This window comes from Pseudovibrio sp. Alg231-02, assembly GCF_900143565.1.
In the GTDB taxonomy this organism is placed as follows: domain Bacteria; phylum Pseudomonadota; class Alphaproteobacteria; order Rhizobiales; family Stappiaceae; genus Pseudovibrio.
Map to the genome: position 1 here is coordinate 1 of NZ_FREX01000009.1, position 57,300 is coordinate 57,300.

At 51.3% G+C, this 57,300-nt stretch carries 55 protein-coding genes and 3 tRNA genes; 28 read left to right on the plus strand and 30 right to left on the minus strand.

The annotated features are described in order from the left end of the window. Window positions 1–356 precede the first annotated feature (356 nt). The 4 genes from DHN43_RS20525 to DHN43_RS20540 form a co-directional block, all read right to left on the minus strand. The gene (locus DHN43_RS20525) at window positions 357–683 is read right to left on the minus strand and encodes a hypothetical protein (protein WP_108819871.1); all 327 of its coding nucleotides are present in this window, start codon (window positions 681–683) and stop codon (window positions 357–359) included. Window positions 684–1,146: 463 nt separating this feature from the next. Next, window positions 1,147–2,319 (minus strand): calcium-binding protein, encoded by a 1,173-nt coding sequence (locus DHN43_RS20530; protein ID WP_108819872.1) that lies wholly within the window; start codon window positions 2,317–2,319, stop codon window positions 1,147–1,149. Window positions 2,320–2,801: 482 nt separating this feature from the next. Beyond that, window positions 2,802–4,088, minus strand: a complete 1,287-nt coding sequence (locus DHN43_RS20535) for a glycosyltransferase (RefSeq protein ID WP_199914846.1) — start codon at window positions 4,086–4,088, stop codon at window positions 2,802–2,804. Window positions 4,089–4,241: 153 nt separating this feature from the next. Then, the gene (locus tag DHN43_RS20540; RefSeq protein ID WP_063294230.1) at window positions 4,242–4,619 is read right to left on the minus strand and encodes a VOC family protein; all 378 of its coding nucleotides are present in this window, start codon (window positions 4,617–4,619) and stop codon (window positions 4,242–4,244) included. A 136-nt stretch (window positions 4,620–4,755) separates the two neighbouring features. Between DHN43_RS20540 and DHN43_RS20545 the strand changes: the two genes are divergently transcribed. From DHN43_RS20545 to grpE, 6 genes are all read left to right on the plus strand, one after another. After that, window positions 4,756–5,196, plus strand: coding sequence for a winged helix-turn-helix transcriptional regulator (locus DHN43_RS20545; RefSeq protein WP_208995533.1), 441 nt, complete (start codon window positions 4,756–4,758; stop codon window positions 5,194–5,196). A 156-nt stretch (window positions 5,197–5,352) separates the two neighbouring features. Next, a complete protein-coding gene (locus DHN43_RS20550; RefSeq protein ID WP_108819875.1) occupies window positions 5,353–6,042 on the plus strand; it encodes a hypothetical protein in 690 nt (229 codons plus the stop codon). Window positions 6,043–6,139: 97 nt separating this feature from the next. After that, window positions 6,140–9,262, plus strand: a complete 3,123-nt coding sequence (addB, locus tag DHN43_RS20555; protein ID WP_108819876.1) for a double-strand break repair protein AddB — start codon at window positions 6,140–6,142, stop codon at window positions 9,260–9,262. Next, window positions 9,262–12,732, plus strand: coding sequence for a double-strand break repair helicase AddA (addA, locus tag DHN43_RS20560; RefSeq protein ID WP_108819877.1), 3,471 nt, complete (start codon window positions 9,262–9,264; stop codon window positions 12,730–12,732). Before addB ends, addA begins: the two co-directional genes overlap by 1 nt. A gap of 112 nt (window positions 12,733–12,844) precedes the next feature. Then, window positions 12,845–13,165, plus strand: coding sequence for a thioredoxin (gene trxA / locus DHN43_RS20565; RefSeq protein ID WP_063286502.1), 321 nt, complete (start codon window positions 12,845–12,847; stop codon window positions 13,163–13,165). A 203-nt stretch (window positions 13,166–13,368) separates the two neighbouring features. Beyond that, on the plus strand, window positions 13,369–14,007 hold the full coding sequence (gene grpE / locus DHN43_RS20570; protein ID WP_057462754.1) for a nucleotide exchange factor GrpE: 639 nt from the start codon (window positions 13,369–13,371) through the stop codon (window positions 14,005–14,007). A gap of 90 nt (window positions 14,008–14,097) precedes the next feature. Here grpE and DHN43_RS20575 read toward each other — a convergent pair whose 3' ends face one another. Next, entirely contained in the window at window positions 14,098–14,490 is a 393-nt protein-coding gene (locus DHN43_RS20575; RefSeq protein ID WP_057462710.1) for a hypothetical protein, read from the minus strand. A gap of 308 nt (window positions 14,491–14,798) precedes the next feature. Between DHN43_RS20575 and DHN43_RS20580 the strand changes: the two genes are divergently transcribed. Together DHN43_RS20580 and DHN43_RS20585 are read left to right on the plus strand one after the other, a co-directional pair. Further along, the gene (locus DHN43_RS20580) at window positions 14,799–15,467 is read left to right on the plus strand and encodes a hypothetical protein (protein ID WP_108819878.1); all 669 of its coding nucleotides are present in this window, start codon (window positions 14,799–14,801) and stop codon (window positions 15,465–15,467) included. A 315-nt stretch (window positions 15,468–15,782) separates the two neighbouring features. Next, the gene (locus DHN43_RS20585; protein WP_108819879.1) at window positions 15,783–16,421 is read left to right on the plus strand and encodes a trimeric intracellular cation channel family protein; all 639 of its coding nucleotides are present in this window, start codon (window positions 15,783–15,785) and stop codon (window positions 16,419–16,421) included. Between the two features lie 110 nt (window positions 16,422–16,531). On the opposite strand, the gene DHN43_RS20590 is transcribed toward DHN43_RS20585, so the two are convergent. From DHN43_RS20590 to DHN43_RS20615, 6 genes are all read right to left on the minus strand, one after another. Then, a complete protein-coding gene (locus DHN43_RS20590; RefSeq protein WP_108819880.1) occupies window positions 16,532–17,494 on the minus strand; it encodes an ornithine cyclodeaminase family protein in 963 nt (320 codons plus the stop codon). A 43-nt stretch (window positions 17,495–17,537) separates the two neighbouring features. Continuing rightward, complete coding sequence (locus tag DHN43_RS20595) at window positions 17,538–17,888, minus strand: LapA family protein (RefSeq protein WP_208860017.1); 351 nt, start codon at window positions 17,886–17,888, stop codon at window positions 17,538–17,540. 15 nt (window positions 17,889–17,903) lie between these two features. Then, window positions 17,904–18,206, minus strand: coding sequence for an integration host factor subunit beta (locus DHN43_RS20600; RefSeq protein ID WP_057462715.1), 303 nt, complete (start codon window positions 18,204–18,206; stop codon window positions 17,904–17,906). Continuing rightward, a complete protein-coding gene (gene sppA, locus DHN43_RS20605; protein ID WP_057462716.1) occupies window positions 18,199–19,206 on the minus strand; it encodes a signal peptide peptidase SppA in 1,008 nt (335 codons plus the stop codon). Before sppA ends, DHN43_RS20600 begins: the two co-directional genes overlap by 8 nt. Window positions 19,207–19,428: 222 nt before the next feature. Continuing rightward, entirely contained in the window at window positions 19,429–19,740 is a 312-nt protein-coding gene (locus tag DHN43_RS20610; protein WP_063286507.1) for a chorismate mutase, read from the minus strand. A gap of 868 nt (window positions 19,741–20,608) precedes the next feature. Then, complete coding sequence (locus DHN43_RS20615) at window positions 20,609–21,313, minus strand: SDR family oxidoreductase (RefSeq protein ID WP_108819881.1); 705 nt, start codon at window positions 21,311–21,313, stop codon at window positions 20,609–20,611. 445 nt (window positions 21,314–21,758) lie between these two features. Between DHN43_RS20615 and DHN43_RS20620 the strand changes: the two genes are divergently transcribed. After that, entirely contained in the window at window positions 21,759–22,961 is a 1,203-nt protein-coding gene (locus DHN43_RS20620) for a GNAT family N-acetyltransferase (protein ID WP_208995534.1), read from the plus strand. A 162-nt stretch (window positions 22,962–23,123) separates the two neighbouring features. Here the strand turns inward: DHN43_RS20620 and rpsA are convergent, their stop codons facing one another. From rpsA to aroA, 3 genes are all read right to left on the minus strand, one after another. After that, window positions 23,124–24,821 carry a 30S ribosomal protein S1 gene (gene rpsA / locus DHN43_RS20625; protein WP_063286510.1) on the minus strand — a complete coding sequence of 566 codons (1,698 nt, stop codon included), beginning with the start codon at window positions 24,819–24,821 and terminating at the stop codon, window positions 23,124–23,126. Between the two features lie 195 nt (window positions 24,822–25,016). Next, window positions 25,017–25,652, minus strand: coding sequence for a (d)CMP kinase (cmk, locus tag DHN43_RS20630; RefSeq protein ID WP_063317254.1), 636 nt, complete (start codon window positions 25,650–25,652; stop codon window positions 25,017–25,019). Next, window positions 25,649–27,004, minus strand: coding sequence for a 3-phosphoshikimate 1-carboxyvinyltransferase (gene aroA / locus DHN43_RS20635; RefSeq protein WP_199914847.1), 1,356 nt, complete (start codon window positions 27,002–27,004; stop codon window positions 25,649–25,651). Before aroA ends, cmk begins: the two co-directional genes overlap by 4 nt. A gap of 205 nt (window positions 27,005–27,209) precedes the next feature. Between aroA and DHN43_RS20640 the strand changes: the two genes are divergently transcribed. From DHN43_RS20640 to hutX, 11 genes are all read left to right on the plus strand, one after another. Next, window positions 27,210–27,587 carry a TIGR02300 family protein gene (locus DHN43_RS20640; protein WP_063286512.1) on the plus strand — a complete coding sequence of 126 codons (378 nt, stop codon included), beginning with the start codon at window positions 27,210–27,212 and terminating at the stop codon, window positions 27,585–27,587. A 132-nt stretch (window positions 27,588–27,719) separates the two neighbouring features. Further along, window positions 27,720–27,795 (plus strand) — tRNA-Ala (locus DHN43_RS20645). 124 nt (window positions 27,796–27,919) lie between these two features. Next, window positions 27,920–27,995, plus strand: a tRNA-Ala gene (locus DHN43_RS20650). A 259-nt stretch (window positions 27,996–28,254) separates the two neighbouring features. Further along, window positions 28,255–29,670, plus strand: a complete 1,416-nt coding sequence (locus DHN43_RS20655; RefSeq protein WP_108819883.1) for a cryptochrome/photolyase family protein — start codon at window positions 28,255–28,257, stop codon at window positions 29,668–29,670. 121 nt (window positions 29,671–29,791) lie between these two features. After that, window positions 29,792–30,280 carry a fasciclin domain-containing protein gene (locus DHN43_RS20660; RefSeq protein ID WP_063299468.1) on the plus strand — a complete coding sequence of 163 codons (489 nt, stop codon included), beginning with the start codon at window positions 29,792–29,794 and terminating at the stop codon, window positions 30,278–30,280. Between the two features lie 685 nt (window positions 30,281–30,965). Further along, window positions 30,966–32,273 carry an extracellular solute-binding protein gene (locus DHN43_RS20670; RefSeq protein ID WP_063294895.1) on the plus strand — a complete coding sequence of 436 codons (1,308 nt, stop codon included), beginning with the start codon at window positions 30,966–30,968 and terminating at the stop codon, window positions 32,271–32,273. Window positions 32,274–32,450: 177 nt separating this feature from the next. Then, window positions 32,451–33,332 (plus strand): ABC transporter permease subunit, encoded by an 882-nt coding sequence (locus DHN43_RS20675; RefSeq protein ID WP_057462725.1) that lies wholly within the window; start codon window positions 32,451–32,453, stop codon window positions 33,330–33,332. Window positions 33,333–33,342: 10 nt separating this feature from the next. Continuing rightward, on the plus strand, window positions 33,343–34,185 hold the full coding sequence (ugpE, locus tag DHN43_RS20680; protein ID WP_108819884.1) for a sn-glycerol-3-phosphate ABC transporter permease UgpE: 843 nt from the start codon (window positions 33,343–33,345) through the stop codon (window positions 34,183–34,185). A 2-nt stretch (window positions 34,186–34,187) separates the two neighbouring features. Continuing rightward, window positions 34,188–35,291, plus strand: a complete 1,104-nt coding sequence (locus tag DHN43_RS20685) for a sn-glycerol-3-phosphate import ATP-binding protein UgpC (RefSeq protein ID WP_057462727.1) — start codon at window positions 34,188–34,190, stop codon at window positions 35,289–35,291. A 199-nt stretch (window positions 35,292–35,490) separates the two neighbouring features. Further along, a complete protein-coding gene (gene hutW, locus DHN43_RS20690; RefSeq protein ID WP_108819885.1) occupies window positions 35,491–36,861 on the plus strand; it encodes a heme anaerobic degradation radical SAM methyltransferase ChuW/HutW in 1,371 nt (456 codons plus the stop codon). Then, the gene (gene hutX / locus DHN43_RS20695; protein WP_108819886.1) at window positions 36,858–37,352 is read left to right on the plus strand and encodes a heme utilization cystosolic carrier protein HutX; all 495 of its coding nucleotides are present in this window, start codon (window positions 36,858–36,860) and stop codon (window positions 37,350–37,352) included. Before hutW ends, hutX begins: the two co-directional genes overlap by 4 nt. A 105-nt stretch (window positions 37,353–37,457) precedes the next feature. Here hutX and DHN43_RS20700 read toward each other — a convergent pair whose 3' ends face one another. Continuing rightward, window positions 37,458–38,024, minus strand: a complete 567-nt coding sequence (locus DHN43_RS20700; protein WP_108819887.1) for an MAPEG family protein — start codon at window positions 38,022–38,024, stop codon at window positions 37,458–37,460. 351 nt (window positions 38,025–38,375) lie between these two features. On the opposite strand from DHN43_RS20700, the gene DHN43_RS20705 reads away from it, so the two are divergent. Both DHN43_RS20705 and DHN43_RS20710 read left to right on the plus strand, forming a co-directional pair. Next, entirely contained in the window at window positions 38,376–38,804 is a 429-nt protein-coding gene (locus tag DHN43_RS20705; RefSeq protein ID WP_057462731.1) for an Hsp20 family protein, read from the plus strand. 161 nt (window positions 38,805–38,965) lie between these two features. After that, window positions 38,966–39,226 carry a DUF1150 family protein gene (locus DHN43_RS20710; protein ID WP_008548441.1) on the plus strand — a complete coding sequence of 87 codons (261 nt, stop codon included), beginning with the start codon at window positions 38,966–38,968 and terminating at the stop codon, window positions 39,224–39,226. Between the two features lie 151 nt (window positions 39,227–39,377). On the opposite strand, the gene ptsN is transcribed toward DHN43_RS20710, so the two are convergent. The 8 genes from ptsN to DHN43_RS20750 all read right to left on the minus strand — a co-directional run bounded on the left by ptsN (window position 39,378) and on the right by DHN43_RS20750 (window position 45,456). Then, window positions 39,378–39,845 (minus strand): PTS IIA-like nitrogen regulatory protein PtsN, encoded by a 468-nt coding sequence (gene ptsN / locus DHN43_RS20715; protein WP_057462732.1) that lies wholly within the window; start codon window positions 39,843–39,845, stop codon window positions 39,378–39,380. 75 nt (window positions 39,846–39,920) lie between these two features. Further along, the gene (gene hpf, locus DHN43_RS20720) at window positions 39,921–40,511 is read right to left on the minus strand and encodes a ribosome hibernation-promoting factor, HPF/YfiA family (RefSeq protein ID WP_082596743.1); all 591 of its coding nucleotides are present in this window, start codon (window positions 40,509–40,511) and stop codon (window positions 39,921–39,923) included. A 218-nt stretch (window positions 40,512–40,729) separates the two neighbouring features. Beyond that, complete coding sequence (gene rpoN / locus DHN43_RS20725) at window positions 40,730–42,268, minus strand: RNA polymerase factor sigma-54 (RefSeq protein ID WP_108819888.1); 1,539 nt, start codon at window positions 42,266–42,268, stop codon at window positions 40,730–40,732. A gap of 74 nt (window positions 42,269–42,342) precedes the next feature. After that, the gene (gene lptB, locus DHN43_RS20730; protein WP_057462735.1) at window positions 42,343–43,137 is read right to left on the minus strand and encodes an LPS export ABC transporter ATP-binding protein; all 795 of its coding nucleotides are present in this window, start codon (window positions 43,135–43,137) and stop codon (window positions 42,343–42,345) included. Between the two features lie 19 nt (window positions 43,138–43,156). Continuing rightward, on the minus strand, window positions 43,157–43,666 hold the full coding sequence (gene lptA / locus DHN43_RS20735; protein ID WP_208860021.1) for a lipopolysaccharide transport periplasmic protein LptA: 510 nt from the start codon (window positions 43,664–43,666) through the stop codon (window positions 43,157–43,159). 56 nt (window positions 43,667–43,722) lie between these two features. Beyond that, window positions 43,723–44,385 (minus strand): LPS export ABC transporter periplasmic protein LptC, encoded by a 663-nt coding sequence (gene lptC / locus DHN43_RS20740; RefSeq protein ID WP_208995535.1) that lies wholly within the window; start codon window positions 44,383–44,385, stop codon window positions 43,723–43,725. 251 nt (window positions 44,386–44,636) lie between these two features. Continuing rightward, entirely contained in the window at window positions 44,637–45,257 is a 621-nt protein-coding gene (locus tag DHN43_RS20745) for a ribonuclease D (protein ID WP_108819889.1), read from the minus strand. Window positions 45,258–45,369: 112 nt separating this feature from the next. Next, a tRNA-Leu gene (locus DHN43_RS20750) sits at window positions 45,370–45,456 on the minus strand. Between the two features lie 230 nt (window positions 45,457–45,686). Here DHN43_RS20750 and DHN43_RS20755 point away from each other — a divergent pair. Together DHN43_RS20755 and DHN43_RS20760 are read left to right on the plus strand one after the other, a co-directional pair. Next, window positions 45,687–46,673, plus strand: a complete 987-nt coding sequence (locus DHN43_RS20755; RefSeq protein WP_108819890.1) for a complex I NDUFA9 subunit family protein — start codon at window positions 45,687–45,689, stop codon at window positions 46,671–46,673. Window positions 46,674–46,924: 251 nt separating this feature from the next. Next, a complete protein-coding gene (locus DHN43_RS20760; RefSeq protein ID WP_108819891.1) occupies window positions 46,925–48,112 on the plus strand; it encodes a hypothetical protein in 1,188 nt (395 codons plus the stop codon). Window positions 48,113–48,160: 48 nt separating this feature from the next. Here DHN43_RS20760 and DHN43_RS20765 read toward each other — a convergent pair whose 3' ends face one another. Then, entirely contained in the window at window positions 48,161–48,970 is an 810-nt protein-coding gene (locus DHN43_RS20765; RefSeq protein WP_093516678.1) for an undecaprenyl-diphosphate phosphatase, read from the minus strand. 149 nt (window positions 48,971–49,119) lie between these two features. Between DHN43_RS20765 and DHN43_RS20770 the strand changes: the two genes are divergently transcribed. Together DHN43_RS20770 and queG are read left to right on the plus strand one after the other, a co-directional pair. Further along, window positions 49,120–49,812, plus strand: coding sequence for a glutathione S-transferase family protein (locus DHN43_RS20770; RefSeq protein WP_057462740.1), 693 nt, complete (start codon window positions 49,120–49,122; stop codon window positions 49,810–49,812). Between the two features lie 59 nt (window positions 49,813–49,871). Then, window positions 49,872–50,969 (plus strand): tRNA epoxyqueuosine(34) reductase QueG, encoded by a 1,098-nt coding sequence (gene queG, locus DHN43_RS20775; protein WP_244306884.1) that lies wholly within the window; start codon window positions 49,872–49,874, stop codon window positions 50,967–50,969. Window positions 50,970–50,982: 13 nt separating this feature from the next. On the opposite strand, the gene DHN43_RS20780 is transcribed toward queG, so the two are convergent. Beyond that, complete coding sequence (locus DHN43_RS20780) at window positions 50,983–51,897, minus strand: oxidoreductase (RefSeq protein ID WP_108819892.1); 915 nt, start codon at window positions 51,895–51,897, stop codon at window positions 50,983–50,985. Window positions 51,898–52,015: 118 nt separating this feature from the next. Here DHN43_RS20780 and DHN43_RS20785 point away from each other — a divergent pair, with 118 nt between their 5' ends. Continuing rightward, entirely contained in the window at window positions 52,016–52,705 is a 690-nt protein-coding gene (locus DHN43_RS20785; RefSeq protein ID WP_108819893.1) for a TetR/AcrR family transcriptional regulator, read from the plus strand. Window positions 52,706–52,711: 6 nt separating this feature from the next. On the opposite strand, the gene DHN43_RS20790 is transcribed toward DHN43_RS20785, so the two are convergent. From DHN43_RS20790 to DHN43_RS20800, 3 genes are all read right to left on the minus strand, one after another. Further along, the gene (locus DHN43_RS20790) at window positions 52,712–53,194 is read right to left on the minus strand and encodes a helix-turn-helix domain-containing protein (protein ID WP_108819894.1); all 483 of its coding nucleotides are present in this window, start codon (window positions 53,192–53,194) and stop codon (window positions 52,712–52,714) included. Window positions 53,195–53,326: 132 nt separating this feature from the next. Further along, window positions 53,327–54,382: a histidinol-phosphate transaminase gene (gene hisC, locus DHN43_RS20795; RefSeq protein ID WP_108819895.1), complete on the minus strand. Its 1,056-nt coding sequence runs from the start codon at window positions 54,380–54,382 to the stop codon at window positions 53,327–53,329. Window positions 54,383–54,439: 57 nt separating this feature from the next. Then, on the minus strand, window positions 54,440–54,892 hold the full coding sequence (locus DHN43_RS20800) for a MarR family winged helix-turn-helix transcriptional regulator (RefSeq protein WP_063294912.1): 453 nt from the start codon (window positions 54,890–54,892) through the stop codon (window positions 54,440–54,442). 115 nt (window positions 54,893–55,007) lie between these two features. On the opposite strand from DHN43_RS20800, the gene DHN43_RS20805 reads away from it, so the two are divergent. Then, window positions 55,008–55,325 (plus strand): J-domain-containing protein, encoded by a 318-nt coding sequence (locus DHN43_RS20805; RefSeq protein ID WP_063286529.1) that lies wholly within the window; start codon window positions 55,008–55,010, stop codon window positions 55,323–55,325. A 111-nt stretch (window positions 55,326–55,436) separates the two neighbouring features. On the opposite strand, the gene DHN43_RS20810 is transcribed toward DHN43_RS20805, so the two are convergent. Both DHN43_RS20810 and DHN43_RS20815 read right to left on the minus strand, forming a co-directional pair. Next, a complete protein-coding gene (locus tag DHN43_RS20810) occupies window positions 55,437–55,937 on the minus strand; it encodes an RNA pyrophosphohydrolase (protein ID WP_108820005.1) in 501 nt (166 codons plus the stop codon). Between the two features lie 118 nt (window positions 55,938–56,055). Further along, window positions 56,056–57,279, minus strand: a complete 1,224-nt coding sequence (locus DHN43_RS20815) for a divergent polysaccharide deacetylase family protein (RefSeq protein WP_208995538.1) — start codon at window positions 57,277–57,279, stop codon at window positions 56,056–56,058. Window positions 57,280–57,300: the final 21 nt, after the last annotated feature.

Below are 57,300 nucleotides of genomic sequence, written 5' to 3' on the forward strand. Positions count from 1 at the left end.
AGCCTAGCGTTTGCCGTCAGGCACTCATGGGTCCCGGGTCTCCGCTACGCTCCGCCCGGGATGACAGTGGGGGAAGCAAATTGGTTAAAGAGTAAGCCCACTTATCTGCGGGCACATGAAAATCAGCCGAAAACTACGCCCACCGCCTTCTCTTCACGCAATCACCCTCCCTCGTCATCCCGGACAAGCAACGCGCAGATCAGGGATCCAGAGCCACACCCATCAACGCATCTAAAAACACACACGAAGATGCTGGCCTGCGGGCACACTTCGCCCGGCCGCAGACCAGCAGGACACCCATGAAGGGCTGTGCAAGGGTGGTCGAGGCCAGCCCTTGGAGTGCCGTTCACAGTGATCTAATCAAGAGACACAGTTTTAGAATTGACCAATGTTGGAGAGGCGACGCTGCGTGTCGCGTGACCGGAAAATCCTTTAGGGAAGAACGTGCCGGATAACGCATCAGTTAAAGTTCCGCAGGTCTTATCAAGTGCCTCTAGGCGGTCAGATAATGCATGGTGCAAAGTGAAGAGAACGTCACGCTCACTGCTGTTCTTCATTCGCTCGCTCAGCACCAGATGCTGCATATAAGCAAGGTTCTGAAGATCAGAAACAGCAAAGTTCACGTCGTCAATTTCATTTTGAAGAGTATTTGTGGCGCCACAGGCGCATGCAGTGTCGTCCATAATCAAAGCCCTCACGTGGTTGGCTGTTGAATGAACCGCACGACATTGGGCTTTCGAAGGCCCGCTGGCGAGCGGGAGGTTCGAAACCTGACCACGGCAGGCGAGTTTATTCCCTCCCGAAGGAAGTATTGTATTCACCGCCCTCCCGCTCATATCAAAGGGTTTGCGCCTTTGGAAAAAGGCACAAAAAATCCGCTAGTTACGGGAGCGGGTACCGCGTGGAAAGAGGTTTCGAAGCCTCACATATGAATGTGGAATGGAACCGCCCACCTGTCAACGAAAAGTTGCAGAAGGGAAAAAGGTGTTGCTGCGGGGATACGCCGGGTGAATGGACAAAAGGGCAATTATTGCCAATAGCCACTTGTCGTGGCTTATGTTGGTTACTGGGAACTCTTTTAAAAATGAGGCTGGAAAATGAGAAGTGAGCTGCCAACACAAGGTTGGCAGCAAAAATTTTGGTTTACTACGCTAGTAGGTCCATAGCTTCAGTTGTTGCTGTAGCTGCGGCTGACAAGTTGTACAGATCTGCACCAGAGAACTGATCTGTAGAAAATCCATCCAACACAGCAAAAGAGTCATCAATTTTTACGAGTGTTGACCCAATGTATTTGCCTTCAAGTGAAGCGATGCCAGCAAAGGTTTCAGCAGTGACTTCTGCAGTCTGAATAACCTGAGCCACCTCTCCATAGTAGCCGATGAGATCGACACCATCTGTAAAATCAGTGACAACGCTGAGGCCATCACCTGGGCCAAACATGAATACGTCGGTGTCCGCACCGCCGGTCACGATATTGTTGATCCCACTACCACCGCGAATAAAGTCAACACCAGCACCACCATCAAGTGTATCGTCTCCATCGCCACCTTGGAGAACGTCACTTCCTTCACCACCCAGGAGGGTGTCATTACCAGAACCGCCCCTAATAACGTCATTTCCTTCACCGCCTAGCATGGTATCATTCACAATGCTACCATTTAGCTCGTCATTTCCAGCAGAGCCATTGATTGTGAATGTCCCATCAGTCTGGAACTCAAGTTTTGTTAGTGTCGTACCATCAGCAAATTCGAATTTCTCGATTGGGGAAGATGCACTTGCTCCGTCTTGAAGGGTGATCACATCGGTGATCTGATTTGGATTTGACGGATCAATGATGTAGATTTTTAGATCATTGGGGTTTACTGGGTCTACAGCAACCATGACATGATCTAATTCGATCCCGCTACCGAAACGAATAGTGTCATTGCTACCAGACGTATCGATGATTTTATCTTGGCCGTTGCCTCTATTAAACTTGAAAGTATCATTACCGGACCCGCCATATAAAATGTCATTGCCAGTCTCTCCGTCTAGGTAATCGTCGCCACTACCACCACTTACTTCATCATCACCTGTGCCACCAAAAAGCGTATCATTACCACCATCACCACTAAGGTAGTCGTCGTCTGCCTCGCCCCAAATAGTGTCATCACCATTGCCGCCAGTTAGGAAATCATCACCACCTTCACCATGGATGAAATCATTACCTTCATTAGTGTGGATCCTGTCATTACCACCGCCTGCATAAACAAGGTCTGCTACTAAGTCATAGTTGCTGTAATAGTCATTTCCATCGCCGAGTCGTACAGTCTTTAACATTTTACTCTTCCTTGAGGTCTATAGATTTATATACAATAGGTTGCATAAATAATCTGTACTCTGCATGCTTGTGTCTGACTGACTACCCGTGTCTTGAAATATTAAGTTAGATTCTACTCTTTCAACGAGATGCAATGAAAGCGGTAGATGCGGTGTCGCTAAACACGCGGTACACATCATGATGCTCATTTGCTCTATCTTCGTTGAGCAAAAGTACGCCATGTCTGCATGTGGGAAATATGCTCAGCAAAAAGCTCGTTATGCATGGTCAGACCGCCCGCTTTACTTTTCAATCGACTGATTTCAGTGTCCCGACTATCTCGGAGCGGCGGTCTTCAATCCAACCTCGCCAACTGTAAGGAATTTATCCCGCTAGTCCTTCAAATCTGCTGCCCTCCGCCTCTGGAATTACCTAGAGGCGCACATGGAAGCTTGAGTTGATTGAAGCACTTAACCCGTCATGGTGCGATCTGTATTCGGATTTAAACTGAGGTCTTCATGAAGGTTTCTGCCACCTTGGCAAGACAAGCTTCAATCTCTGCGATCGCAGTACCCACGCCGTCTTCGCTTTGCAGGTGCAAGGCTAGGTCACCCGCGTTTTTCTTCAGTGAAGCGTCATTGAGTGCAAGGTGAATGGAGTGTGCCAACTTATCAGCGGTTAGGACTTTGCGAGGCACAGGCGGAGCGCCAACGCCCAGAGCAACACTCTTTTGTGCCCAGTAAGGCTGATCGCCGAAGAAGGGGCACAGAACGCAAGGCACGCCTGCGCGGAAACCTTGAGCAGTGGTTCCCATGCCACCATGATGCACAACAGCTGCCATCTTCGGAAACAGCCACTCATGCGGAACATCAGCAACACTCAGGATATCGTCGCTCTCAATGGCATCAAACCCAGCCCAGCCAGTTGAGAGGACACCGCGAACATTTGCCTTTCGCAGGGCCTCAACAAGAACCTCTTGCAACGCTTTCGGGTCCTCAACTGTCATACTGCCAAACCCAATGTAAACGGGTGGAGGTCCACGCTCGAGGAAACTGCTTAGATTTGCTGGTGGTTCATAGTCCCCGTCAGACTTCAAACTCCAGTAACCGCTCATAACCGCTTCATCCGGCCAATCTTTTGGTCGGGGAATAACCCACGAGCTGATCGCATGAAGCGTCTTGATTGGTAGAGCCCCACGGGGAAACAGAACCTCATTGCGATGCCGGATTGCTGGCAGTTTCAGAGCCTTGGTGCGCAACTGATTGACCGATTTGCGAAAAGCCGAATAAGAGAGTTTGACGAGTGCGTACCCCAGCTTGTTGTAGCCCGGTATCGGCAAGCGGGGCATCCCCGCCACAGGGAACTCGTTTGTTGGGACGATCATTGGCTGCAACAACCCCATCACAGCCGGAATGTTCAATGCTTCTGCAATATGAGGCGCAGCCATCACTTTGGGGTGGAAGACAATGAGATCAGGTTGAACGGCCTGTGCGGCCCGCCACGCATCACGGTTGAGTCCATCGTTCAGCCGCCCGGATTTCTTCGCGAGCCGTGCACCTGCTGCAACTCTCTTTAAGAGCCCGGATGATCCCTCCAGCGCTGCAATCCCGTCAGGAGTGGTCATCAGATCAATCGTGTCGTTCGAAAGTGGCTCAAACGCCAGACCGAAACTCTTGACCCAGTCACCATACTTTTCAGCACTGCTGAGCGTAACCGTGTGGCCACGAGCTGTAAGCCCGCAGGCCAAAGCGATAAAGGGCTCCACATCTCCGCGAGAGCCATAGGTCAAAATGAGAATCTTAGCAGGCTGCAACATCCGGCAGAGTATAGACCGCTTTCAGTGCAATGCCATCAGGTTAAGCCCCGCCTTGCAAAGCTCACCTCAATGAGGCACTGGTTTCTTCAGCTTCTCATTGAGGTGAGTGTGTAACGGACGCTGATATCACGCAGGCACAGTCAGGTCCTGTGCCAACATCATCGCGTTGCCGTCTGGGTCGTAAAACGTGGCCGTGCTCACCATGCCCTCGATGGTTTCAGTCGCACCGTCAAACTTCACACCCGCAGCTTCCAAAGCGCCGCGCGCGCTCTCGATATCGCCAATGCCAAAAACAGGAACGGTATTGCCGGGGGTAGGCTTTGTCTGTTCACCCAGCCCAAGTGTGACGCCAGCCGTTTTTGTCTTCATTTCACTCCAGCCAGCCTCATCAATGTGATGGATCAGCTCAAAGCCGAGCATGGAGCTGTACCATTCAGCGCTCACATGACGGTCACGAACAGAAATGGCGAGGGTAATCGTATTTTCCAAAGAAACTAAGGACATCAAACTTTCCTTTTGTGAAAAAATAAAGTAACTATACTTTATGGACATTGCGACACTTGTCAAGCTCACTTCTCGGGCTTGGTCTCTAAACATTCTGGCCCTGTTACATTCAGGGGTTCCCGGCAGGCAGGCTCCGTTGCTGACCGCATCTGGTGCTGGCCGCACGTCATTCGCGGCCAGTCTTGAACATCTCACCCAGCTCAAACTCTTGGAGAGGAACCCGGGCCACGGTCACCCACTCCGTCCGGAGTTTCGACTGACCCCAAAAGGTGTCAAAGCCGCCGAAATCGCCAGCAGGATCGTAGCCGCAGTTCCCGATGAAAAGGAATTTGCCTTGCTGCGCAAAAGCTGGACGGTTCCCATTCTGGCACTCACTGCTACCCCTCAGCGTTTCTCGGGAATAAGATCAGACCTGACGACAATCACCGACCGCGCATTGTCAGCCTCGCTGGTTCGGCTGGAAGAGCGGGAATGGATCAAACGCGACATCAACACTGCCGCCCGCGTCCCATTCCCCACCTACTGCGCCGCAAACACCGGCATCCAAATCAACCACGCAATTGACCTGCGGGCGTGAGTGAGGCGAGCGATTGGCCCCTGAAAATACAGGGACACAAAACGCATTCCTGCAGTTGCGTACTGGCGATGTCTCATTGCAACATGAATAAATTACAAGCCCTCATACGAGGGTAACTAAGTGATTTAGTTGAATGGATTTCTCGTAGAGACGCGTATGCAACCAATTTTCAGCGAAATATTAAAGGATCAGATTAATTTTCTTCTGTTCCGCCCAATCAAGCCGCCACTGGGCAGGTCTTATTCAGCCTACTTGGCTTGGGGCTTGCTCGTAACCTGGTTGGTGGGCATCGGTCGTTATTGGGATCATCCCTCCGCGGGGCCGTGGCAATATGCAGGCTTAGGCTCGGTTTTGTATATCTATGTCTTGGCTGGTCTGGTTTGGGCTATAGCGCAGCCTTTGAAACCTAAGAACTTCAGCTACAAAAATATCCTTCTATTCATCAGCCTTACCTCACTCCCTGCCGCGCTTTACTCCATTCCTGTTGAGCGCTTTATGTCACTAGGAAATGCGAAAGTTGCGAACATGCTATTTCTCGCTGTTGTCGCAAGCTGGCGAGTCGCATTACTGGCAGTCTTTTTGCAAAGAGTTGCCAAACTTAGTGGCAGAGCTGTTTTCGTGGCAACCGTTCTGCCTTTAACATTGATTGTGACAGCGCTTGTCGCCCTCAATCTGGAGCACGCTGTATTCGAGGTCATGGGTGGGTTACGTGATGAGACATCGAACGATGCCGCCTATTTCATTATGATTGCAATTAGCACTCTGTCCATAATAGCAACACCTATTTTCGTGATTTGGTACGGCTTCTTGGTTTACTTTGCGCATAAGAAACCAGCTTCACCATGAAACTCGCGGGGATATAAAACCGCGCCGTGCTTTTTGCTGTGTGATCCGCTGAAAACTGAACTAAAAAGGAGCATTCGGTTCTGTTCAGGAGGCTCCGGTGGCGGCCACCCCAAATATTTTCAGTGTTTCCCCATCCACGCCATTTCTGCAGGCAACTGTAGAAGCGTTGCTCTCTGGGCAATTGATCCCGGGTTTTCAGGCGGATGATAACCCGCTGGCGCTGGCTGACGTCACCATCTACGTGCCAACCCGCCGTGCTGCCAGAACCCTGCCGGATGTCCTGCGCAGAGCTTTAGGCTCCAAAGCCGCTCTGCTGCCCAAAATCCTGCCACTCGGTGATGTGGACGAAGAAGAGCATATCCTGAAAGGTCATGGAGACGGCGAGGCGCTGCCACCTGCAATGTCCACTATGGAACGAAAACTGGCCATGACCCGCCTTGTCTGGGCGTGGAAAGGCCAGCTCCGCCGCCAGATCCTTCAGCTCAAAGAAGATGACCCCGCCCGCGTTCCAGCGTCCTCCGCTGATGCTGCATGGCTCGCGGGCAACCTGCTCACGCTCATGGATGAAGTGCAGACAGAGGAAGCCAGCTGGGCAGAACTGGGCAGTCTTGTCCCCGATGACCACGCCGAATACTGGAAGATCACGCTCGAGTTCCTGAAGATCGTCACTGATCTGTGGCCCGAGCACCTCAAAGCCATCGGCATGATGGACCCGAAGGAGCGCCGCTCAGCCCTCATCCGCGCAGAAGCCGCCCGCCTGCGCACAACATCGCCACGCGGTCCGGTGATTGTGGCGGGCGCGACCGGTTCCTTCCCAGCAACCGCCGAGCTGATGAAAGCCGTGCTGAGCTTGGAAAACGGAGCCCTTGTGCTTCCGGCGCTCGATATGGGCATGGATGCTGAAAGCTGGCAGGCACTCGGCAGCCCGACAGAACCACAACGCGTTCCCGGCCACCCGCAATACAGCCTCCGCCAACTGCTCTTGGCGCTGGGCATAAAGCGAGAAGACGTCACGCAACTGGGCGCACCGCAAAGCGAAGCCCTGCGTTTGCGCTGCGAGATTGTCAACGAAGCACTCCGTCCGGCAGAGACTACGGAAGAGTGGCAGAACTTCTTCACCTCCCAGCTGGCAGAGCACAGAGAGACCGCCTTCGCAGGCACGCAGCTGATCACAGCGCGAAACGAATCCGAAGAAGCGCTCTCCATCGCCCTGCTGCTGCGTGAAGCGGTGGAAGCAGGCAAAACAACCGCGCTGATCTCACCCGACAGAACACTGGCCCGCCGTGTGGCTTCAGAGCTGACCCGCTGGGGCATCATCGTGGATGACACCGCTGGCCGTCCGCTGGAGCAAACACCGCCCATGGTGCTTGCTATCCTCACCGCAAAGCTCGCTCTGCAAGGCCTCGATCCCGTCAACCTACTGGCACTCCTCAAACACCCGCTCGCCTTCCTCGGTATGAAGGCCAAGGAAGTCCGTTCCGCCGCCCGCGCTCTGGAACGCGGCGTGCTGCGCGGCCCGCATCCAAGACCGGGCCTCAGTGGCCTGCGCGAAGCGGTGGCCGCAGCCCATGATCTGGCCATGGAGAAGGCCGACAGACCAGTTTCCCGCTGGCGCAAGCTGGTGGAAGAAGACTGGAACGCCATCAACACCCTGCTGGACCGTCTGGAACAAGCGCTCGGCCCACTGGAAGCCCTGCTGCAAAACCCAAATGAGATCCCGGTCGAAGACATCATCAAAACCCACGTGGATGCAGTCCTGCTGCTTGGGGCTGATGAAAACGGCTCGACGGAAGAGCTGTTCAGCGGCGAAAACGGTAAGGCGCTCGCCGAAACTCTGACGTCCTTGCTGGAAGCTGATGCAGCTGGCCTCTGCGTGCCTGCCAATGAATGGCCCGGCGTGTTCGGTGCCCTCATCACCGGCGGCGCCGTCCGCTCTCGCACACCAGCTGATCCACGCATCCACCTGCTCGGCCCCATGGAAGCCCGTTTGCAGCGCTATGACCTCGTCGTCCTCGGCGGACTGAACGAAGGCACATGGCCGCGGCGAACCCGCAACGACCCATGGCTCAACCGCCCCATGAAAGGCCAGATCGGCCTCGATCCGCCTGAGCGTAAAATCGGCACCTCCGCCCACGATTTCCTCTGGAACCTTGGCGCGCCGGAAGTGGTGCTTTCTCGCTCAGAGCGCGTGGATGGCTCCCCAACCGTGGCCTCCCGCTGGCTCCAGCGCATCGTCACGCTGGCAGGCCAAGGCGTAGAGCAGCAGATGCGTGCCAAAGGCAAACGCTATACTGAACTCGCCCTTGTGCTCGACCGCTCAGAAACACCAGTCCGCCCAGCCAAGCGCCCTGAGCCAAAGCCACCAGTCGAAGCGCGTCCGGTTCAGCTCTCCGTAACCGCCATCGAAAATCTGATCCGCGATCCGTACCTCATCTACGCCAAAAACGTCCTGAAGCTGGATGAAGTTGACCCAATCGGCGGCGAACCCGGCGCCGCTGACAAAGGCAACATCATCCACGATGCCCTCGCAAACTTCCTTGAGGATTGGGATGGCCCATTCGACGACAAGGCAGTTCGAGCACTAAAAACCGAAGGTGGCCGACTGTTCCGCCCACTGGATGCCTTCCCAGCTATCCGCGCCCTGTGGTGGCCGCGCTTTGAGCGCATCGCGGGAGAGTTTGTCGCGTATGAAGGTGAAGTCGCGCCTAAAATCTATGATCGTTTCCTTGAGGAATACGGCAAAGTGGAAATGCAGCGCCCGGAGCGCAACTTTACGCTCACAGGCCGTGCAGATCGCATCGATCAGATGAAAGACAACAGCTTGCGCGTGGTGGACTACAAAACCGGCCAGCCACCCTCTGCCAAACAGGTTGAAGCGCTGCTCTCACCACAGCTGCCACTGGAAGTCGCCATGATCCGCCGTAAGGGCTTTGAGGATTTGCCACATGACATGCCCATCTCCGACATGCTTTACATCCAGCTTAAAGGTGGCAGCGATGCCGTGAAACTGGAAAGTCGTGTACCAAAGGAAAGCACTGCCGAAGAGCTGGCGGAAGAAGCATGGAAACGCTTGGAACAGCTCGTCGCCGCCTATGAAAACCCACGCAAAGGCTATCTCTCCAGAGCACGTGTGCTGAAGGAGAGGGAATGGGCTGCCTCCTATGATCATCTCGCCCGTGTGCAGGAATGGTCCCTTGGAGAAGACGGGGAGGATGCATAATGGATATTCCGGCAAAAACCCTCGACAGCCAGCAACGCGCAGCGCACCCTGAAAATTCCGCATGGGTGAGTGCAAACGCAGGCTCCGGCAAAACCTTCGTGCTCGCCCGCCGCGTCGTCCGCTTGCTGCTATCCGGCACCGACCCATCCCGCATCCTCTGCCTCACCTTCACCAAGGCAGCCGCGGCGGAGATGGCAACCCGTGTATTCGATTCCCTTGCCAAGTGGACACAGCTGAGCGATGCTGAGCTTGCCGCCGAGATCGAGGATATCGAAGGCCGACCGACTTCAACAAAGCAGCTGGCAAACGCCCGTCGCCTCTTCGCCAAAGCACTGGAAACACCGGGCGGTCTGAAAATCCAGACCATCCACGCGTTCTGTGAAGCGCTGCTGCACCAGTTCCCGCTGGAGGCCAATGTTGCAGGCCACTTCTCCGTACTGGATGATCGCCTTGCCGAAGAGCTGCTCAATGAGGCCCGCGCCAGCGTTCTGCACAGCGCAGAGATTGAGCCGGACTCCGATATCGGGTCAGCTCTGTCCCAGCTCATTGAGCTATTACCGGATTCAGGCGTTGAGAAAGCCCTCTCAGAGCTGATCAGCCGCCGCGATGCATTCTATCGCTGGGTTGCTCCTTATGGTGACCTGGAAAGCGCTGTTTCCGCGCTATACGCTGATTTCTCCGTCATGCCGGATGATGATATATCTGGCTTTGCATCTGCGTTGCGACGGAATGTTTCTCTCTCTGACGACGAAGTAAAAGCGTTTGCGGAAGCCTTACGCGTCGGCTCCAAGACAGACCAGGACCGCGCGGCTGCTCTGGATCAGGCCATCACGCACAAAAACGATGAAGCCTGGCGCATCGCATGGTTGAAGATCTTCCTCACTGGAACCCTCAGCCCACGCAAGTCTCTCGCCACCAAGAAGGTCCAAGCAGCCTTCCCGGAAGTGATCGAACGCTTGCTCGCCGAGCAAATGCGCGTATTGGAGGCTCTGCAGCACCTGAATGCCGTCATAACGGTTTCTGGAACCAAAGCGATCCTCACCCTATCAGATGCGGTTCTACGCTATTACGAGACGGAAAAACTCCGTCGCGGCTACCTCGACTTTGAAGATCTGGTGGTCAAATCTGCGCAGCTCCTGTCCCGTGCCGAGGCAGCGCAATGGGTGCAGTACAAGCTAGATCAGGGCCTCGACCATATCCTCGTTGATGAAGCACAGGACACCAGCCCACGCCAATGGGAGGTAATCCGCGCGCTGGCAGAAGAATTCTTCGCTGGTGACAGTGCGCGAGAGAAAGTCCGTACCATCTTCGCGGTGGGGGACGAAAAACAGTCCATCTACTCCTTCCAGGGCGCTGTTCCGGCTTACTTTGCTGAGATGCGCAAGTTCTTCGCCCGTCGGGCTGAGGAAGCGCAGAAGAATTTCGAGGGCATCGAACTCAACCTCTCCTTCCGCTCCACGCCGGATGTGTTGGGTGCGGTCGATAAGGTGTTCGACACACCGGAAACTTACAAAGGTCTGTCACAGGACAACGTTGCACCCGTGCACGAAGCCATCCGCCACAACGATCCGGGCCGTGTCGAAATCTGGCCTCTGGAAGAAGCCGTAGAAACGCTGGAACCAGACGACTGGACCCAGCCAATTGATGCCATCGGCACCGGCAACCCCATGCTGCGCCTTGCCACCCGCATAGCAGAGCAGATCAAGGACTGGGACCAACGCAAAATCGCAGGCCCGGGGGATGTTTTGGTACTGGTCCGCAAGCGCGGCCAGTTTGTGGAAGCGCTCAACCGCGAACTCAAACGTTTGGATGTTCCCGCAGCCGGTTCTGACCGCTTGGTCCTCACAGACCACATCGCCGTCAAAGACCTCGTCGCGCTGGGCCGCTTTATTCTGCTGCCGGAGGATGACCTCTCTCTCGCCTGCGTCCTCAAAAGCCCACTCTTTGGCCTGGTTGATGATGATCTCTTCGAGATCGCTCACGAAACACCAGGTGTCCCAAGACCGGGCACTCTCTGGCATGAGCTGCTGAGAAAGTCAGAAAACAGCGAGAAGTGGCAGGAAATTCGCAAGCAGCTGGTTGTCTGGCGTGATCGCGCAGACTTCGTTCCACCCTTCGAGTTTTTCGCCAAGATCATGGGAACCGACGGCTATCGCCAGAAGTTCCGTGAGCGTCTTGGCACGGAAGTCGATGACGTGCTTGATGAGTTCCTTTCATTGACGCTCACCTATGAAAAGAGCGGCACCCCCGGCATGGAAGGCTTCCTTGCGTGGCTGGCCGAAGCGCCAACTGAGATCAAACGCGAGCTCAACGCCGCTAAAGGCATGGTCCGCATCATGACGGTCCACGGCTCCAAGGGATTGGAAGCGCCCTACGTTATTCTCGCTGATGGCTGCAATGCGCCCGTCTCCAGCCTGCATGCGCCGGTAATGGTTGAAAAACAGCGGGCAGGGGATACGCAGGCTGCGCCAGCTCTTGTCTGGCTGCCCAACAAAGCACAGCGCACCGAATGGCATGAAGAAGCGCTGGAACTGCTGGCAGAAGAGCAGAAAGAAGAATATCGCCGTCTGCTTTATGTAGCGCTCACCCGTGCCAAGGATCGTCTCGTCGTGTGTGGCTGGTCACCCAAGCGTGGTCCGCATGATGAATGCTGGTACACACTCACCCGCAACGGTTTGATTGAGGAAGCACGCGAGCAAACAGACGCCAACGGCGAAGTATCAGCGTGGATCTGGACCAAGAATGGCATAGAAAAGCCAGAGCCGATCCTGCCGCAATCTGAGAAGATTGAGAGCCGGAAACAGGCTGTTATGCCGGACTGGGTCTCAACAAACGTCAGCACGCCTGAGCGTATCCGCCGCGTAAAACCATCTGCCGCCTTTGAGGAGATGGAAGCAAAAGAGAACATCGAGCAGCAAGACCCGAAAGATGCTCTGGAAGCAGCTCGCCAGCCAGAAGACTGGCCGCTGGTCCGTGGCCGCATCGTTCACAGACTGCTGGAGTTCCTGCCCGATCTGCCAGAAGAAGAACGCACGGTATCAGCTGAAAGGTTCCTTGCCAGTTCCCTTCCAGAACGGTTTGAGGACAAAAAAGAACGTCTGCTGGATGATGTGTTGGGTACGCTGGGCAACCCAGAGTTTGCAGAGTTGTTCAGCGCCAATGGCAGAGCCGAGGTTCCAATACAGGGTATGCTCACGGGAGAGGATGGCAAGCCGGTTGAAATCTTCGGTCTGATTGACCGTTTGCTGGTCAATGACGAAGAAGTGATTATTCTCGACTTCAAGACAAATGCCTACGTCCCAAGGAGCGTGCACGAAGTCTCCGAAACGTATGTTGCGCAGCTGGCTGTTTATAGAAAATTGCTTTCTGAGCTTTATCCTGATCGGAGAATAAGAGCGCTGCTCCTCTATACGTCAGGTCCCCATTTGGTAGAAATACCAGTGGAACTGATGAAATCTTTTAAATTCTAGTCGAATGTTGAGAATTCGTTCGCTTGACGCTCGGCACTTGCGTTCTTACTTTCAGGGCAACAGAGTTTGCTCAGTTGGGGCGACTCAACCTGCACTATGAAAAGAGGCAAAAATGGCCACTGTGAATGTTGAAGACGGTAACTTCGAAGCTGAAGTACTCCAGAGCTCGACCCCTGTTCTCGTAGATTTCTGGGCGACCTGGTGTGGTCCTTGTAAAATGATTGCGCCGTCCCTGGAAGAAATCTCTGAGGAAATGGCTGGTCAGGTCAAAGTTGCTAAGTTGGATATCGACAGCAACCAGCAGAGCGCAATGAATTACGGCGTTCGCTCTATCCCAACCATGATCCTGTTCAAGGATGGTCAGCCAGCTGCAACCCTCGTAGGCGCACAGCCTAAGGGCAAAATTGCTGATTGGATCAAGCAGTACTCTTAATTTTGAGGGTATCTGCAACGAAATGCTGAGTAAAATCGGGCATTCTGAGGATCTCCGGTCATGGAAGTGGCCGGAGGTCTTTTGTTTTTGTCAAACAGCGACTAAATAAAGACCGGATAGATTTTTGCGCGGGCGCCTTAGGGCAGCCCTTGCAGTGCTTTGCTCCATGGTAAAAAGAGCAAGTTTTAAGAGACGGGATGACGATGAGCGATCAAAATAAAACTCCGCAGGCAGAAGAGCAGGTAAATCCGGAAGCTGTGGTTGACGAAACTGCGAATGGAGCCGAGCAGGCAGAAGTTGCTGCGGAAGTAGATCCAATCGAGGCGCTGAGAGAAGAAAATGCTGCCCTGAAAGACCGCGCTTTGCGCACCATGGCAGAAATGGAAAACCTGCGCCGTCGGACTGAAAAAGAAGTTAAAGACGCCAAAGCCTACGCAGTCGCAGGCTTCGCGCGTGACATGCTGGTGGTCAATGACAACCTTGGCCGTGCAATCGATGCATTGCCAGATGACGCACGTGAAAACGACGAAAACCTGAAGGCGCTGGTTGAAGGCGTTGAAATGGTAGAGCGCGAAATGCTCAACCACCTGGAAAAACACGGTGTGAAGCGTCTTTCACCTGAAGGCGATAAGTTCAACCCGCACTTCCATCAGGCGATGTTTGAAGTGCCGAACACAGAAGTTCCAAACAACACTGTTGTTCAGGTTGTTCAGGCTGGCTACGTCATCGGCGAGCGCGTCCTGCGCCCTGCAATGGTCGGCGTCTCCAAAGGCGGCCCAAAAATCGCTCCAGTTGCCGACAAAGCAGCAGAGCCAGGCTCCACAGTAGACAAAGAAGCCTAAACACCAAAGCCCTCAAAACACTGAGGGCTTCTCAAAGAATTTCAAAACGGAGGTCGCTATTCGGCCTCCGTTTTTATGTCAGAATCCGCTTTATAGCTTTACTTTTTGGCGGGTATACACAAGATTACCGCTACCGTTGGAGCCAGTTGTCTCCACCATAATTTCGCTGCTGCCATCTATGCGCTGAAACTCCACAAAGCCAACTCCGCTACGAATGCCGTTCGCGCAGTTTGTCTTCCATGAGACCAGACCGTCACTACGCGCTTCCGAAAAACCTTCAAGCTGTCCACCCTGACATAAAGTACCGAGTAGCCTCCGAACTTGTGCAGAGCTAAAACCTGCAGGGTTATATACGCCGCTAAGCGATCCTTCGCGTTCTTTTGCACCAAAGTAATCAGGATTCTTTTTGGAAATACCAGCACTGCTTGAACAGGCGGTTAATGCGAAAGCAATCGCAATTGGAACAATAACTCGAGCAACCATAATACAACTCGCTATTCTCATAACTATATTATTTCTAGGCACAACTGTTGGCTTTTGGAGATTTCGACACCTGCCTTGTGCTGCGCTTTGTCTTATGCATTCAGAGGAGGTGAAGCAATCTAAAGTTGAAAAAAGGTTCAAGTATACGCTATTGCTTGGCCTTACTGACAGACCACTTTACTCTAGGGCTCCGATCAATTGGAAATCTCTTAGCTCTCAAAGGAAGCAAGGCTTGCTTGCAATCTGATCGGGCTTCGAAGATGCATGTAAATAGTTGTAGTTGAATGTATATTTATCTTTGGTGATCTATGTGGAAATGGCCTGTCTTTTTCTGGTTAGCAGTTATCTCTGCTGTGTTCTGGCTAGCTCCGGTATTTGTAGATCACGTTGTTATAGAAGCCTATTTTCCGATGCAGGCTCGCGGCGATAAACTGTTCTATCCGCGCCAAAATGCAGTGTTTATCCCAATTCTTGCTGCAGTTTTATTGTTCGCCATCTGGTTATGGCGGCGGCCATTTGCACCTTTCATCTATAAGTGCGGGCTTTTGATACTTGCCTTAGCAGCTCTTTCTCCATTTCTGCCTCGAGTTGAAACAGATTTTCAGCAGGTTTATTGGATAGGTAAAGCCAGATATGAAATCCCATGGCAATACGCGCCATCCCGAGGAAGTATCCGTCCGGGAGGTGATCTCTTTCAGGTGCGTGTCTCTTTCCCTGATATGACACCTCTATATGAGAGCCGGCAAAAAACAATCACTATCGGAAGAGCTCTGTATTTTCAATTTAGTATAAATGCCCTTGGGCCCGCCAAACTGTGTAAACCTCTTTTTGGAAAGCTACAGTGCCAGTGGTTGCGTGGAGAGGTCGTGTACAGTGCTACTGGTGATAAAGATCTGTTTCCAGATGATCCTTCAAGCTTGATGACTCCCGTTGAAAATTTGCTTGATAGCTTTCAAGTTTCAGCATCACCGAGGTAACCGCTTTTGTGCTGTGCCAGTCTAGATTGGCTTAACTGGAGGGCCTGGCCCGGATCATCCTTGAATGAGGGTTTCTCAAATAAATTCAAAACGGAGGTCACTATTCGGCCTCCGTTTTTTGTTGCGGGGATGCCAGAAGCTCTGCAAGAAACGCAGGGCTGATTTGAAGTTCTTGGCGCTGTCCCCAAACCCTTCACAGGATCTAAGGCTATTTAAATCTCACAAATGAAGTAGTGTAGTTCTTCGGTTGCTTTTTTAAGATGGCTGGCTAAAACCACCAGACTTGAAACCAACGAATTTGCGGGCATGACGTAGATGCAATCTGAGATCTGGCAGTATCTGGACTTTTTGGGAGTGGCCGTTTTCGCCGTGACTGGCGGTTTGGTGGCTGCACGTCTGCGTCAGGATTTTATCGCTTTTTTGTTCTTTTGCTCGCTGACCGGAATTGGCGGCGGAACTCTGCGCGATACTCTTCTTGATGTGCCTGTGTTCTGGGTTGAGAACGAGAGCTACCTCTATGTCTGCCTCATCGTCTCTGTCATCATGTGGTTTTACGCCCATAAGGTTGAAGCATGGGGCCGCCCGCTACGCTGGCTGGATGCTGTTGGGGTCGCGTCTTACTCAGTCATGGGCGCTGCGAAAGCGATCTCGCTTGGCGACAATGCTGCGGTGGCCGTGCTGATGGGAGTCGCATCGGCAACATTTGGCGGAATCCTGCGCGATATCATTGCTGGCCAGCCCTCCGCCTTGCTGCAAAGAGAGATCTATCTGGCCGCTGCGTTTGCTGGGGCGATCACTTACTCCGTCACGCTTATGGCAAGCGGACAAAGCAACCTTGCAGCAGCCCTTGGCTTTGCTATGGCCATGGTACTGCGCGGTGGTGCAATCACAAAAGACTGGCACCTGCCCAGCTACACACCCCCGAAGAAGAAAGACATGGACGAGCTGGAGTAAGGTCCTCAGCTACAGCATAACCTGAAAAGTGGCGCCGATTTGCGGACAAGACTACGCACGCAATAAAGAACTAGGGCTTCATGTGCGAACGCACCTGCACGCCACACGCTCTAAACGCGCAGATAAACGTGTCCGGCAACGGCAAGATCAGCCAGAGCAGTGCCCGTTGACTTAAACAGCGTGATTTGTTCGTAAAAGCGCCGGCCTGCCCGGTCGCCCTGACACAACTCCGCCAGATCAGACGCAATGTCCTGCAAGTTCAGAACGCCATCAGCGAGCGGCTCTTTGAGATCACCAGCGGTTGTTGGTGTGTTGTCATAGCTGTCCAGAAACAACCGCGCCTGCGAGATAGCCGTATCATCGCATTCTCGCTGATCAGCATGCATGGAGCCAACCAGATCCAGATGGGTTCCCTCTTGTAGCCATTCCCCTTGAATGATCGGCGTGTTCGCACTCGTCGCACAGCACACAATATCTGCGCCTCTGACAGCACCGCCCAGATCCGTTGTCGCTGAAACATTAAAAGGTTGCCCCTGCATATGCTCCACCAACTGTTGAGCAGCAGCAGGGCTTCGGTTCCAGACCAGAACCTCCTTGATGGGGCGGACAGAAGCATGCGCATCGATCAGATAAGGTGCAAGGTTTCCAGCACCCACCATCAGCAAACGGGAAGTGTCTTCGCGCGAAAGATAAGAGGAGGCCAGCGCCGATGTTGCAGCTGTGCGCCAGTTGACGAGCGCTTTGCCATCCAGAAGCGCAAGCGGCGTCCCCGTTTTGCCAGACTGCAAAAGATACACACCAGCAACAGCAGGTGCGTCATGCTCCAGTGATGTGGGAAGACAACTCTCCAGACGCGTGCCAATAAACCCGCGCTCAACAGTGTCTTGAGCGGCGAAGTCATGCCAAGCAGAGGAGATGGTGAGAGAGCCGTCATCAAGGCCGGTTGGACGTGCAATTCTTTGTGTGTGCGGGGAAGGGGCCACCACACCAACACGAAATGCACGTCTCAGCGTCTCAAGAAGATCGCGAAAGCTCATCACCCCCTCAATGTCCTGAGCTGTGATGATCCGCATTCGCAATCCCCGTGTTAAACGTCAGGGCAGAGTAATAAAGCGGTTAGGCTGCTTTTTTATGGTCTGGTGCAGGCAGGCCGGGTGCAATGTCACCCTGCGCTACCTTACGCAGTGAATCCGCTTCATGTTTAAGTTGGTTCGCTTCGCGTCGTTGAACACGAGCCTCTTTACGAAACCGTCCTTGTCGCATCCAGGTCGCCACTCCGCCAAGCATCACGCCCAGTCCAACAGCGCCAAACAGCAACCAGAAAACCGGAATGTTGAACGTCAACATCGGGTCCTCTGGGTTAAAGGGGTTAAGCGAAATCAGCGTGGAATGCCGGTTCGCAACCGCAAGGACAACAAGTAGAGCTGCTATAGGTATAAGCAGCAAATTCCGAAGGAAACGAGCCAATGTATTACTCCAGGATCAGTCGTCTTCGCCGTGATCCGTACCGTCGTTCAGTCGTTCGCGCATTTCTTTGCCGGTTTTGAAGAACGGAACGAACTTTTCGCCAACTTCAACTTTTTGGCCAGTTCTTGGATTGCGTCCAACACGTGCCGGGCGGTTCTTTACTGAGAACGCACCAAAGCCACGCAGCTCGACGCGGTCACCGCGCATCAGCGCTTCAGTAACTTCATCAAGAATGGCGTTTACGATATTCTCTACATCGCGTTGATAGAGATGCGGATTACGCTCCGCAATAGTCTGTACTAATTCCGATTTAATCATGCTTTGCCCCCCCAAGTGCTGAGACTGTTGCCGCATCCGGAGCCTGCCAAACAGACACGAGACCGTCAAGCGGTAGGCTTGAATCTACGACACTTTTTGCTGTTTTGAGAAGTGAGATGACCAAATTCTGGTTCTCACTACCCAAAAAGCCTAATAAATTTGCAGGGAACGGGAGTGACCGCTCGTCTGATTCTGGTTTCCAGTCGATTATTTCCAAATCACTGGAAAGTCCTTTTTCGTCAATAAGCCACTGATGCGCGGCCTGCTCGCCACCAATCTCATCGATCAGTTCAAGGTCTTTTGCCTGGTGCCCGGTGTAAACCTGACCGTTCGCCAGCTGAAGTGCACGCTCTTTAGAAAGGCCTCTGCGTTCTGCAACAAGTCCAACGAACCACATATAGGTATCGTCAATCAGTTCCTGCAAAGTTTCCTTCACTTCAGGCGTGGCTGGCTCATAAAAGTTTGGCTCAGCTTTCAATGGTGCGCTTTTAATCGCATCCATTTCAACGCCAATCTTCTCGAGCAACCCTTTTGCATTGCCATACTGGAAGAGAACACCGATAGATCCGGTCAAAGAGGTGTATTGAGCAACAAGGTGATCACTGGCAATTGCGGAAAGATAAGCAGCCGAAGCGCCAAGCGTCGTGATGGACGCTGTCAAAGGCTTCTTCTCAGCAATCTTGCGCAGCGCATTGTAAAGCGCTTCACCACCGGAAGTGGTGCCACCGGGAGAATTAATGGAGACGATGACGCCTTGCACGGTGTCATCTTTTGCGATTGCTTCAAGCATCTCCAACTGGCGGCGATCATAGGTGATCGGTCCGTTGATTTCGATGCGAGCAATATGCTTTTCAGAACGGGCAAGCTCACCAAGGCCAGTTGCCTCAGCGCCTCCCCACAACAGCAAAGCTGCAAGTGCTAAAAAACTAACGACGCGCCAGAACGAAACTTTACGTCTCAGGCGTCTGCGATCAATAAGAACGTCACTGTCTAGACTCATGGGGTCTTCCCGGTCAAACTCATTTAAGCGACTATAGGGAAACAATACCTAAGCTTTTGAATAAGCCAAGTGTTCTTTCTCTGCAGACGGTAAAAACACGACCATAAATTAAGCTTTGTCCCTGCCAAACGGTTAATTTGGGGAAGTAGGCTCTTAATTCTCCGAAAATTTCTGGTTGTAATGCTAGTCGACTAAGATGCCAGAGAAAATGGCGATACTATGTTATTTTGCGTTTTCCTCTGCTTCCATAAGGTCTTCTTCGTGCGCAATCGCACTTTCCATCAGTGCGCGCCACATGGTCTCATAGGTCTGCGCATTCAGGCCATGCGCACGGGCATGGGCTTTTACGTTGCTGGCAACTTCCTCTACCCGGCTTTCAATGCGGGCAGACAGGCCAATTGGTTTTTTGATTTCAGCGGCGCGTGTGATGTAAGTCCAGCGCTCTGCAAACAGGGAAATCAGCTCGGAATCCAGACGATCAATTTCTGCGCGGATCTGAGTCATATCGTGACATTCGCTAGCAGAGTTCTTCATTAGTTTTTTGCTGCCTATCGGATTGAATGACGTGGCTGGGGAGTGCCACCTTTTGAAATGTCATACCCGAAATAAATGCATGGTCGCAACTAGCATATGTTTATCGCATAAAAAATCCGTTCCGTTCATCAGGAGGTGGGGGGGAGCTGAGAACGGAACGGGATCTGTATGGCCATGGGGCCAGTTGGACTTTTCGTCTTTTTTGGGCCACTGTTTTATCGATTGCTCTGAAAACCGATAGGTTCAGTGATCTTAATTCTTGACGCGAGAACTAGGGGCATAGTTCACCGCGCGCTGTTGGAAACCCAAAGCCGATTGCTGCAAGGACGGCGTAAAACGGGTTTCCAGTTAGCCCTGCGGTTTCGGGCGGACCGCTAGGGCATTCCGAAGTCTTGAAGCTGCCGGACCTTATTTTTGTTATTGGCCTCAACGATGTTTCAAGACAAACAGCACAGTGGAGTTTGAGAGAATGGGATACTCTCTTGCTCGCCATGTAAAGTAATATACAGATGTTACTTGAAGATAAATAGAAATCAGAAATAGAAAATTTCAAAAAACGACTCTATCTTAGGTGGTGTATAGCAAATTAAAAGTTGTTATCAAAACTTATCATCAATTTACTATTGCTTATCTATTATGTTTATTTTGATTAAAGTGAATTAATATTTACATTAATTAAAATTGAGCACATGTAAATGCTCCATATCACACAATTTGCTTTGTTTCTTTCTGGTGAGGAGGAGTTGTGGCGTTAAAAAAGGGGCGTTTCCGCCCCTTTCTGATCGTGCAGGTTTAAGATCTCTCCGATTAATCGAGAGAGAAGGGCATCCCGCAAATTGCGACAGATGCCTTCGCAAAATTGTCCAGCCTATATTGAGCGCGTAATTCCGCCATCAATTCGGATATTTTGTCCGGTCATGTAGCTGGAGGTGTCTCCGGCAAGGAAAGCAATCAGATCAGCCACTTCCTGCGAGGTGCCATAACGCCCCATTGGAATGCGATCCCGACGTTCTTCCTTCTCTGGCAAGCTGTCAATAAAGCCCGGCAGCACGTTGTTCATGCGAATGTTTGAGGAAGCATACTTGTCTGCGAACAACTTGGTAAAAGCAGCAAGGCCAGCTCTGAACACGCCGGATGTCGGGAAAAGCTCCTCGGGCTCAAACAAGGCATAGGTGGAAATATTGACGAAGCTGCCCTTGCCCTGAGCTTCCATGATTGGGGTAACGATGCGGGTGATGCGCACCACGTTCATGAGATAGAAGTCCATCCCTCTCGCCCAATCTTCATCGGTGAGCTCAAGGACCGGCCCTTTAGGCCCATGGCCAGCACTGCTGACAACCGTATCAATACGGCCCCATTTTTCCATCGCAACATCAACAAGACGCTGGAGGTCCGCAGTTTCAAGGTTGGAGCCAGTCACACCGACACCACCAAGTTCCTCAGCCAGCTTCTCGCCTTTGCCAGAGGAAGAGAGGATGGCGACTTTATAACCGTCCTCTGCCAGCTTACGTGCAGCAGCAGCACCCATACCACTGCCACCAGCAACAATCAGCGCAACTTTCAAATCACTCATGAAACCCTCCTAAATTAAATCAGGACTATTCCATTTTCTGCTGGGCAATAAATCAAGTGACGATTTGTCATCACCCTGAGAGAAACCATGCGGAGGAGACAATATTTCTAGAACTGAGGTCCCTGACAGAAATGTGAGAAATTCAAATGCTCAGATTTCTATAAAATACTTCTACTTTTAACTGGTTGAAAATAACTATGTATAAATATCAGGAGTTAGAGCGTGTTCCGTTTGATTAGATTCAATCAAACGACCAGAATTCGCTCTAACAAAGATTTTAGAGCACGGTGTGTGAATGCGAATGAACGCGACGTGCTCTAGGGCGAGAGCCACGAGATTCAGTCATTTCAAGCATATCGCCGAAAAGTAGACGCCGATTTTCGGACAAAGATACGCAAACTGCTTTAGTTAAAGTCATTTTATGCATCGATAAGGGAGAAGTTTGTTGCAGGCAGATGTTATCACATCAGACGAGCTCGCCTCTGTGCAGCAGAGCTCTGCAACAAAAGCACTTCAAAACCCGTCTGTGCGCGTGTTGCAGTCTGCTGTTGAGGTCGCTGAACTCCAGCAGAAATGGCACCAGCTGGAGCGGGCCCCCAAAGGCAATCCGGTCTTTCAAAGCTATGCCTGGACCATGGCGATGCTTGAAAATCCTGCATCGGTCCAATCAGCCAAAATCTTCGCTGTCTACGACCAGCAAAGCCTGATCGCGGTTCTGCCGCTGCGCATTGAAAAGCAAAAGTCCCTGAAAGCACTGACTGGTTTAGGAGAGCCTTTTCAGCAGTACTCAGAGATGCTGCTGACTCCCGGCTATAACCCTGCTGCCGTATTGGATTACCTGAAGCCACACCTTCAAAAGGCTGGTGCAGATGTCATCCACCTCCGCCAGATCAGAGAGGGCGGTGCACTCTATGAGTACGCCAGCACTCATTTTACCGAGGTCGGAGAGGCTGATGGCGCTCCATGGCTGGATCTGAACCAGTGGGATAGCTTTGAGGACTATCTGAAGTCCATCTCCGCCCGCTCCCGCAAAACCATCCGCAACCAACGCAATCGTCTCCACAAGTCAGCAGGCCTTTCGCACCGCGTGATCCGGCAGGAAGACCCGGAACTCGAAATCATGCTTCTACGCACTCTAAACGGGCGAGAGAACTGGGTCGAAGCCATGGGTTACTCATCGCGTGCGCTGGAAGGTGATGGCTTGCAGAACGTCCTTCTGTCATTAAGTAAGGGCACGGCCAAAGGCTGCGAACTCATCGCTTTCGAGCTGAAGCATGGTGATTTGCCAATCTCTACCGAATGGGGTTTTCTGTTCGAAGGCTGCTATTCCGCTTACATGGCTGATTGGAATCCGGACTACGAACAATCCAGTCCCGGTAAACTTCACCAGATGGACGTCATCGAGGCGTGTTTTGCGCTTGGGATCGATAAAGTCGATTTTCTAAAACCAGCTTCCCGCTACAAGATGACTTGGACCTCACAGGTCGCCAGCGTCTTTGATGCCGTCAGCCCGCTCTCCTTCAAAGGACAGCTCTATGCCAGCCTCTGGCTCAAGAACCTGCGCCCCTTAGCAAAGCGCATCGTACTCGCAATGCCAAAAGGTCCGAGAGCATTCCTGATGAGCTCCCTGAAGAAGATCAGGGGCTAACTCTGCCGAGAGGCAGAACTCCCTGAAACAAGACGCTTCAAAGCTCTTTTCAGACATAAGCGCGCAAAAGAATACGAAACAACGCAAATGAACGCACTCATCAACGCAACAAAAAAGCCCGCTCAAATGAGCGGGCTTTCTCGCAAAATCTATTGCTAGATCTTATTCGTCGTCGTTCTGCTTCTTCATAGCTGCAGCGAGGATGTCGCCGAGAGAAGAGGAAGCGTCAGAAGAACCGTACTGTGCAACCGCTTCTTTTTCTTCAGCGATTTCAAGTGCCTTGATGGATACACCAACGCGGCGGGTCTTCTTGTCGAACTGAGTGATACGAGCTTCGATCACATCGCCAACGTTGAAGCGGGTAGGATCCTGCTCACCACGTTCACGGGACAAGTCAGCGCGACGGATGAATGCAGAGAGGTCGCCGTCTACGAGTTTAACGTCGAGACCACCGTCTTTGATTTCAGTCACTTCACACTTAACGATTGCGCCCTTACGAACAACATCGCCAGCGGATTCAAACGGATCAGCGTCGAGCTGTTTGATGCCGAGAGAGATACGCTCTTTCTCAACGTCAACGTCAAGAACGACTGCTTTAACAACATCGCCCTTCTTGTACTCTTCGATGACCTGCTCGCCCGGACGGTTCCAGTCCAGATCGGACAGGTGAACCATGCCGTCAACATCGCCTTCAAGACCGATGAACAGACCGAATTCAGTCTTGTTCTTAACTTCACCTTCTACGGTGGCGTTAAGTGGGTACTGCTGTGCGAATGCATCCCATGGGTTCTGCAGAGTCTGCTTGAGGCCCAGGGAGATACGGCGTTTGGAAGCGTCCACTTCAAGGATAACCACTTCAACTTCCTGGGAAGTAGAAACGATTTTGCCTGGGTGTACGTTCTTTTTGGTCCAGGACATTTCGGAGACGTGGATCAGGCCTTCGATGCCTGGCTCCAGTTCTACGAATGCACCGTAGTCGGTGATGTTGGTAACACGACCGGAGAACTTGGAATCCAGTGGGTATTTGGCTTCGATGCCATCCCATGGATCTGTTTCCAGCTGCTTCATGCCGAGGCTGATGCGGTGTGTTTCCTGGTTCACACGAACGATCTGCACCTTCACGGTCTGACCGATTGTCAGAACTTCGCTTGGGTGGTTGATACGACGCCATGCAATGTCGGTAACGTGCAGGAGGCCATCGATGCCACCAAGGTCAACGAATGCACCGTAGTCGGTGATGTTCTTAACAACACCCTCAACGGTCTGACCTTCTTCCAGGCTCTGAACGAGTTCAGAACGCTGTTCAGCGCGTGTTTCTTCCAGAACGGTACGACGGGACACAACGATGTTACCACGGCGCTTGTCCATTTTCAGGATCTGGAAAGGCTGTGGAGTGTGCATCAGAGGAGTAACGTCGCGTACTGGACGGATGTCGACCTGAGAGCGTGGTAGGAATGCTACTGCGCCGTCCAGATCAACGGTGAAGCCACCTTTAACCTGGTTGAAGATCTGACCAGTAACTTTTTCACCAGCTTCGAAAGCAACTTCAAGGCGAACCCAGCTTTCTTCGCGGCGTGCTTTGTCGCGGGACAGAACAGCTTCACCCATCGCGTTTTCAACGCGCTCAAGGTAAACTTCTACTTCATCGCCAACGGCCATTTCGCCGTCACGGCCTTTAGCGCCGAATTCCTTCATAGGAACGCGACCTTCAACCTTAAGACCTACGTCGATGACTGCGAGGTCTTTTTCGATAGCAACAACGATGCCTTTTACAACGGTGCCTTCAAAAAGGTCGGAAGTCGCAAAGGATTCTTCCAACAGAGCTGCAAAATCTTCAGCAGCAAAGTTTTGATTTTCCATAAAATCTCCTGATGCCATAAGAATGGCGCTCGCCGGCGGGTTTGTGTTAACACTAAAGGACAAGGGCTCCCGGTTTTCAACTCGCGTTGAAAAACAACCACTTACAAGTAAGTGGGCCGGCGAAAGCGGTCACACTTGTCCAAATTCGGTATCGTAACAGTCGCTTGATATAACAAACGCGAACTCCGAAGGCTGTTATGAAACAGCTGAATTCCGGGCGCGTTCGACGATATCCACAGCCGCACGAAATGCGGAGTCTATATCCATTTCTGTCGTATCAAGCAAGTGTGCATTTTCAGCGGGTTTTAATGGAGAGTCTTTTCTGGTGCTATCGCGCTCGTCGCGACGCTCCAGATCCACTAGGATTTCATTAAAATCTGCTGGAATTCCCTTGCCGTTCAACTCGTCTGTCCGGCGCTTTGCACGGGCTGCCGGAGAGGCGGTAATGAACAGTTTCGCGGTCGCGTCCGGGCACACAACAGTCCCGATATCACGGCCATCTAAAACGGCACCCGGCTCTTGATCAGCAAACGCACGCTGAAGGCTCACCAGTTCCTCGCGCAGGCCAGAAAGAACTGCAATGCGAGAGGCTACCTCACCAATTTCATGGGAAGAGAGCTGATTGCGATCCAAATTACCCAGATCAAGGTTCTGGGCGACAGAGATTGCAACGTTTTCATCACCAAGTGGCAGGCCGCGCGCAAGCAGCGCAGCGGCGACAGCACGATACGTCAAACCAGTATCCAGATGGCGGAGTCCAAAATGCGCAGCGAGCTGGCGTGCGAGCGTTCCCTTGCCAGATGCCGCTGGTCCATCCAGAGCAATAATCATGCAGCTTCCTCATTTTTATTTTCAAGCTTGCCACCCAGCTCACCAAACATGGAGAGGAAGGTTGGGAAGCTTGTCGCGATTGGCGCTGCATCATCGACCTGAACCGGTTTGTGTGCAGCGAGCCCCAGAATAAGGAAGCTCATTGCGATCCGGTGATCCAGATGTGTTGTAACAGTGCCACCGCCAATATTGTTTGCCCCACCAGTAACAGTCAGACTGTCCTGTTTTTCAACGCACGGAATGCCGTTTGCTTCCAAACCACGTGCAACAGCAGCCAGGCGGTCTGACTCTTTGACACGCAGTTCTTCAAGACCAAGCATGACAGTGTCACCTTGAGCAAAAGCAGCAGCAACAGAAAGAATTGGATATTCATCAATCATGGAAGGTGCTCGGTCCGCTGGAACCGTAATACCCTTTAATCGCGAATACTTGGCGCGAATGTCGCCAATCTTTTCTCCGCCGCTTTCCCGTTCATTCGAGATGGTAATGTCTGCGCCCATTTCAAGCAGACTAGTAATAAGTCCAATGCGATGCTCATTCAAAAGCACACCTTCAACGGTGAGATCAGAACCCGGTGTGATCAGGGCAGCAACAATCGGGAAGGCAGCTGAAGACGGGTCACCAGGAACCGTAATATCCTGAGGCTGCAGCTTCGGTTGGCCTTGCAGCGTGATGATACGCTCACCGCTCTCGTTCACTTCAACCTTCAGTTCTGCGCCAAAACCAACCAGCATTTTCTCTGTATGGTCACGTGTCGCAACAGGTTCGATAACAGTTGTTGTACCAGCGGTATTCAAACCAGCCAGCAACACAGCGGATTTTACTTGCGCAGATGCCATTGGCACGCGGTAAGTAATTGGAATTGGTGTGTCACTACCGCGGATAGAGGCTGGCAGACGGTCGCCGTTACGCGCAACAACCTGAACACCCATCTCACGCAACGGGTTAAGGACGCGGCCCATTGGGCGTCCAGACAGCGAGGCATCGCCAGTCATGGTGACGGCAATCGGGTGGCTCGCAAAAATACCCATTGCCAGACGTACGCCTGTACCCGCGTTTCCAAAGTCAATTGGAGCTTCCGGCTCAAGCAAGCTACCCAGTCCAACACCCTCAACCGTCCATGTGTCATCTTCCTGACGAACACACTTGGCACCAACAGCATTCATAGCCTTTGCTGTACCAATCACATCTTCTGATTCGAGAAGGCCAGAGATGGTGGTTTTGCCAAGCGCCAACGCGCCAAACATCAGAGAACGATGGGAGATAGACTTGTCACCTGGAACTTTGATCTGACCATTGAGCGGAGAGCCGCTGTGAGCGGTCACAATTTGCGGTGACGAATTATGGGACATGTTCATTTCCGGGGTTGCGAGACTTAAAAAACTAGTTCCTCCTAGCACGGAAGAAAAAGACAGTCACCCTAGGGCGCATTGAACTATTGCGAAATTTCGGCAGTGAATGTACGACTTCGGGTAGATTTCTAAGATTTATCTTTGACATGATGGCCAACCTGAGGCTAAGGGGGCCGTCAACGAGATACAAACAAAGGTGAGAACCGTGGCAAGACCGGAACTCGGAACCAAGCGCCTGTGCGCGGCGTGTGGCGCTAAATACTACGATTTGAAACGTGACCCGATCATCTGCCCTAAGTGCGGCGACATGTTTGATCTGGGCATGACAGCAAAAACAGCCAAGGCTGTAAAAGCTGTTCAGAAAGAAGAAGCTAAGGAAGCATTGGTCAAAGACGATGCAGAACTGGTTTCCCTGGAAGAAGCAGACGCTGAAGCATCTGGCGAAGATATTCCTGAGCTGGAAGATGAAACGATCACTGATGATATCAGTGGTGATGACTCCGATGTGTTCCTCGACGATGAAGATGATGAAGACGCTGCCGTACCAGGCATCGTTGTGGCTCGCGACGACGACGAAGTCTAAAATTTCCACAGCTTGTGAAACTGCAGGCTGTTAAGAGAGTATTCTCTTGAAATGTGGGGGCGGCCCATCTATGTTCCGCCTCCATCGGCACACAAACTTCATTGAAGTTTCAGTGCCTAAGGAAGAAATGATGGGGCCTTAGCTCAGCTGGGAGAGCGCTTCGCTGGCAGCGAAGAGGTCAGGAGTTCGATCCTCCTAGGCTCCACCAAAGACATTTTGAAAAAATGTCTGATGTTCTGCGAAGAATGTCTGGTATTTTGCGAGAAATACATACCTTCCTTGAAGATTGCGTAGCAGGGCAACCCAAGCCCGTTTCAAATGCTACATGGTATGGGGCCTTAGCTCAGCTGGGAGAGCGCTTCGCTGGCAGCGAAGAGGTCAGGAGTTCGATCCTCCTAGGCTCCACCAAAATCATTCTGCCAAAAAATTCAGCTAAGAATATCCGGCTCTTTCAAAAAAGCTCCCAACAATGCTTTTAGATTATACCTGATCGTCCTCTCATCGTTTTTGGCTGACTTTACGTCGTTTTGGAACGTGTTTGACAAATCGAGCCAATCTCGCGGCAGTGACGGTTGCGCACTATGAGAATTGAAGCTCTATCGCCATTGATACGCAAGGAAATTGCTATACATCTGCCGCAACTGGTTCTTTTGAGCAGAGGCTGTCGATGACTGCACCCGTTGTTATCCATTGGTTCCGTCAGGATCTTCGTTTGAGTGATAATCCTGCTCTGACTGCGGCCTGCGAGGCCGGCGCGGTTATTCCACTCTACATCCTGACTGACGGTGAAAAAGGCGCGCGCGAACATGGTGGAGCGACGCTGAACTGGCTGCATCATTCTTTAAAAGCTCTCAATAAAAGCTTGAACGGGCAGCTGTTGATAATGCGCGGTGACCCATCTGTCATTATCAAGAACCTTCTTCAGGAGACGGAAGGGACGGGCGTTTTCTGGAACAGATGCTACGAGCCCTGGCGCATAGAACATGATGCACAGCTGAAGTCTGATCTGGAAGAGACTGGCATAACTGCTAAGAGCTTCAACGGTTCGCTTCTTTGGGAGCCATGGCAAGTGGCAAAGCCAGATGGTGACCCATATAAAGTCTTCACTCCGTTTTATCGTAAAGGCTGTCTGCAAGCGGCTGAGCCGCGTAAGCCCTTACCTACCCCTAAACCCATGCAGTTGCATCAGGTGAGTACAAATGGTGCGCTGTCTCTTGATGACCTGGGACTGATCGACAGCCGTCCATGGTCAGCGCGACTGAGTAACTGTTGGGAGCATGGAGAGCAGGCGGCGCAAAACAGGCTCTATTCGTTTCTCGAAAACGGCATCTCCAATTACAAGGAGGGGCGTAATTTTCCCGCTCTCACGCATACTTCACGGCTTTCGCCTCACCTGCATTTTGGAGAGATTTCGCCCAATCAAGTCTGGTGGGCGCTCAGTATGCACGAAGAGACACATGACATTGACCATTTCCGGAGTGAGTTAGGCTGGCGTGAGTTCTCCTATTCCCTGCTGTTCCATAACCCAACGCTTCCTCAAAACAATCTCAATACTAAATTCGATCGCTTTCCGTGGGTTTCTGACGACCAACGCTTGTTGGCTTGGCAAAACGGGCAGACAGGCATCCCAATTGTAGATGCAGGTATGCGCGAGTTGTGGCAAACCGGTTATATGCATAACCGCCTGCGGATGGTCGTCGGCTCGTTCCTCGTAAAGAACCTGCTGCTGGATTGGCGCTCAGGCGAGTCTTGGTTCTGGGATTGCCTGGTGGATGCAGACCTCGCCAATAACTGTGCAAGCTGGCAATGGATTGCTGGCTGTGGAGCTGATGCAGCCCCGTACTTCCGTATCTTCAATCCCGTGCTACAGGGCGAGAAGTTTGATGGCCACGGTGATTACACCCGTCGTTTTCTCCCGGAGCTCAAAGAACTGCCGGACAAATACCTCTACAAACCCTGGGAAGCTCCTAAAGACATATTGAAAGATGCAGGCGTTGTGCTGGGTGAAACGTATCCGTTGCCAATCGTTGACCTCAAAAAATCACGAGATGAAGCGCTGCGTGCTTTTGAGGAAACAAAATAAAATTCAGATCAGAGTGATCTGCCTTCAATCCCAGTCAGTATAAGAACTTGTGCGCGGCAGGATGTCGCAGCCAAATCTAATGTAATTCCCTGATTTACATCTCTGGGGAGTGGAGGGTTCTATGCGTTTATCTATGATTTCTTTTGTAAGCTCGCTTGTTCTTGCTGGATCAGTAAGTGCTAATGCAGGAACTATTGTAGAAGTAGCTCAAGGGGCAGGGCAGTTTAACACCCTTATCGCTGCAGCTCAGGCCGCTGGTTTGGACGGCGCGTTAGCGAACGGTGAAAATCTGACGGTCTTTGCTCCGACCGATGAAGCGTTTGCTGCTCTTCCGGATGGAACAGTAGAAATGTTGCTGAAGCCTGAGAACAAGGATCAGTTGATCGCGGTCCTGAGCTACCATGTCCTGCCACGAAAGCTCGCGTCCACTGACCTTCCAGGCCGGACAATTCATGTGAAGACAATCAAGGGCTCTGGAGACAAGACACTTTCCGTCTCAAAAACATCGTCAGGTGTGACAGTCGACAAAGCGAACGTAATCAGCGCCGATATTCCTGCAGATAACGGAATAATCCATGTGGTCGATGCAGTATTGCTACCCTCCAACTAGTCTGGGGCAAATCTTCAGTCTGAAGAAGCTCAACTTGGGGGCGTGAAGCGTCAGTTTCGCGCCCTCAGTGCTGTCAAAAAACGCGATTAGATGACTCTATTTGATTGAAACGAATACATTTCATCTTTTCGAGCATGCAAACTTTTGCATTAGAAGTTGCATTCGGTGAGTTGCACACAGTGCGCCTGTGGATAAGTTTGAGTGCCTTTTGCATTCGAAAAACTGCGCCTTAAAGCATTAAGACAGCTCATCCGCAGAAACGTGCAAGGCGCAAAAATAGATTTTATTCGCCGTCTAGGTATTTCTCCTTTATATCAAGTGATTAGCCGACAAATCTTTGCATAATGCTCAACATTCGAAATCTTTCGTATCGAATTTTTTCGAAACAAAACTTCCAATTTTAGACACTTCAATCATGCTGAACGGCAGAAAATATTGCATAAAAAACAGTCGCCTTGGATCGGTTTCGCTTTTCCGAAACATGACAATCTCATGATAATTATGAAAAAAAACGAAGATCCAATTGCAATTCATCGAAACTTCAAGAAACTGTCATCCTAGTGTGAAACACCTAAGTGATATCGCAGATGAGGCGTAGGGGATGGATCGTCACTGCGATGGATCAGGTGTTAACTCCGCTTCGCATGTTAGATTTTTTCAACTTTCCCAATGGGGGGCAACAAAAATGACTCTTCGTAAAGCAACTGGTGTCGCAACCTTTGCAGCACTCGCAATGTCTTCAACAGCATCTTTCGCTGCGACAGAAATCAACTGGTGGCACGCAATGGGCGGCCGTCTGGGTGAAGTTGTCAACGAAATCTCCACCAAATACAATGCGTCTCAGGACGCGTGTCAGCTGACCCCAGTCTATAAAGGTAACTACGAAGAAACCTTGACTGCTGGTATTGCGGCATTCCGTGCTGGCGAACAGCCAAACATTCTTCAGGTATTTGATGCAGGTTCCGCTACCATCATCGGTGCAAAAGGCGCAGTTGTTCCAGCTGAAGACCTTCTGAAAGACGCTGGTGTTGAATTCAACATCGAAGATTACATTGCTGGTGTTCGTTACTTCTACGCTGACGCAGCTGGCAAAATGATCGGCATGCCGTTCAACTCCTCTACCCCAATCCTCTACTACAACGTAGAAGCACTGGCGAAAGCAGGCGTTGAAGCTCCTAAGACTTGGGAAGAGTTCGAAGCGATCGCTCCTAAGCTGAAAGCTGCTGGTTATATTCCTTTGGCACAGTCACACCTGCCATGGATCTTCACCGAAAACTTCATGTCCCGCCACAACCTGCCATTCGCAACCAACAACAACGGTTACGACGGCGCGAAAGGCACTAAGATCCTCGTGAACAACGATGCGATCAAAATGCACTTCACAAAGGTTAAAGGTTGGCTCGACGCTGAGCTGTTCGGTTACTACGGCACTGGCTGGGGTGACAACCAGAAGGTATTCCAGGACGGTTCCGCTGCAATGTGGCTCGGTTCTTCAGGTTCCTTCGGTGGCCTGACAAAATCCACAGACTTCAAATTCTCCGCAACCTACCTGCCTCATTGGGCTTCTGTTAGCGAAACAGGCACCAACACCTTCATCGGTGGCGCTGCACTCTTCGCAATGTCCGGCAAGCCAAAAGCAGAAAACGACTGTGTTGCGAACTTCTACTCCTTCCTGACTTCCGCAGAAATGCAGTACTACTGGCACCAGGAAACTGGTTACGTGCCAATCACCAACGCTGCATATGAGCTGGCAACTAAGGATGGGTACTACGACCGCGTACCTGCAGCTGAAATCGGCATCAAGCAGCTGACACTGCCAGGTGGAGACAACACCAAGGGTTACCGCATGGGCTTCTACGTTCAGGTGCGTGACGTGATGAACCGTGAATACGGTAAAATCTTCTCCGGTGACAAATCCGTAGACGACGCATTCCAGACCATCGAAGACGAAGCTAACAAGCTTCTGGCTCGCTTTGCTAAGACGTCTAACTAAGACTTAGCATTGAGACTTTCGCTAAGACCGGAGACGCTTTTAAGTGTCTCCGGTCTCAGGTTGTTTTGGAAATAGAATGTTCCCATGCGTCAAAGAGCGCAGTGAGCTTTTCTGAACAAGCGGTCAGGCTTGCTAAGCAACCGGCCACCACAACGAAAACAGCGACCAGGCCAGTCCATGAAACGAGTTCAATTCTCACATCCATTGATGCCATACATGCTTCTGCTTCCGCAGCTGGCAATTGTTGGTGTCTTCTTTCTGTGGCCAGCCGCAGAAGCAATCAGGGCGTCTTTCTATCTTGAAGACCCGTTTGGCTTCGGCTCCACCTTTGTTGGCCTAGACAACTTTAAAGATGTTGTTTCCGCGAGCGAGTACAGCAGAACTGCATGGTTCACGCTGATCTTCTCAGCTGCGGTGACATTCTTTTCTCTCAGCATTGCTCTTTTGCTGGCAGTCAAAGCAGACAACGTTATCAAAGGCGCCTCCACATACCGCACTCTGCTCATGTGGGTTTATGCGATCGCCCCTCCCGTCGCAGGCCTTGTAGGCGTGATGCTGTTTGACCAGCACATTGGCCCACTCAACGATCTTGCCCACGCCCTCGGCTGGAACATGCAGATCGGTGTGAACTATTTTGATACTGCATTTGCTATGACCGTGATTGCGGTTTGGAAGCAAATTCCGATCAACTTCATCTTCTTCCTCTCTGGTCTCCAGAGTGTTCCAAAATCCGTTCAGGAAGCAGCTGCGGTTGATTGTAGATCTTCTTCACGTCGCTTCTGGACTGTGACTTTCCCACTGCTGGCTCCAACCAGCTTCTTCCTGCTGATCATCAACATCACTTACGCGCTCTTTGATACATTCGGTATTATCGATCTGGTGCTTAAGGGTGAGCCAGGCAACAACCCTGTAACGCTCGTTTATAAGGTGTTCCTTGATGGCTTCCGCGGTAACGACCTTGGTGGGTCCTCAGCACAGTCTGTGATCTTGATGATACTCGTGTTCGCTCTCACTGTGGTTCAGTTCCGCATGATCGAACGTCGCGTGCACTACAGTTAAGGAGGGATAGATGAAACGCTCACAGTTTTGGGATCACGTAGTCCTCGTTCTCGGCGCCCTCTTTATGCTGGTGCCAGTTGTCTACGCACTCATGACTTCCAGTCATGATGCTGTATCCATTTACAAAGATGGCCTTCAGCTCTCTCCAGGCGGCCATTTCGTTGACACTTATAAGCAGGTGTTGACAGAAGCTGGCGGTTTTACCAAGTCCGTGACTGGTCTGACTATGCTGTGGAACTCTTTGGTTCTCGGCCTCGGCTTTGCCTTCGGTAAGATCATCATTTCCATGCTGGCGGCTTACGCAATCGTGTATTTCCGTTTCCCGCTTGGAACGTTCTTCTTCTGGATCATCTTCTCCACCCTGCTGCTACCTCTGGAAGTGCGCATTCTGCCTTCCTACGAGATCGTACAGGGCCTCGGTATGGCGAACACCTATTCAGGCCTGATCATCCCATTGATTGCGTCTGCAACAGGCACCTTCTACTTCCGCCAGTTCTTTAAGTCCGTTCCGGATGAGCTGGTTGAAGCTGCGCGTATCGATGGTGCAGGACCGCTGAAGTTCTTCATCGACATTCTTGTTCCACTCTCCAAGACCATGATTGCTGCAATCTTCATCATCATGTTCGTGTTTGGTTGGAACCAATACCTCTGGCCAACACTCATCACCACGGATGAAAGCCTCTTCACGCTGGTGCGTGGCATGAAGCAGATTCTGCAGGTGTGGATTGGTGCGCAGATCCCGGATACGAACCAGGCAATGGCACTTGCAGTACTTGCAATGCTTCCACCTGTTCTCATCGTGGTGATCTTCCAGTCTTGGTTTGTTAAAGGGCTCGTGGAAAGCGAGAAATAAAAATGGCAGGCATTCAACTTAATACCCTTCGCAAAATCTACGCAGGCAACGTAGAAGCGGTAAAAGGCATCTCCATCGACATTAAGGATGGTGAGTTCATTGTTCTCGTCGGCCCTTCCGGTTGCGGCAAATCCACTCTGCTGCGCATGGTGGCAGGTCTGGAAACCATCACAGATGGTGAGCTGTTCATCGGGGATCGCCTAGTCAACAATGTAGAGCCCGCTGATCGTGACATCGCAATGGTGTTCCAGAACTATGCGCTCTATCCGCACATGACCGTTTACGGCAACCTCGCGTATGGCCTGAAAAACCGCAGCATCCCTAAGGATGAGATCGAAAAGCGCGTGCGCAAAGCGGCTGAAATTCTGGAAATCGGAGATTTCCTTGATCGTCGGCCACGTCAGCTTTCCGGTGGTCAACGCCAGCGTGTTGCAATGGGTCGCGCGATTGTTCGCGAACCTGCCGCGTTCCTGTTCGATGAGCCTCTGTCTAACCTTGATGCAAAGCTGCGTGTGCAGATGCGCATGGAGATCAAGAAGCTTCAGAAAGAACTAGGCACCACAAGCCTGTACGTGACCCACGATCAGCTTGAAGCAATGACACTGGCAGATCGCCTAGTCGTTCTCAGCGGCGGTGTTGTAGAGCAGATCGGGTCTCCGATTGATGTCTACGAAAAGCCTGCGTCTACATTCGTTGCGACCTTCATCGGTTCTCCTGCGATGAACCTGCTGCCGCTGGCAAAGAGCGGCAATGAATGGAAACTCGACAATGGCGCAACTGTTGACGTGAAGCTGAACACAGATCTGTCTGACCTGATCCTCGGCGTTCGTCCGGAAGATCTTGTCATTGAAGAGCTGAGTGAGAAGTTCGACTCCGGACTGCACACTGCACTGACCGTGCATGTTGTTGAGCCTGTGGGCGCTGAGAGCTACGTTCACGGCACCATTGGTGAAGGTAGCGTTGACGTTGTAGTTCGTGCTCCTGGTAAGCTGCACTTCGAGCCAGGCCAGATCCTGAAGGTGACAGCAAAGCCAGAAAAGCTTCACACGTTTGACACCAAATCCGGCAAACGTATCGAGCTGGAAGGCGCACTCGAAACAGCTTAAACGCTGCTCAGATATAACTTTCAAAAGGCCCGGCATTCGCTGGGCCTTTTTCGTGTGGTACACATAGATGCAGTCGAAAACCTGTGCCATTTTATCGCACGTGAGCGAACTTCTCTTCTCAAAAACAAAACTTGATGTAAATACTCATATTTAGCCAGCGCATTGCGAGCCAACCAAATTAACAAAGCTAGGTTGACCGATGAAAGCTGCGCTGGAAAAATTCTTCGCTCAGGAAACAGACGATCCTCTCCGCTATGCATTTGAGCGCCGTGGTGCCCATATGCCCGGCTCTGCTGGTGAGGCTGTATCGGAAGAGGAGCACCAGCTTGTTTGGCAGGAAATTCAAAAATCCAAACGGTCAGGCATGGCCGTCATGTATTTGCATGTCCCATTTTGCGCCAACCATTGCTTGTTCTGCGGGTTCTACCGCAACAAATGGCATGAAGAACACTCAGCCCCATATGCTGATGCATTAATCAAAGAACTTGAGCTGGAGGCATCTTCCCCCGCTTCTCAAAGCTCACCAATCAACGCCGTTTATTTTGGCGGCGGCACTCCGACAGCCCTACATGCGAAAGACCTCGCAAGAGTGATCCGTCGTATCCGAGAACTTTATCCTCTCTCAGCCGATTGTGAGATCACAGTTGAGGGACGTATCTTCCACTTTGATGATGACAAGATTGATGCATGTCTGGATGCGGGTGCAAATCGCTTTTCAACCGGAGTTCAATCCTTCAACACCAAAGTCCGCAAGCGGCAAGGCCGTAAGGCAAGCGGATCAGAAGCAATCCGTTTCTTTGAAGGCCTGAGAGACCGCAACCGTGCTGCAATCGTCTGTGACCTGATATTAGGTCTGCCCTATCAAACCGCAGAAGTCTGGCGTGATGATTTACGAACTGTTGTGGATCTGGGCTTGGATGGTGTCGATCTATACACACTCGCAGTCTTTCCCGGCAGTCCCCTTTCAAAAGCGATTGAGAAGGGGGCTTGCGACCCTGCAGCGTCCTTGCCGCAGCAGGGAGCTATGTACGGCGAGGGTTTAGAGTACATGCATCACCACGGTTGGAAACAGATTTCTTCCAGTCATTGGGGTCGACAGACCCGAGAGCGTAATCTTTACAACACATTGATCAAGTCTGGCGCAGACTGCCTAGCCTTCGGTTCCGGGGCAGGCGGCAACATCAACGGATATTCCTACGGCATCCATGGAGGAATCGTGGACTACATGCGGTGTCTGGAGGAGGGGGAGAAGCCATTGTCGCGTTTGCACAGAGCCGATCCATTGTCTTCTCCCCTCAACTTCCTAGCTGCTGGAATTGAAGAAATGCGCCTCGACCTCGGGCATCTGGAGCGCACAGAAATCAGCGCCCGTGGTTTTCGCAAATCCATAGACCCATTGTTGGGTAACTGGCAGAGCTTCGGCCTGATCACGGGTGAGGAGATTATCTCCCTCACCACTGCAGGGCGCTTCTGGCATCAAACCCTTCTCACCTATCTCAAGGCTGCCTTTAAATTGCACTCCGCAAGCTTGCAGCTAGAAACCAAAACCTATCAGGAAGAGGCAGCATGAACGCACAAATCACAGAGCTGAAAGAGAAACTTGCAGAAAACCCCGCAGGCATTCTGGAGAGCATTGCCAAGGAGCACGGCCTCTCAATGGCTGACACAATCCGCTGCCTGCCAGAAGAAATGTGGCGTGAACATTCAGGCGAACGTTTTGATGAAGTGATCAAGGCGATCCCTGCCTGGGGCAACGTCACAAGCATCGCAAACACAGGAGACATGATCTTTGAAGTGAAAGGTCCGTTTCCGGAAGGCAGCTATGCGCGCGGGTTCTATAATCTTAAGCAGACAGAAGGCGGCTTCTCCGGCCATATCAAGGCAGATGCGTGCCGCTCTATCATGTTCTTGAAGCGCCCATTCTTCTCCAAGCTGGCGATGTCCATCAATTTCCTGAATGCAGATGGTAACTGTTATCTGAAAATCTTCCTTGGCCGTGATGAGGAAGGTCAGATCAAGCCGGATCAGATTGAAAAATTTGATAAACTCGCGAGCTGGTGAGGCTGTGAGACATCGAAAATCATAGACCACCGATTTCGCTCACGGTGATCTGTGAAAGGCAGAAGTCGGGGCATTGCCCCGGCTTTTCTGTTTGGACGGTGAGGATCAAACAAACATCGCCATTACGAGATAACTGGCCATCCCATAAAGGCTGAGCAAGCTCAGGCTCATAAACAAGCCTCGTAGGCCGGTTTGGGCTGACAGATAACTGTAAGTGTAGCCAAGCCGGACAACGGCAAATCCAACTATCCAAACCTGCACCATAAGAGTGACAGGCGAAACGATAGCCACAACAGTTGCCAACAGCAGAAAGTAGACCATGTTCTCGGTGGTGTTACGATGAGCATTGTGACGACGTTCCAGCGCGTCACGAGCATCTTGAGCAATTGAAGACGGGCGCCCGCCTTTCTGCTCCCATTCTTCTGGTGTTGTCGCCAGATCATGCTTAGCGCGCGTGAGCTCAGTGACAGTCATCAGCCAGGTGTGATTGCCAAGAAGCAGGACCGCAGCGATGATCAAGGCTTCGATTGCTTCTGGAGTGGGAAGAGTGATGACGAGCGGTTTAATGCCGAAGACGAACAGGTTGATGAGAAGGCTGATAGCGATCAGCGCAAACGGATAAGCCTTCACCATCAAAGTGGCACGTGAGTTATCTACCTCAGCAATGTCCATTCCTATCACTCCCCTTGAGGCAACATTCTCCAAAAGCAGACGCTACGATTTCTTAAGGGGGACGTAAACCTGTCATTCCCGGCATGGCAGCAGAGAAGGGAAACGAAGGACCAAACAGACCAAGGGCTCAAAGCAGCACTGTTTAAAGTCCTGCAAGTTTACCACCCAAGCTTGTTGTGGGGCCTGAGAATACCGTTGCGATCCGGGAGAATTAATTGAGTATCATTAAGTTAACTTGAAACCTTCGCCGCTAACCGCCATATTCCAGAGGAAAGACCGAGGGCGAGATGCTCTCACACCGGATGCCTAATGAGGGTCTGGAGCTGGGTCGCTTGAAGAAGGACTTGGATTATGACGCGAGTATCTGCGTTTTCGAGCCCATTTATGTTGGGGTTCGATGATATTGAGCGCGTATTGGACAGGGTGAGCAAAGCAGCCAATGACGGCTACCCACCCTACAATATTGAACGCCTCGTTGCCACTGAAGAGAAAGGTGAAGTCATCCGCATCACGCTTGCGGTTGCCGGCTTCACACGTGACCAACTGGATGTTTCTGTTGAGGAAAGCCAATTGGTAATCCGTGGTCGCCAACAAGAAGACAAAACTCGCCAATACCTACACAGGGGTATAGCTGCACGACAGTTCCAACGCGCATTTGTATTGGCCGAAGGCATTGAGATTTTAGGGGCAGACCTGCGAGATGGTCTGTTGTCTATTGATCTTGCTCGTCCTGAGCCAGAGCGTATCGTTCGCCGGATTGAAATCTCGGCGGGGGACTGAATTAAAGGAGCAATCCTTTCTTCGCGCTGATCTGAATATTGAAGCGTATCTCCGGAAAGCGGAAAACCGATTTTTGGGCAAAGATGCGCGCGACAATAAAGACTTAGAGCTTGAAGCGAAAACATGCGCAGCCTGCTCTAGTAACTCTCAAGGAGAAGGCGATGACACGCGCCCCTTCTGTGCTGGCCGACGACCCGTACGAAAATTTTGAAGAACTCGGAGCTGGTGAAGTCGCCTATGTTAGGCGCGTTTCTCCAAATGACCTGAAGAAGATGTTCCCTGATGCAGAGCTGCAGGATGCAGACCTTCCTGCTTGGGCTCTTTTGGCTGCTGACGGAACACCACTGGTTCTAACTGATACACGTAACGCAGCAATTGCAAACGCAATTGAGAATGATCTGGAAGCTTTGAGCGTCCACTAAACCAACTACTGGGAGCTCTCAGAGGGAGTAATAGCGAAGGACAGCGTTTCAAAGCGTAGAAAAGATCTTCAAACCCAGTGAATTAGGCAAAAAAAAAGCCTGGATTGGAATGCGTCCGATCCAGGCTTTTTTGTTTTTGAGCTGACGTGCCTCAGGCTGCGTTAGGCGAAGCCTGTGGGTGGGTCAGAATAGAATAAATTGCAGCAGCATCTGTTGTTGCGCGCAGCTTGCTTGCAACATCAGAATCCCTCAAAAGTCGTGCAACACGTGCCAGAGCTTTCAAGTGGTCCGCTCCAGCGCCTTCTGGCGCAAGCAAAACAAAGATCAGATCAACAGGCTGGTCATCCAAGCTGTCGAACTCGATCGGTTTGTCCAGTCGCGCAAACAGGCCGTGCAACCCGTCAAGGTCCACGATTTTTCCATGCGGAATTGCAATGCCGTTTCCGACACCTGTTGAGCCGAGACGTTCGCGTTGCAGCAGCGTATCAAAGATATCGCGCTCAGTTTCTCCGCAAATCTCAGAGGCCCGTTCTGCAAGTTCCTGCAGGGCTTGTTTCTTGCTGTTTGCCTTGAGGTTGGCAATGACAGCCTCAGGACGAAGAAGTTCGTTCAGATCCATTCCTTGATCCGTGTCCATGCAAAATACAAAGCCGGTAAAAACCGGCTTTGTACAGGGTCGTGATGACCATGATTATCAGTTAGGAGCAGCCCCGTTAGCGAGATTTGGATCAATCCAGCCAACGTTTCCATCGTGACGACGGAATACGACATTTACCTCACCATTACCAGCGTTGCGGAACACTACAACGGGAGCTTCACTTAAATCTAGCTCCATAACTGCCATTCCGACAGTCAGTGTTTTCACTTTCGCTTCAGTTTCTGCAACCACAAGTGGGCTGTAGTCGGCGGGTACCTCTTCTTCCTGCTCAGGATCAGCAAGAACATACGATGTTGCGCCGTATGTTTCCCACTCTGCAGGGAGGCCATTTGTGTGGTGGTCGTTTAACTTTCTGTTGTAGCGCCTTAGCCTTTTCTCAATGCGTTCGGCTGCTTTGTCGAAACTTTGTCGCGGATCCTGACTGTCACCCGAAACCTGAAGCACAACTCCCGTGCTGAGGTGGACTGTGCAGTCGGATCGGAAGCCTGAGCCTTCGCGAGCGATTGTCACATGACCCGTGTATGCTCCTGGGAAATATTTATCCAGTGCATCGGAAATCCGGTCTTCAACGTGTGTCCTGGTTGCGTCACCAATGTCCACGTTCCTCCCCGAAATTCTAATTGTCATGGGAACCTCTTATGTTGTGTCGACTTATTCGCTGACAGGTTCTTCAGCCAAAGAGCAAAGAACCCTTCAACACATGTAGTTTGGACCAGCTAAGTTTAAAGTGCTACTGTTTTCGAGTTCTTAGAAAAATCTATGAGAACAGAAAAACATCCTATAGAGGTTATTAACTGATCGGGACCCTATTATGTCTCATTGAAACCATGAGAAATATCAGTGGGTTAGGTCAGGCTTTTCTTTTCTCTCCGACGCTGAACTGAGCTCGGAATCTTTAATGCTTCCCGATACTTAGCTACAGTTCGTCGCGCTATATCCACACCGTCGTCTTTTAAAATTTTCACAAGAGCGTCATCTGAAAGAATCTTCTTCGGATCTTCGGCGTCAATAAGTTGCTTAACTCGATAGCGTACTGATTCCGCTGAGTGCGATTCACCGCCCTCAGAAGAGGCAATTGCGGCAGAAAAAAAGTATTTCAGCTCGAAAATGCCACGCGGCGTAGCAATGTATTTGTTGGATGTGACGCGGCTGACGGTGGATTCATGCATGCCAATGGCGTCCGCCACAACGCGCAGATTCATTGGCCGAAGGTGCTGTACACCATAAGTAAGAAAACCGTCTTGTTGACGAACAATCTCAGAGGACACCTTCAGAATTGTCCGCGCCCGCTGATCAAGGCTTTTGACCAACCAGTTTGCGGTCTGCAGGCTATCGGTGAAGTACGCCAGTTCCTTATCGTTTCTGGAGCCCTGAGAAATCTCGGAGTAGTAACTCTGGCTCACCAGAACCTTAGGCAGGCTCTCTGTGTTGAGCTCAACGGTCCAGCCTCCATCTGAAGCAGGACGAACAAATGCATCTGGCACAATCGGCTGGGTAATTTCCGTATTGAATGCAGCGCCAGGCTTCGGATTGAGCTCTTTTATCTCAAGGATCATGTCCTTGAGGTCTTCATCATCCACTTTGCAAATACGTTTGAGCTTTACGAGGTCATGCAAAGCCAGCAACTCAATGTTCTCGACCAGCGCCTGCATGGCAGGGTCGTAGCGGTCTTTTTCTTTGAGTTGCAGTTTTAGGCACTCAGACAAATCACGCGCAAACACACCAACCGGATCAAGCGCCTGCAAAGCAAGAATAACCCGCTCCAGATCTCGCTCTGAAACCCCGAGGCGCGCAGACATCTCAGCACCGTCAATGCGTAGATAGCCATTTTCATCAATGCAATCGACGAGTTGATGAGCGACCAGAACATCGGCAGGGTTCGTGAGCACAAAACCGAGCTGTTCCTGAAGATGCTCACTCAGGGAGATTTCTGCGGCGACAAACGCTTCAAGATTGTAGTCAGAGGCTCCTGAGGAAGTGCTGTGGCTCGGTGCCTGCCAGTTATCCGCCTTCTGCTGAACCGGATCAACGGCCTGGTGCTCGCCATTATCATCAGGGAAGACGTCAGAGAGTTCAGAATCCAGATTGCTCGATATTGCTTCCGGAGTTGTTTCCAGCTCGTTATTGAGCCAATCCCCCTCCTGCATCTCAGCAGGGCTACTGTCAGCTTCTGGAGTACTTTCTGAATTGGAGGTCTCTCCAGCGGGACCAGCGCCATCCGGGCTGTCATCTCGTTCCAGAAAGGGATTACTTTCCAACTCACTATTAACGTGTGCAATCAGGTCCACATTCGACAGCTGCAACAGCTTGATCGCCTGCATCAGTTGCGGCGTCATGACAAGCTGTTGGCTTTGTCTGAATTCTAATTTTGGACCGATTGCCATAGAGTTATTTCGTCCTCCAAGTGCTGCAAGCTAGCCTGCAACACTCTTCTACGCAATTCGGCATAGGTTGGAAATCAAAGAGTGAACTGTTCCCCGAGATACAAACGCCTTACATCCGGATCTGCAACGATCTGATGTGGCTTGCCTTCTGTCAGAACTTCACCAGCCGCGATAATATATGCGCGGTCAATCAGCCCAAGCGTTTCACGAACGTTGTGGTCTGTAATCAGCACGCCAATACCGCGTTGGGTCAAATGACGTACGAGCTGCTGAATGTCACCCACCGCGATCGGGTCAATACCCGCAAACGGCTCATCAAGCAGCATAAAGGAGGGGCGGGTTGCCAAAGCGCGCGCAATCTCTACACGGCGGCGCTCACCACCACTGAGTGCGATACTTGGCGATTTACGCAGGTGTGTGACACCAAATTCGGTTAGAAGCGAGTCGAGATCTTCTTCACGGCGCTTCTTGTTCGGCTCCACCACTTCTAAAACAGCACGAATGTTGTCTTCAACAGAGAGACCACGGAAAATTGAGGCTTCCTGAGGCAGATAACCAACGCCCAGGCGCGCGCGGCGATACATTGGCAACTGTGTCATGTCGAAGTTGTCGAGGCGAATTGAACCATGATCCGGACGAATAAGACCGGTGATCATATAAAAGCAGGTTGTCTTACCAGCTCCGTTTGGACCCAGCAGTCCCACAGCTTCGCCACGCCGCACATTCAAGCTGACATGTTTGACAACCTGACGACGTCCGTAACTCTTGCCGATGCCATCAACTTCAAGCACCGCCTCTGATGGGTCGGCGTACTTGATGCCTTCTGGCTGGTGCGTTGGGATCTGAGGATCAATTGGGTGTGCACTCAAGAGCGTGGCCTATTTTGCTTTAGTTCTTATTTTCAAGGCTGTTCGGCTGCAAAAGCATCCGCACACGACCGGTGTTGCCGCCAGTTTCGCTGGAATCCAGGTTCGCTTTGCCTGTCTCCAGGTTGATCACAAGGCGCTTGCCAACAATTACGTTTGGTCCCTGGCTGAGAACAACGCGCTTGCCGGTCATCACAACAACCTGTTTGTCCATATCAAAGCTGGCATCGTCACCGGTTGCGACCTGGTCCTTAGAGGAAATCAGGACCTTACCTTTTGCTTCAAGACGGGAAATGGACTGTTGGACGGCCTGGCCATCCGCTGTGCCATTGGCCATGGAGCCAGCATAAAACACGATCAAGCGCTGGGTTTCCAGCTTGGTTTCACCTTGGGTAACAACAACATTTCCACTGAAGATAGCGCTTTTGTCTTTGTCACGAACCTGAAGGTTAGTCGCTTCAATCTCAATAGGTTCTTTATTGTTAGAACCAAATCCGGCGAATGAATCGGAGAACGTTTGTGCGTGGGCCATTCCAGCCAGCCCGAATGCCATAAGACAAGATAGAGAGAATATTCTCATCCGGTTAATCATTGACCGTTCTCCAGTGCCCAGGGCAGAAGCTTCATCTTGACGCCCCGGCGAAAATTCAAAACATTGTTTTTCTGATCAAATTCCATAGATCCAGCATCGATATAGCCACCATCAGAGATGACATCAACTGTATCGTTGGTCTGGATTGTACCTGTCTTCATATCGATATCGAGATACTCAAATTCTGCGGAATAGCCTTTACTGTACGCGACCGTAATCCCATTGGTGAGATTCAGGGTTTCCATCTCTGTATCAAACGTCCCGTTTCGAGAGGTGATACTAACAGTTTCCCCGGGAGCTATTGTGATTTCGGCCACAATATTCTCTAAATCAATCACTTGCGGGTTTGTTATACGCTGAATAGCCCGATCCGCCTGAACGTTGTATGAACGATCACCATCATTTCCCGACAGATGCGGGTTGGACATGACCAGTCCTTCGGTTGTCAGGCTGATATCTCCAATGCTCAGGCCGGCAAGAATGTTTTGGAAAACGATCATGCCAATCACACCAGCGGCGATCAGTAATCCGCCAGCAGGAAGAGCAAATCGGAGAATGCGAACGAGAATGGAATGTCGACGCGCAGATTTGCGCGCTTTTTCAAGCCGTGTTTGCGCTTCATTCGCAAACTCTTTGGGCATGTTTTCCATTGTTGTCATTCATAGTCCTGGAACATTCTGGACGCGATACAGACGGGGATCGCTGTCCGGTTGCCATTTTCCGGTCTCTCGTACAGTGAGTAACCAGTATCTTACAGGCACAAGCCGCTTCCGTTGATACGCAAATTTCAGGTAAAAACCCGAAAGGAAGCGGTAAGTACACACTAGCTGCCTAAATGGGGGGGCTTCAACAAATTACAAATGCTGAAGCCCATTAAACCGCAAATACTGGTAGAAAACTCGAGTTTCACTTAAGAATGTGCGAAAATATCGTTCTCAGGCCATCCTGCAAGGTCAAGCTGTGCGCGTGTTGGCAGAAATTCGAAGCACTTCTGTGCAATTTCGGTACGCTCTTCACGTTCCAGCATAAATTCAAGGCGTTCTTTAAGCTTATGAAGGTGCAGAACATCTGATGCAGCATAGGCCAGCTGAGCATCTGTCAGTTTTTCAGCTGCCCAATCAGAGCTCTGCTGCTGTTTGGAAAGGTCAACACCAATCAACTCGCGGCAGAGATCTTTCAGTCCGTGACGGTCCGTGTAGGTACGCACGAGCTTGGAAGCGATTTTTGTGCACCAGACCGGAGAAACGGAAATGTCCAGATACTCTTTCAATATGGCAACATCAAAGCGGGCAAAGTGAAAGATCTTTGGCTTGCTCTCATCTTCAAGCAGCGCTTGCAAATTAGGAGCAACCAGCTGGCCGCGTTCAATCTGCACCACGTCAGCAGTGCCGTCGCCAGAAGAAAGCTGCACAACGCACAACCGATCCCGGTGCGGATTCAGACCTAGAGTCTCGGAGTCTACTGCAACGGCGTCAGCTGAAGCATAGTTGGAAAGGTCTGGAAGATCGTTCTTGTGATATCTGATTGTCATTGTTGCTCTCGAAGAATAAGCGCGATTTGGTACATGAGACGTGTTTTGTCTCTTCTACACCAAACGGTCAAGTTACTCTGTAATTTTTAGGGAGAGCTTTGTGAAGAAAAGATGGTGCCCAGAAGAGGACTCGAACCTCCACGCCCTTGCGGGCACTAGCACCTGAAGCTAGCGCGTCTACCAATTCCGCCATCTGGGCATATCATCTTTTTCTTTCAGAGGGTTGCTGCTTGGCAGCGCCGCTCTGTGAGGCTGGGTTCTAGTGATCCGGGCTGAGATTGTCAATCACACATTTGCAAAGAGTTTTAATTTCTCCACAGAGTGCCTTCACATCCCAAAACCTTGAGCGTATTAACATCCCATGAATTATAGCTTTTTTGAGGGTTATGCGCGCTAATACGCGTACCTGCAAAATTTTGGCAAAGGTGGATGAAAATGGCGCAAGCGCTTAACGGGAAACTTATAACCGTTTTTGGCGGGTCAGGATTTATTGGTCGTCACGTTATCAGGATCTTAGCAGAGCGCGGATACAGCGTCCGCGCCGCTGTTCGTCATCCTGACCTTGCAGAGCATTTGCAGCCGCTGGGGGCTGTTGGGCAAATCATGCCTGTCGCTGCGAGCGTGCGTAACAAAAAATCTGTCGAGCGCGCCGTTGAAGGCGCCTGCGCAGTTATCAACCTTGTGGGTATTCTCTATGAGAGTGGTGCTCAGAAGTTTGACAGTGTTCAGGCAAAAGGCCCTGCAACAGTGGCTGAGGTCTGCAAAGAGCAGGGCATTCATAACCTGGTGCACGTTTCTGCAATTGGCGCGGATGAAAATAGCCCGGCTATTTATGCAAGAACAAAAGCTGCAGGCGAAAAGGCCGTTCTGGATGCAATGCCAGATGCCGTCATCTTCCGTCCTTCCATCGTATTCGGTCCAGAAGATGATTTTTTCAACCGTTTCGGCAGTATGGCACAGCTCTTCCCGGTATTGCCTCTGATCGGCGGTGGTCACACCAAATTCCAGCCAGTTTATGTGGGTGATGTTGCGCTCTCTATTGCGAATGCCATCGAGGGCAAGGCTGAAGCTGGCAAAATTTACGAGCTAGGCGGCCCTCAGGTCGCGACCTTTAAGGAATGCTTGCAGCTGCTGATGCAGGTCATTCATCGCAAACGCATGCTGGTTACTTTGCCGTTCCTGATCGCACGTATTCAGGCAAAGTTCATGCAGATGCTGCCAAAGCCAATGTTGACTGTTGATCAGGTCAATCTGCTGAAGAGCGATAACGTTGTAAGCAAGGAAGCGCAGTCGGAGAAGCGTACTTTTGAAGGGCTTGGCATTGAGCCGCATTCCATGGAAGCAATTCTGCCAACGTATCTTGATAAGTTCCGCCCCCATGGGCAGTACGATGCAAAAAGACCTGCTAAGTCATAGTGATTTAGTCGATTTTGGAACACAAAGCCCCGCCTCTGGCGGGGTTTTTTCGTGCCTGAAATGACTGTGATTTGCGTAGTCGCAACCTCAATGGAGCGGCTCATTCAATTTTAACCTAAGCTCACAGGTGCTGCATAAGCATATGTTCACCACCAGTTCTAAAAGCCGTACTACCTTCATCATACTACCGCATATTGTTCGATACTAAGTAGTTTCCTTAGCAGTAGAGCCTTCAAAACTGGAATGAGACCATGCCGCTGACCGACTTGACCCCAGAAGAGCATCGATGGACAGAGGATATGTTTAAACTCCTGCGTATCAATGCAGGCGGTGCAGAAGGTGCTGAGACAGGCGAAGCATCAGCTGAAGCTGCCTTACCTGCGGACTTTTCTCAGCTAGAGCATTCTATTTCTGAACTAAATGCTAAAAGTGACATTCTGAGAAATTATAAGGCACTGAATTCATCTTTCAAAAAATGCGATAAAGCGACTCAATCCGCTCTCAAGGCGGCTCTGGCTGCGATCCATGACAAGAATGAGAATGCTGTTATCTCTTCCGTCTCTCTCTTGCAAAAGTGCGTTTCGGAACACTCAGAACTGATCAATGATGCAGAAAGAACGCTTTCTGAACTATCAGATGAAGTTGGCGGTCTACGAGAAGAATACAATGAGCATGCAAACCGTAATGCCGAGTTTGTGAAGCGTGCTTATTTCAGTAAGGCCAATGCCAAAAAGCTTAGCAAGTTCACATCAGCTTGTGAGGATGTAAACAAGGAGCTCTCCCACGCAGAAGCATGCGTTCAGGCCCGCAACATTGATGATGTCAACAAGGCGTTGAAGTCAGGCAACAAAGCCCTTCAAAAGCTCCGTAAAGAGATGGACTGGCTGGATTTAGCGGAAGCAAGCAAGCCTGAAAGCAAACGTATGGGTGATGAAAAGCTTCAGGGTAGCATCACTGCTGACTATGACAAAAAGAAAGAAAGCTGGCGCCCGCAGGTTTGCTACAACGCGGCAATGAAAGTTGGTGTCATAGAGGGCAACCTGCCAGAGTTTTTGCGATCGAGCCTGATGGGGGAGAACAAGGTAAATGGCTACCCGGAAGGATATCCTGAGTTGATGGGCGTATCTCCCGAAACAGTCGAAAAAGAGTTCGACCACACCAAAGTTGAAGAGTCCGGCGTTCTCAATTTTGTTGATGATAAAACGGGCCACATCTCTCATACCGCCTATCTTCAAAAGACAGACAAAGGGTCCGTCGAGCTTTATCACACCAACTGTCAAACACTGGATATGGCCCTGCTGCGTAAAGATCAGGACATTCCAAAATCTGGACTGGTTACTCATTACGAGCTCAGCGATCCCGACACCCAGAACAGGTTTCAGGAATGGTTGAACAATGGATACAGCTTCAAACACACCCCAGCTTCCGACCTGAAATAAAAAAGCGCCGCATGTTTGCGACGCTTTGAAGATGAATTGTAGATGCGGTTAGCTCTGAGTGAGGATGAGACCTAATAGTCCAAGCCCGCCTACAATGATGCGCCACCAGCCGAACAACGCGAAGCCGTGTTTGGAGACATAATCAAGCAAGCTGCGTACAACAAAGAAACCGGCAATAAAGGAAGAGACCAGCCCGATGATAATCAGGGTCCAGTCATCCTGCCCCAACGCGTCCTTGTTCTTCAGGAAATCAAAAACAAACGCACCAACCATGGTTGGCATTGCGAGGAAGAATGAAAACTCCGCCGCAGACCGTTTGTCCGTGCCCATCAGCAAGGATGCGACAATCGTAGCGCCACTACGAGACACGCCCGGGATCATCGCCATGCACTGTGCAAAGCCAATCTTGATGTAAAGCGAAAGCGGATAGTCTTCCACGTTGGTATAGCGTGCTTGCAAAGGCATTTTATCAACCAGCAGCATAATGATACCACCGAAAATCAGCGTCACGCAGACCAGAGCGGGGGTTTCAAACAAAACCGCCTTGATAAAATCGTAGGCCAGTGCGCCAATCGCTGCAGCAGGTAGAAACGCAAGCAGAACACCTATTGTGAAATGCCGGGCTTTTGCACTTGTTGGCAGTGCAACTGCAATTCTTGTGAGCCGTGTGAAGTAGACACTCAGGATTGCTGCAATAGCTCCAAGCTGGATCATCACCTCAAAGGCGCGACCTTCACTTTTAAACCCGATAAAATGCCCGATCAGCAACAGATGCCCTGTGGAGGAAACTGGGATGAACTCAGTCAGGCCTTCAATGATGCCGAGCAGCAATGCGCCGACGATACTTTCAGTTGTCATTAAACGATGGTCTCCACGAATTTTCCCCAGATGTCATTGGTGAGGTTGTCCCCGTGTTTTCGTATGGTTTACCGTCTCAAGACTCTTTTGAGACAAATTACGTTTCTATAGCAACCTTTTGGTTACAGGTTTGCTCATAAATCAGAACAATGCTCAAGCTCTATCATCATCCTTTCTCTCCTGAATCGCGCTTCGCACGCTTAGCGCTCGGAGAATATGGAACTCCGTTTGAATGTCAGACGGAGTACCCTTGGGCACGTCGTCACGACTTCCTCATGATGAACCCAGCAGGAACGCTTCCCGTTCTGAAGGAAAATGATGGCCCTGCTGTGTGCGGGCCCATGGTTATCATGGAATACTTGGACGAAACTCGCGGCTATGCGATTCCTAACAGCCGCTTGTTGCCAGATCATCCTGAAGCACGTGCAGAAACGCGTCGTCTCGTCTCTTGGTTTTTGCAAAAATTCCTCGGTGAGGTTATTGGCTACATCGTGCAAGAACGCATTTACAAACAGGAGATGCCGGATAGCCAGGGTGGCGGACAGCCAGACTCAAGCATCTTACGGATTGCACGGGTCAATATGCTGAACCATTTGCGCTATATCGGATACCTTGCCGCGACACGTAAGTGGTTGGCTGGTGATCGGCTCACATTCGCTGATCTGGCCGCAGCAAGTCTTCTCTCCTGTGCAGACTATCTTGGTGAAGTTCCATGGTCCGAGGACGAAAACGTGAAGAGCTGGTACGCGCGGATGAAATCTCGTCCGAGCTTCCGCCCAATTCTGGCGGACAAAATGCTCGGCATGCCAGCGGCAAAGACCTACGCGGATCTGGACTTCTAAAACCTCATTCAGACACACAGCTAACGGAAAAGCAGGCTGCTCGCGTTAAAGCAGACCTGATCAAGCGTGCACGTGCAGTTGGGTTCGATGACGTCCGTATCACCACGGCTGATGCGATCCCGCTCGCGCCAGAGCGCCTGCATCACTTCATCGAGCAAGGTTATCACGCCACAATGGAATGGATGCCGGAAACAGAAGTCCGGCGTTCAAGCCCGTTGGAACTGTGGCCGGAAGCCCGCTCTGTTGTCATGCTGGCGATGAATTATGGGCCAGACATCGACCCGATGGAAATGCGCGACAAGCCAGATAAAGCGCACATTTCAGTCTATGCCCGCAACCGCGATTATCACGACCTTGTCAAAGGCAAAATGAAAGAGCTGGCCAGCCTGTTGGTTTCCAAAGGAGGTGGGGATGTAAAGGTGTTTGTGGACACAGCTCCGGTAATGGAAAAACCTCTGGCTCATTCCGCTGGGCTCGGCTGGCAAGGCAAACACTCCAATCTGGTGTCCAGAGAGCTTGGATCTTGGTTCTTCCTTGGGGCGATCTTCTCAACCTTGGATCTGCCGCTGGATGAGCCTGAAGTCGACCATTGTGGCAACTGCAAACGCTGCCTCACAGTTTGCCCGACTGAGGCCTTTCCAGCGCCGTATCAAGTGGATGCCAACCGGTGCATTTCTTATCTGACCATCGAGCACCATGGTCCGATCCCACTGGAATTTCGCAAGCCAATAGGCAACCGCATCTATGGCTGTGATGACTGCCTCTCTGTTTGCCCGTGGAATAAGTTTGCTCAGTCTGCCAGCGAAGCCAAATTGCAAGCCCGCGAAGACCTGATGGAACCAGCTCTTGCCGAGTTGCTGCAAATGGACGATCCAACCTTTCGCAAGTTCTTTTCTGGTTCTCCGGTGAAGCGCATTGGCCGCAACCGCTTCATCCGCAACTGCCTCATCGCAGCAGGCAACAGCGCAGAAGAAAAGCTCATCCCTCACGTGCTAAGCCACCTGCAAGGCGAGGACGAAACCGTCCGCGTCTCCGCAGTCTGGGCCCTAGCCCAACTTGTCTCCACCACCGATTTCGAGAAGCACAAGTCAGTATTGTTGGTGGATGAGCAAAGTGATGTGGTCAAAGCTGAATGGGAACAAGGCACCTCTTCTTGAGGCGCCTTGTCAATCAGGCAGTGTTGCCTGCCTTCACATACTGAAACTCAGTAAGATTCTCAGAGAGTGCCCAGAGTTTTTCCTGAAGCTCTGCATCCACCGCTGGGCCAGAAAGCTTCACAGGACTCGGGTTGCCCCATAGCCCGAAGCGTGGTCCCAGAAAGGCGCATTCCGCAATATCTGGAGCCGTTGCCGCGGCTAATTGTGGGCGACATCCAAACTCAACCGGCCGTGCCATAAACCGAGACAGCCACCCTCCCATCCCGATGGACTGTTGACGTTCTGTTGCTGTCAGTCCAGGGTGCGCGGATACTGATTTGGCTGAAGAGCCTGCCGCTTCAAAACGCCGTTGCAATGCAAACATGAAGAGCAGATTTGCAAGCTTACTATTGCCGTAGAATCCCAAGCGAGAATAAGGTCGCTTTTCTGAATGCAGATCTTCAAGATCTAGTTTTGCAGCTCTGTAACCGCCGCTGGAAACGGTTACGACGCGAGCATTAGGCGTCGCAACAAGTGTTTCAAACAGTAATCCGGTCAGTAAAAAGTGACCCAGATGGTTGGTTGCCATATGCATTTCCCAACCTTCTTTGGTGTGCATTCGTTGCTCTAGGTTTACGACACCTGCGTTGTTCAGCAGAATATCCAGCTGCTGATGCTTTGTAGTGAAAGCCTTTGCAAACCGGTGAATGCTCTTCCGGTCTGTCAGGTCAAGAGGGAGCACTTCCAGAGAACCTGAACTGACCTTCTGGCGGACACGTGTGATCGCAGTCTCACCCTTTTCGATAGACCTACAAGCAATCACTACATGTGCACCGCTCTCAGCTAATTCCAAAGCAGATTGAAAACCGAGACCCACATTAGCGCCCGTAACCACAGCCGTTTTGCCTGTAAGGTCTTGACTGTTTTTATTATTTGGCTGTTGTTGCAAAGTATCTCTCCTGAGATTGTCAAAATAACAGAACATCGGTAGTTTATTTGGAGAGTTTGTGAGAGTCAATAACCGACCATTGGTCGTTTATGTGATGTGCCGAAGAGTGATTGAGAATATGAGCGAAAAATCAAAGGCTTATAAGCGTGCGCGGACAGCGGAACATTTTGCTGAACGAGAGAAGATGATCCTCACATCAACGCGCACCCTGATGGATAGAGAAGGTATTGAAAACACGAGCCTTTCCGCTGTTGCGCGGGAGGTTGGCCTCGCAAAATCCAGTCTCTATCGATACTATGAAAGCCGGGAGCAAATTCTTGTCGCGCTGCTTCAGGAAGAGGCAGATCTCATGATTGCCGACTTCGAAAAGTCCCTGAGTGAGCCTAAAAGCCAACGAGATCTCAAAGGTATTGCAAAGCTTTGGGCCAAGGTGTGCTTTGCGCATCCGCGCTTGTGTTTGTTGGTCAGCCAGCTTTCGCCAATTCTGGAGCACAATCTCTCAACAGAGCGCATTGTAGAAGCGAAGCTGCAGTTCCTGCATCGCCACCGACAGATGGCAGAGATACTGACCGCTGCCCTTCCACACATGAGTGAGGCAGGAGCTCTTGCAGCAGTCCAGTACGTTTTCACAATTGTTGCAGGGCTTTGGCCGATGAAAGCAGACCGCAAAAATTCGCTGGCAGCGCTGGAGCATCCTGAACTGGCTCATTTGAAGATGAACTTTGAGGATACGCTGGCCAGCGCTATCGAGCTGTGCCTGCTCGGTATTCTGGCGAAAGAGCAGAACTGGGAGCCGGTGTTGGAATAACAGCGGCTACTGCCGCTGCCTCAACCGTTTCTTTATCTGACGCTTTTCCCAATCGCCACCAAAGGGATTGATGACCTCGAACACACTCAAACCATGAGCAACAAGGCCGATGCCAAACCCAAAAGCAACCCACAAGAACCAGAGGTAACCCGGTGATGTAAGAAGGTTCAGCACCGCCAGAGCTGTAATCACAACGGCGTACTGGATCAGGTTCATGTAAAAGCTTCGTATGTCCCGCACATACTCCATAGCTTCCTGCTCCCTGCCGGAAAGCTCGGGTAAAATTCCATTAGATGCTGAGGGCATGTCCTGTTCCTTCCTGAGATCACTAAAATCCGTGTCCAGAGCAGAAGCAATGCATTTCAGGGTTTCGGGGCTCGCATTCGCGCCGCGCTCAATACGCTGCAGTGTCCGCGTGCTGATACCTGCCATGTGTGCGAGCTGTTCCTGAGAAAGCCCTTTTTCAATGCGTAATTTTCTGACAATCACGGAAAAATTCCTGTTCTTCAACTAGGAGCAATCTGGAAGCTTCTTAAATAAAACACCACGACAAACAGCCGACATGACCACGACACGAGCAGGACATTTAAATCTAACACCCTGTAAAATAACAAAATATATTCAGAGCATCGTCCGAAGCACTTTCACCAGTGTGGTACATTCTTCAGAGGTTCCGATAGAAATACGCAGCCAGTCGTTGATCTGCTCTTTCTTGAAGTATCGAACCAGAATACCGTGATCTCTCAAATCGGCATGTAACCGCTCCGCCGGAACATGCGCGTGAGAGGCGAAAATGAAGTTTGTTGAAGATGGCAGCACCGTAAAGTCGAGCGCCTGAAGGTTCTCGGTGAGCTTCTCTCTATCTGCAACAATCTGGTCGCGCGTCTTTTCAAACCACTCCGTGTCCTCCCAGGCAGCAAGCGCGCCTGCAAGTGAAAGCCTGTCGAGGGGATAGGAGTTGAAGCTGTCCTTGACCCTGTGCAATCCCTCAATCAAATGCGGTTGCCCCACGCCAAACCCAACACGCATTCCTGCAAGGCTGCGAGACTTTGAGAAAGTCTGCACCACCAGCAGGTTGTCATAATCTGGCACAAGCTGAACCGCGCTTTGCCCTCCAAAATCGATGTAAGCCTCATCAACAAGAACCACCACATCCGGGTTTGCCTTGAGGATTGCCTCGATATCCTCCAATGGCATGGCAAGACCGGTTGGCGCATTCGGATTTGCGATGACCACACCACCACAAGTCCCGGCAAAGTCGCTGGGGTTGATACGGAAGTCATCGCCGAGAGGCATCAGCTGATGTTCAATCGAGTAAAGCTTACAATAGGTTGGATAGAACGCGTAGGTGATCTCCGGAAAGAGAATTGGCGCTTTCCCGCTGAAGAAGGCATGAAACGCATGCGCCAACACCTCGTCACTGCCATTACCTGCAAAGATATGGTCAGAAGTCAGCTGAAGAGAGGAGGCAATACTCGCTCTCAGGTCAGAAGCAGACGGGTCAGGATACAACCGTAACGCATCGCCTGTGGCCGCAGCAATTGCTTCCAAAGCACGCGGAGAGGGCCCCCATGGGTTCTCATTGGTATTCAGTTTGATAAAGGTCTGTTGCTTTGGTTGTTCACCCGGGATGTAGGGCTCCAGTTTTTGGACAATCGGGCTCCAGAACCTGCTCATATCTCAATCCAATCTCAGCAAACCGCAATCAATCGCGCATCTTTAAACTTGTGGATCCTAAGAGCGCTTGGACAATGCATCATTCAAAACGCACTGCATGCGATAATAGGTTTCCACCTCTTCCTCGGAAAATACCTTCGCGAACTCTTCTATCCGTTTCATCTCGGCCTTGCGAACTTTTTTAATCAGCGCTTTGCCTGATGGTGTCAAACAATAAAATACGGAACGCTTGTGCCGCGGATTGCTCACTTGTGCCACTTGCTCCTTGTCTAGCAATTCTTTGAGGACCTTGGCCACAAATTGGCGCTTCAGCTGCAGAAAATCAGTGAGTTGCGGTGCTGTTGCCTGCTCCAAAGCAAGCGTAGCTTCCAGCACAGCACGCTGACCGACAGTAAGATCGGTTCCTTCAAGATCCGCCTCAACCCGATTGCTGATGGTACGGAGCAACGGTCGGGTCATCTGAATGCCAGCATAAAGCATTTCTGGTTTAGATTCTGGTTTTTTAAGCATTTGATTTACTTGTTTCAATTAGTTTTATTGTCAATAAAATTGACAAATATCGTGTTCTGACTTACGTCTACCCTACAGATTTTCAGGTGATCTCAAAGGAAAATGAGTACAGATCATGGGTTTTAAAAATCTTGCAGAGCGGCAAATCCTAAAAGCACAAGCAGAAGGGCAGCTGAATAATCTTGAGGGAGAGGGTAAGCCGCTGCCAGCACGGGCACCTGGTTCTCTTGATACGGCTGCAGGCATGAGGATCATGGCTGATGCCGGAGCTGTACCGCGCGAGATTGAATTGAAAAAAGAGATAGATGCTCAGCGGCTTGTTGTTCAAAAAGCTGAAGGCACGCCAGACTGGAAATCCGAAATGGCAAAACTGGCAGACTTGCAACTCCGTCATGCGATCGAACAGGAAGCCCGAAAAAAGTTCTTCACATGAGTTGCCGAGCGCACTTCAAGTGTATGCGCTAAGCAAAACCTCATGGTTGCCGATATTCTACGTACTAGGAAAATCCACACTGGCGAGATGGTACAACATCTCCATGCCGTATCAGCTTGTGAACTCAGAGAACGCTTCAACCACATCCAGATAGACCTGATGCTTGAACGGGATCACAAGGCCGGCAAGGTTCTCGGCTTTTTCCCAGCGCCACTCACAAAACTCCTGCGCATGCCCGTCAGGTGGAGTCAGGATGTTGATTTCGCTGTTATCACCATCAAAGCGGAATGCAAACCAACGTTGTGTTTGGCCGCGATACTTAGCCTTGCGCACTTGGCGTTGAAGCTCCTCAGGAAAATCGTAGGAGAACCAGTCAGGTGCTTCTGCCAGCAGTGTGATGGACTTCACAGAGGTCTCTTCATAAAGCTCACGTCTCGCAGCTTCCAGCGGGTCTTCCCCTTTGTCCAGGCCACCCTGTGGCATCTGCCAGGCAAACTCTTCAGGAATAGGCTGTTTGTCACCATAGCGTTTGCCAGCCCAGACAAGCCCATCCCTATTGATAAGCATGATGCCAACACAAGGGCGAAAAGGAAGAGCGCTGTAATCGGTCATGTCTGGTCCAATAAAGAGAGTTGAGTACATAGTCCCGAAAGATTGCTCCGGTTTTCGGGACTACGCGCAGAAGAAAGATTGGAGCATGATGCGTGAGTTCATATGAACGCAACAGGCTCTAGCGTGTGGAATTGATAGCAGAGCTGATTGGAACGAGAGAAAGACCACGCTCCTCCAGTCGCTGCGACCACGCCTCCAACGCATTTAACGTAACAGGGAAAGCAGTCGCAGTTGCGACGGCAATGCCGCGTTGACGAGCAATTGTTTCCAGTTCCAGCAACTGTGTACCAATGGCTTCGGCGCTCAGGTTCTGGTCCAGAACCAGATCGGCCTGCACAAATGGCACTTTCTGCGTCCCGGCAACCTCGCTTGCTCTGGAGCGGGGAGACGAACCGTCATCAACATACATCAGGCCACGATCACGAACCTTGCTGAGGAACTCACTCATACGGGTCTCGTTAGAGGTGAAACGGTCGCCCATGAAGTTGACAAGCCCAACATAATTGCTGGTCTGCCCAAGAACCCAGGAGAGGCGCTCCTCGTTCTGCTTCCTGTCCAGATTGGTCAACAGGCTTTGCGGGCCAGCATCGTTGTCAGGATAATCAAACGGCTCCATTGGAGCTTGAAGAAGCACTTCATGCCCGGAAAGGCGTGCAGATTTCATCCAGCTGTTGATGTCATCACCATATGGAGAAAGCCCCAAAGAGATGTCAGCAGGGAGGTCTTCAATGGCCTTGAGCGTCATATCGGAGTTAAGCCCGATACCATTGATTAAAATAGCAATCCGCGCCTGTGTCAGCGCTGCAGGGTTAGGCCGCCGTGCATAGGCATCCAGCGGGCGAATACCCTCAGCAGAGATCTTTGGAAGGGAGCCGAACTTGTTGGGCTCGAGCAGCTGATCAATTGGGTCGGTAGAAAGCGACTCGCTTGAGAAGCCACCATCCAGCCCCTCATAATCAACACGCCGGGCCAAGTCGACGAGTGATGTTGGCCCACTGGCCTGATCTTGCGCGTTTGCGCCTGCTGGGCGAGAGGGGCGATAGCTGCCATCCTGTCCAAAGCCATTGGCATCAAACTGGTCAGACCCAATCTGGGCCAGTTGAGAACCATCCGGTAGGTCAACAATCTCGATATCACTGGGAGCAACACCATCAAGAGCGCTGGAAAGCTCGATAGTCGCCATCGGCTCGCCACCGTTGGGGTCATCAACAATGCCGATCCAGATAAAGCCGGTGGTGAAAATAACAGTCATGATGGCGACACCAATCAGGCCGAGCGGCAATCGCCCGATGCTCCGACGCTTGTTCATTCCAAGCGGAGCTGTCAAATCGCTCCTAACCATTGGTGCCCCCACCCTGTCATA

Bases quoted from the DNA above. Each gene is read 5' to 3' on its own strand.
- DHN43_RS20805 (WP_063286529.1), top strand. From the start codon at position 55,008: ATGGGTTTTAAAAATCTTGCAGAGCGGCAAATCCTAAAAGCACAAGCA.
- hutX (WP_108819886.1), top strand. From the start codon at position 36,858: ATGAACGCACAAATCACAGAGCTGAAAGAGAAACTTGCAGAAAACCCC.
- DHN43_RS20760 (WP_108819891.1), top strand. From the start codon at position 46,925: ATGCCGCTGACCGACTTGACCCCAGAAGAGCATCGATGGACAGAGGAT.
- DHN43_RS20685 (WP_057462727.1), top strand. From the start codon at position 34,188: ATGGCAGGCATTCAACTTAATACCCTTCGCAAAATCTACGCAGGCAAC.
- hisC (WP_108819895.1), bottom strand. From the start codon at position 54,382: ATGAGCAGGTTCTGGAGCCCGATTGTCCAAAAACTGGAGCCCTACATC.
- DHN43_RS20810 (WP_108820005.1), bottom strand. From the start codon at position 55,937: ATGACCGATTACAGCGCTCTTCCTTTTCGCCCTTGTGTTGGCATCATG.
- ptsN (WP_057462732.1), bottom strand. From the start codon at position 39,845: ATGGATCTGAACGAACTTCTTCGTCCTGAGGCTGTCATTGCCAACCTC.
- cmk (WP_063317254.1), bottom strand. From the start codon at position 25,652: ATGATTATTGCTCTGGATGGACCAGCGGCATCTGGCAAGGGAACGCTC.
- DHN43_RS20550 (WP_108819875.1), top strand. From the start codon at position 5,353: ATGCAACCAATTTTCAGCGAAATATTAAAGGATCAGATTAATTTTCTT.
- hpf (WP_082596743.1), bottom strand. From the start codon at position 40,511: ATGACAATTAGAATTTCGGGGAGGAACGTGGACATTGGTGACGCAACC.
- DHN43_RS20815 (WP_208995538.1), bottom strand. From the start codon at position 57,279: ATGGTTAGGAGCGATTTGACAGCTCCGCTTGGAATGAACAAGCGTCGG.
- DHN43_RS20710 (WP_008548441.1), top strand. From the start codon at position 38,966: ATGACACGCGCCCCTTCTGTGCTGGCCGACGACCCGTACGAAAATTTT.
- DHN43_RS20745 (WP_108819889.1), bottom strand. From the start codon at position 45,257: ATGACAATCAGATATCACAAGAACGATCTTCCAGACCTTTCCAACTAT.
- DHN43_RS20705 (WP_057462731.1), top strand. From the start codon at position 38,376: ATGACGCGAGTATCTGCGTTTTCGAGCCCATTTATGTTGGGGTTCGAT.
- DHN43_RS20675 (WP_057462725.1), top strand. From the start codon at position 32,451: ATGAAACGAGTTCAATTCTCACATCCATTGATGCCATACATGCTTCTG.
- addA (WP_108819877.1), top strand. From the start codon at position 9,262: ATGGATATTCCGGCAAAAACCCTCGACAGCCAGCAACGCGCAGCGCAC.
- rpsA (WP_063286510.1), bottom strand. From the start codon at position 24,821: ATGGAAAATCAAAACTTTGCTGCTGAAGATTTTGCAGCTCTGTTGGAA.
- DHN43_RS20585 (WP_108819879.1), top strand. From the start codon at position 15,783: ATGCAATCTGAGATCTGGCAGTATCTGGACTTTTTGGGAGTGGCCGTT.
- hutW (WP_108819885.1), top strand. From the start codon at position 35,491: ATGAAAGCTGCGCTGGAAAAATTCTTCGCTCAGGAAACAGACGATCCT.
- DHN43_RS20670 (WP_063294895.1), top strand. From the start codon at position 30,966: ATGACTCTTCGTAAAGCAACTGGTGTCGCAACCTTTGCAGCACTCGCA.
- rpoN (WP_108819888.1), bottom strand. From the start codon at position 42,268: ATGGCAATCGGTCCAAAATTAGAATTCAGACAAAGCCAACAGCTTGTC.
- DHN43_RS20610 (WP_063286507.1), bottom strand. From the start codon at position 19,740: ATGAAGAACTCTGCTAGCGAATGTCACGATATGACTCAGATCCGCGCA.
- DHN43_RS20800 (WP_063294912.1), bottom strand. From the start codon at position 54,892: ATGCTTAAAAAACCAGAATCTAAACCAGAAATGCTTTATGCTGGCATT.
- lptA (WP_208860021.1), bottom strand. From the start codon at position 43,666: ATGGCCCACGCACAAACGTTCTCCGATTCATTCGCCGGATTTGGTTCT.
- DHN43_RS20580 (WP_108819878.1), top strand. From the start codon at position 14,799: ATGTGGAAATGGCCTGTCTTTTTCTGGTTAGCAGTTATCTCTGCTGTG.
- grpE (WP_057462754.1), top strand. From the start codon at position 13,369: ATGAGCGATCAAAATAAAACTCCGCAGGCAGAAGAGCAGGTAAATCCG.
- lptC (WP_208995535.1), bottom strand. From the start codon at position 44,385: ATGACAACAATGGAAAACATGCCCAAAGAGTTTGCGAATGAAGCGCAA.
- sppA (WP_057462716.1), bottom strand. From the start codon at position 19,206: ATGAGTCTAGACAGTGACGTTCTTATTGATCGCAGACGCCTGAGACGT.
- DHN43_RS20700 (WP_108819887.1), bottom strand. From the start codon at position 38,024: ATGGACATTGCTGAGGTAGATAACTCACGTGCCACTTTGATGGTGAAG.
- DHN43_RS20785 (WP_108819893.1), top strand. From the start codon at position 52,016: ATGAGCGAAAAATCAAAGGCTTATAAGCGTGCGCGGACAGCGGAACAT.
- DHN43_RS20575 (WP_057462710.1), bottom strand. From the start codon at position 14,490: ATGGTTGCTCGAGTTATTGTTCCAATTGCGATTGCTTTCGCATTAACC.
- DHN43_RS20590 (WP_108819880.1), bottom strand. From the start codon at position 17,494: ATGCGGATCATCACAGCTCAGGACATTGAGGGGGTGATGAGCTTTCGC.
- DHN43_RS20770 (WP_057462740.1), top strand. From the start codon at position 49,120: ATGCTCAAGCTCTATCATCATCCTTTCTCTCCTGAATCGCGCTTCGCA.
- DHN43_RS20660 (WP_063299468.1), top strand. From the start codon at position 29,792: ATGCGTTTATCTATGATTTCTTTTGTAAGCTCGCTTGTTCTTGCTGGA.
- aroA (WP_199914847.1), bottom strand. From the start codon at position 27,004: ATGTCCCATAATTCGTCACCGCAAATTGTGACCGCTCACAGCGGCTCT.
- trxA (WP_063286502.1), top strand. From the start codon at position 12,845: ATGGCCACTGTGAATGTTGAAGACGGTAACTTCGAAGCTGAAGTACTC.
- DHN43_RS20600 (WP_057462715.1), bottom strand. From the start codon at position 18,206: ATGATTAAATCGGAATTAGTACAGACTATTGCGGAGCGTAATCCGCAT.
- DHN43_RS20530 (WP_108819872.1), bottom strand. From the start codon at position 2,319: ATGTTAAAGACTGTACGACTCGGCGATGGAAATGACTATTACAGCAAC.
- DHN43_RS20765 (WP_093516678.1), bottom strand. From the start codon at position 48,970: ATGACAACTGAAAGTATCGTCGGCGCATTGCTGCTCGGCATCATTGAA.
- DHN43_RS20525 (WP_108819871.1), bottom strand. From the start codon at position 683: ATGGACGACACTGCATGCGCCTGTGGCGCCACAAATACTCTTCAAAAT.
- DHN43_RS20540 (WP_063294230.1), bottom strand. From the start codon at position 4,619: ATGTCCTTAGTTTCTTTGGAAAATACGATTACCCTCGCCATTTCTGTT.
- DHN43_RS20755 (WP_108819890.1), top strand. From the start codon at position 45,687: ATGAAAATGGCGCAAGCGCTTAACGGGAAACTTATAACCGTTTTTGGC.
- ugpE (WP_108819884.1), top strand. From the start codon at position 33,343: ATGAAACGCTCACAGTTTTGGGATCACGTAGTCCTCGTTCTCGGCGCC.
- DHN43_RS20615 (WP_108819881.1), bottom strand. From the start codon at position 21,313: ATGAGTGATTTGAAAGTTGCGCTGATTGTTGCTGGTGGCAGTGGTATG.
- DHN43_RS20655 (WP_108819883.1), top strand. From the start codon at position 28,255: ATGACTGCACCCGTTGTTATCCATTGGTTCCGTCAGGATCTTCGTTTG.